This is a genomic window from Bizionia argentinensis JUB59 (assembly GCF_000224335.1).
GTDB lineage: Bacteria > Bacteroidota > Bacteroidia > Flavobacteriales > Flavobacteriaceae > Algorimicrobium > Algorimicrobium argentinense.
The window spans coordinates 1-51,434 of the sequence record NZ_AFXZ01000022.1; the positions used below are offsets into that span (position 1 = coordinate 1).

The 51,434-nt window shown below is 33.6% G+C and carries 50 protein-coding genes and 1 tRNA gene; 31 read left to right on the plus strand and 20 right to left on the minus strand.

Going from position 1 to position 51,434, the window contains the following annotated elements; all coding sequences use genetic code 11:
• The first annotated feature begins 691 nt into the window (after positions 1 to 691).
• The 5 genes from gyrB to secDF all read left to right on the plus strand — a co-directional run bounded on the left by gyrB (position 692) and on the right by secDF (position 8,622).
• Positions 692 to 2,641 carry a DNA topoisomerase (ATP-hydrolyzing) subunit B gene (gene gyrB / locus BZARG_RS07205; RefSeq protein ID WP_008636874.1) on the plus strand — a complete coding sequence of 650 codons (1,950 nt, stop codon included), beginning with the start codon at positions 692 to 694 and terminating at the stop codon, positions 2,639 to 2,641.
• A gap of 93 nt (positions 2,642 to 2,734) precedes the next feature.
• A complete protein-coding gene (locus BZARG_RS07210) occupies positions 2,735 to 3,745 on the plus strand; it encodes a DUF6588 family protein (protein ID WP_008636930.1) in 1,011 nt (336 codons plus the stop codon).
• Between the two features lie 83 nt (positions 3,746 to 3,828).
• On the plus strand, positions 3,829 to 4,755 hold the full coding sequence (gene mdh / locus BZARG_RS07215) for a malate dehydrogenase (RefSeq protein WP_008636928.1): 927 nt from the start codon (positions 3,829 to 3,831) through the stop codon (positions 4,753 to 4,755).
• A gap of 78 nt (positions 4,756 to 4,833) precedes the next feature.
• A complete protein-coding gene (locus tag BZARG_RS07220; protein WP_008636910.1) occupies positions 4,834 to 5,487 on the plus strand; it encodes a hypothetical protein in 654 nt (217 codons plus the stop codon).
• Positions 5,488 to 5,646: 159 nt separating this feature from the next.
• On the plus strand, positions 5,647 to 8,622 hold the full coding sequence (secDF, locus tag BZARG_RS07225; RefSeq protein WP_008636891.1) for a protein translocase subunit SecDF: 2,976 nt from the start codon (positions 5,647 to 5,649) through the stop codon (positions 8,620 to 8,622).
• A gap of 536 nt (positions 8,623 to 9,158) precedes the next feature.
• Here the strand turns inward: secDF and BZARG_RS07230 are convergent.
• The 9 genes from BZARG_RS07230 to BZARG_RS07270 all read right to left on the minus strand — a co-directional run bounded on the left by BZARG_RS07230 (position 9,159) and on the right by BZARG_RS07270 (position 16,417).
• On the minus strand, positions 9,159 to 9,656 hold the full coding sequence (locus BZARG_RS07230) for a DUF192 domain-containing protein (protein WP_008636925.1): 498 nt from the start codon (positions 9,654 to 9,656) through the stop codon (positions 9,159 to 9,161).
• A 1-nt stretch (position 9,657) separates the two neighbouring features.
• Entirely contained in the window at positions 9,658 to 10,587 is a 930-nt protein-coding gene (gene lgt / locus BZARG_RS07235; protein WP_008636923.1) for a prolipoprotein diacylglyceryl transferase, read from the minus strand.
• 172 nt (positions 10,588 to 10,759) lie between these two features.
• The gene (gene yidD, locus BZARG_RS07240; protein WP_040288145.1) at positions 10,760 to 10,996 is read right to left on the minus strand and encodes a membrane protein insertion efficiency factor YidD; all 237 of its coding nucleotides are present in this window, start codon (positions 10,994 to 10,996) and stop codon (positions 10,760 to 10,762) included.
• Positions 10,997 to 11,044: 48 nt separating this feature from the next.
• On the minus strand, positions 11,045 to 12,523 hold the full coding sequence (cysS, locus tag BZARG_RS07245) for a cysteine--tRNA ligase (RefSeq protein ID WP_008636867.1): 1,479 nt from the start codon (positions 12,521 to 12,523) through the stop codon (positions 11,045 to 11,047).
• 151 nt (positions 12,524 to 12,674) lie between these two features.
• Positions 12,675 to 13,352, minus strand: coding sequence for a GTP cyclohydrolase I FolE (gene folE, locus BZARG_RS07250; protein ID WP_008636881.1), 678 nt, complete (start codon positions 13,350 to 13,352; stop codon positions 12,675 to 12,677).
• A gap of 465 nt (positions 13,353 to 13,817) precedes the next feature.
• Complete coding sequence (locus BZARG_RS07255; protein WP_008636945.1) at positions 13,818 to 15,341, minus strand: OmpP1/FadL family transporter; 1,524 nt, start codon at positions 15,339 to 15,341, stop codon at positions 13,818 to 13,820.
• 29 nt (positions 15,342 to 15,370) lie between these two features.
• Positions 15,371 to 15,838, minus strand: coding sequence for a hypothetical protein (locus tag BZARG_RS07260; RefSeq protein ID WP_008636912.1), 468 nt, complete (start codon positions 15,836 to 15,838; stop codon positions 15,371 to 15,373).
• A complete protein-coding gene (locus BZARG_RS07265) occupies positions 15,835 to 16,077 on the minus strand; it encodes a hypothetical protein (RefSeq protein ID WP_123766891.1) in 243 nt (80 codons plus the stop codon). Before BZARG_RS07265 ends, BZARG_RS07260 begins: the two co-directional genes overlap by 4 nt.
• A gap of 43 nt (positions 16,078 to 16,120) precedes the next feature.
• Positions 16,121 to 16,417 (minus strand): hypothetical protein, encoded by a 297-nt coding sequence (locus BZARG_RS07270; RefSeq protein WP_008636939.1) that lies wholly within the window; start codon positions 16,415 to 16,417, stop codon positions 16,121 to 16,123.
• Between the two features lie 99 nt (positions 16,418 to 16,516).
• Here BZARG_RS07270 and proS point away from each other — a divergent pair, with 99 nt between their 5' ends.
• From proS to rpsT, 3 genes are all read left to right on the plus strand, one after another.
• Positions 16,517 to 17,995 (plus strand): proline--tRNA ligase, encoded by a 1,479-nt coding sequence (proS, locus tag BZARG_RS07275; RefSeq protein ID WP_008636883.1) that lies wholly within the window; start codon positions 16,517 to 16,519, stop codon positions 17,993 to 17,995.
• A 157-nt stretch (positions 17,996 to 18,152) separates the two neighbouring features.
• Positions 18,153 to 18,224, plus strand: a tRNA-Glu gene (locus BZARG_RS07280).
• Between the two features lie 29 nt (positions 18,225 to 18,253).
• Positions 18,254 to 18,508, plus strand: coding sequence for a 30S ribosomal protein S20 (gene rpsT / locus BZARG_RS07285; RefSeq protein WP_040288151.1), 255 nt, complete (start codon positions 18,254 to 18,256; stop codon positions 18,506 to 18,508).
• 160 nt (positions 18,509 to 18,668) lie between these two features.
• Here rpsT and rho read toward each other — a convergent pair whose 3' ends face one another.
• The gene (gene rho, locus BZARG_RS07290) at positions 18,669 to 20,357 is read right to left on the minus strand and encodes a transcription termination factor Rho (RefSeq protein WP_008636916.1); all 1,689 of its coding nucleotides are present in this window, start codon (positions 20,355 to 20,357) and stop codon (positions 18,669 to 18,671) included.
• 205 nt (positions 20,358 to 20,562) lie between these two features.
• Between rho and BZARG_RS07295 the strand changes: the two genes are divergently transcribed.
• A complete protein-coding gene (locus BZARG_RS07295; protein ID WP_008636879.1) occupies positions 20,563 to 20,973 on the plus strand; it encodes a DUF4293 domain-containing protein in 411 nt (136 codons plus the stop codon).
• Positions 20,974 to 21,143: 170 nt separating this feature from the next.
• On the opposite strand, the gene BZARG_RS07300 is transcribed toward BZARG_RS07295, so the two are convergent.
• A complete protein-coding gene (locus BZARG_RS07300; RefSeq protein ID WP_008636933.1) occupies positions 21,144 to 21,635 on the minus strand; it encodes a metallophosphoesterase family protein in 492 nt (163 codons plus the stop codon).
• A 120-nt stretch (positions 21,636 to 21,755) separates the two neighbouring features.
• Here BZARG_RS07300 and truA point away from each other — a divergent pair, with 120 nt between their 5' ends.
• Together truA and BZARG_RS07310 are read left to right on the plus strand one after the other, a co-directional pair.
• Complete coding sequence (truA, locus tag BZARG_RS07305; RefSeq protein ID WP_008636944.1) at positions 21,756 to 22,505, plus strand: tRNA pseudouridine(38-40) synthase TruA; 750 nt, start codon at positions 21,756 to 21,758, stop codon at positions 22,503 to 22,505.
• Entirely contained in the window at positions 22,495 to 24,264 is a 1,770-nt protein-coding gene (locus BZARG_RS07310) for an ABC transporter ATP-binding protein (protein WP_008636932.1), read from the plus strand. Before truA ends, BZARG_RS07310 begins: the two co-directional genes overlap by 11 nt.
• A gap of 6 nt (positions 24,265 to 24,270) precedes the next feature.
• Here the strand turns inward: BZARG_RS07310 and BZARG_RS07315 are convergent, their stop codons facing one another.
• From BZARG_RS07315 to folP, 3 genes are read right to left on the minus strand one after another with little or no spacing between them, the layout of a single operon-like run.
• The gene (locus BZARG_RS07315; RefSeq protein WP_008636935.1) at positions 24,271 to 25,056 is read right to left on the minus strand and encodes a diadenylate cyclase; all 786 of its coding nucleotides are present in this window, start codon (positions 25,054 to 25,056) and stop codon (positions 24,271 to 24,273) included.
• Positions 25,057 to 25,092: 36 nt separating this feature from the next.
• Positions 25,093 to 25,758 (minus strand): hypothetical protein, encoded by a 666-nt coding sequence (locus BZARG_RS15225; RefSeq protein ID WP_008636887.1) that lies wholly within the window; start codon positions 25,756 to 25,758, stop codon positions 25,093 to 25,095.
• Between the two features lie 6 nt (positions 25,759 to 25,764).
• Entirely contained in the window at positions 25,765 to 26,586 is an 822-nt protein-coding gene (folP, locus tag BZARG_RS07325) for a dihydropteroate synthase (RefSeq protein WP_008636880.1), read from the minus strand.
• 142 nt (positions 26,587 to 26,728) lie between these two features.
• Here folP and BZARG_RS07330 point away from each other — a divergent pair, with 142 nt between their 5' ends.
• The 9 genes from BZARG_RS07330 (at position 26,729) to BZARG_RS07360 (ending at position 32,554) form a co-directional block, all read left to right on the plus strand.
• The gene (locus tag BZARG_RS07330) at positions 26,729 to 27,274 is read left to right on the plus strand and encodes a DUF1599 domain-containing protein (protein ID WP_008636942.1); all 546 of its coding nucleotides are present in this window, start codon (positions 26,729 to 26,731) and stop codon (positions 27,272 to 27,274) included.
• A gap of 25 nt (positions 27,275 to 27,299) precedes the next feature.
• Positions 27,300 to 27,473 carry a hypothetical protein gene (locus BZARG_RS15925; RefSeq protein WP_008636872.1) on the plus strand — a complete coding sequence of 58 codons (174 nt, stop codon included), beginning with the start codon at positions 27,300 to 27,302 and terminating at the stop codon, positions 27,471 to 27,473.
• A gap of 29 nt (positions 27,474 to 27,502) precedes the next feature.
• Positions 27,503 to 27,652: a four helix bundle protein gene (locus BZARG_RS16190; protein ID WP_394330513.1), complete on the plus strand. Its 150-nt coding sequence runs from the start codon at positions 27,503 to 27,505 to the stop codon at positions 27,650 to 27,652.
• Between the two features lie 83 nt (positions 27,653 to 27,735).
• On the plus strand, positions 27,736 to 28,830 hold the full coding sequence (locus BZARG_RS07335; RefSeq protein ID WP_008636892.1) for a BT_3928 family protein: 1,095 nt from the start codon (positions 27,736 to 27,738) through the stop codon (positions 28,828 to 28,830).
• 34 nt (positions 28,831 to 28,864) lie between these two features.
• Entirely contained in the window at positions 28,865 to 29,941 is a 1,077-nt protein-coding gene (locus BZARG_RS07340; protein WP_040288153.1) for an ABC transporter permease, read from the plus strand.
• Positions 29,942 to 30,062: 121 nt separating this feature from the next.
• Positions 30,063 to 30,812, plus strand: a complete 750-nt coding sequence (gene tpiA / locus BZARG_RS07345; RefSeq protein WP_008636929.1) for a triose-phosphate isomerase — start codon at positions 30,063 to 30,065, stop codon at positions 30,810 to 30,812.
• 12 nt (positions 30,813 to 30,824) lie between these two features.
• A complete protein-coding gene (gene prmA / locus BZARG_RS07350) occupies positions 30,825 to 31,664 on the plus strand; it encodes a 50S ribosomal protein L11 methyltransferase (protein ID WP_008636915.1) in 840 nt (279 codons plus the stop codon).
• Between the two features lie 40 nt (positions 31,665 to 31,704).
• Positions 31,705 to 31,980: an ATP-dependent Clp protease adaptor ClpS gene (locus tag BZARG_RS07355; RefSeq protein WP_040288162.1), complete on the plus strand. Its 276-nt coding sequence runs from the start codon at positions 31,705 to 31,707 to the stop codon at positions 31,978 to 31,980.
• A gap of 145 nt (positions 31,981 to 32,125) precedes the next feature.
• Positions 32,126 to 32,554, plus strand: coding sequence for an organic hydroperoxide resistance protein (locus BZARG_RS07360; RefSeq protein ID WP_008636889.1), 429 nt, complete (start codon positions 32,126 to 32,128; stop codon positions 32,552 to 32,554).
• Positions 32,555 to 32,704: 150 nt separating this feature from the next.
• On the opposite strand, the gene BZARG_RS07365 is transcribed toward BZARG_RS07360, so the two are convergent.
• The 5 genes from BZARG_RS07365 to BZARG_RS15605 form a co-directional block, all read right to left on the minus strand.
• Positions 32,705 to 34,867: a TlpA family protein disulfide reductase gene (locus BZARG_RS07365; RefSeq protein ID WP_008636943.1), complete on the minus strand. Its 2,163-nt coding sequence runs from the start codon at positions 34,865 to 34,867 to the stop codon at positions 32,705 to 32,707.
• Positions 34,868 to 35,664: 797 nt separating this feature from the next.
• The gene (locus tag BZARG_RS07370; RefSeq protein WP_008636908.1) at positions 35,665 to 36,615 is read right to left on the minus strand and encodes a HipA domain-containing protein; all 951 of its coding nucleotides are present in this window, start codon (positions 36,613 to 36,615) and stop codon (positions 35,665 to 35,667) included.
• Positions 36,612 to 36,926 carry a HipA N-terminal domain-containing protein gene (locus BZARG_RS07375; RefSeq protein WP_008636918.1) on the minus strand — a complete coding sequence of 105 codons (315 nt, stop codon included), beginning with the start codon at positions 36,924 to 36,926 and terminating at the stop codon, positions 36,612 to 36,614. The genes BZARG_RS07370 and BZARG_RS07375 overlap by 4 nt, the downstream gene beginning before the upstream one ends.
• The gene (locus tag BZARG_RS07380; protein ID WP_008636886.1) at positions 36,898 to 37,140 is read right to left on the minus strand and encodes a helix-turn-helix domain-containing protein; all 243 of its coding nucleotides are present in this window, start codon (positions 37,138 to 37,140) and stop codon (positions 36,898 to 36,900) included. Before BZARG_RS07380 ends, BZARG_RS07375 begins: the two co-directional genes overlap by 29 nt.
• A 110-nt stretch (positions 37,141 to 37,250) precedes the next feature.
• A complete protein-coding gene (locus tag BZARG_RS15605; RefSeq protein ID WP_040288154.1) occupies positions 37,251 to 37,448 on the minus strand; it encodes a hypothetical protein in 198 nt (65 codons plus the stop codon).
• Positions 37,449 to 37,599: 151 nt separating this feature from the next.
• Here BZARG_RS15605 and BZARG_RS07390 point away from each other — a divergent pair, with 151 nt between their 5' ends.
• The 4 genes from BZARG_RS07390 to BZARG_RS07405 all read left to right on the plus strand — a co-directional run bounded on the left by BZARG_RS07390 (position 37,600) and on the right by BZARG_RS07405 (position 39,221).
• Positions 37,600 to 38,355 (plus strand): hypothetical protein, encoded by a 756-nt coding sequence (locus BZARG_RS07390; RefSeq protein WP_008636898.1) that lies wholly within the window; start codon positions 37,600 to 37,602, stop codon positions 38,353 to 38,355.
• 1 nt (position 38,356) lies between these two features.
• Positions 38,357 to 38,752 (plus strand): DUF5675 family protein, encoded by a 396-nt coding sequence (locus tag BZARG_RS07395; RefSeq protein WP_040288155.1) that lies wholly within the window; start codon positions 38,357 to 38,359, stop codon positions 38,750 to 38,752.
• A gap of 66 nt (positions 38,753 to 38,818) precedes the next feature.
• Positions 38,819 to 39,040, plus strand: coding sequence for a hypothetical protein (locus BZARG_RS07400; protein ID WP_008636900.1), 222 nt, complete (start codon positions 38,819 to 38,821; stop codon positions 39,038 to 39,040).
• A 1-nt stretch (position 39,041) separates the two neighbouring features.
• Complete coding sequence (locus BZARG_RS07405; protein WP_008636893.1) at positions 39,042 to 39,221, plus strand: hypothetical protein; 180 nt, start codon at positions 39,042 to 39,044, stop codon at positions 39,219 to 39,221.
• A gap of 1,382 nt (positions 39,222 to 40,603) precedes the next feature.
• Here the strand turns inward: BZARG_RS07405 and BZARG_RS07410 are convergent.
• The gene (locus BZARG_RS07410) at positions 40,604 to 41,593 is read right to left on the minus strand and encodes a hypothetical protein (RefSeq protein ID WP_008636919.1); all 990 of its coding nucleotides are present in this window, start codon (positions 41,591 to 41,593) and stop codon (positions 40,604 to 40,606) included.
• Positions 41,594 to 41,883: 290 nt separating this feature from the next.
• Between BZARG_RS07410 and BZARG_RS07415 the strand changes: the two genes are divergently transcribed.
• From BZARG_RS07415 to BZARG_RS07445, 7 genes are all read left to right on the plus strand, one after another.
• Entirely contained in the window at positions 41,884 to 43,158 is a 1,275-nt protein-coding gene (locus BZARG_RS07415) for a hypothetical protein (protein WP_008636882.1), read from the plus strand.
• 29 nt (positions 43,159 to 43,187) lie between these two features.
• Positions 43,188 to 44,048 (plus strand): hypothetical protein, encoded by an 861-nt coding sequence (locus tag BZARG_RS07420; RefSeq protein ID WP_008636927.1) that lies wholly within the window; start codon positions 43,188 to 43,190, stop codon positions 44,046 to 44,048.
• Between the two features lie 323 nt (positions 44,049 to 44,371).
• The gene (locus tag BZARG_RS07425; RefSeq protein ID WP_008636868.1) at positions 44,372 to 45,286 is read left to right on the plus strand and encodes a hypothetical protein; all 915 of its coding nucleotides are present in this window, start codon (positions 44,372 to 44,374) and stop codon (positions 45,284 to 45,286) included.
• A gap of 135 nt (positions 45,287 to 45,421) precedes the next feature.
• On the plus strand, positions 45,422 to 46,033 hold the full coding sequence (locus BZARG_RS07430; RefSeq protein WP_008636941.1) for a sigma-70 family RNA polymerase sigma factor: 612 nt from the start codon (positions 45,422 to 45,424) through the stop codon (positions 46,031 to 46,033).
• Position 46,034: 1 nt separating this feature from the next.
• The gene (locus BZARG_RS07435; RefSeq protein WP_008636869.1) at positions 46,035 to 47,195 is read left to right on the plus strand and encodes a hypothetical protein; all 1,161 of its coding nucleotides are present in this window, start codon (positions 46,035 to 46,037) and stop codon (positions 47,193 to 47,195) included.
• Positions 47,188 to 48,330 carry a M48 family metalloprotease gene (locus BZARG_RS07440; RefSeq protein WP_040288157.1) on the plus strand — a complete coding sequence of 381 codons (1,143 nt, stop codon included), beginning with the start codon at positions 47,188 to 47,190 and terminating at the stop codon, positions 48,328 to 48,330. Before BZARG_RS07435 ends, BZARG_RS07440 begins: the two co-directional genes overlap by 8 nt.
• Positions 48,327 to 51,434 (plus strand): tetratricopeptide repeat protein (locus BZARG_RS07445; protein ID WP_040288159.1); only part of this gene is annotated, 3,108 nt, incomplete at its 3' end. The genes BZARG_RS07440 and BZARG_RS07445, both read left to right, overlap by 4 nt.

Here is a 51,434-nt window from a genome sequence, read left to right on the forward strand (position 1 = left end):
GTCCTTAACGGGACAAATAGAAGCAGCTTTTAAAAATCGAAAATAATTTTGTCGCACATTGGCATCCCTTTAGGGATGATACTGGTAGCAGAAAATATATAATCCTTAATCAATGTGCCGCTAGGTACGTAATATAATAGAGGAGCGCCAAATGACAGAGAGCAATGGCAAACAGAAATACAATTCTATGTACAAAAAATCTAAAAATATTAAATAATGGAAGTTTGAATGGTTTTGTGTTTTCAATTAGAAATTTTAAAAAGATAAGATATAAATTTGAGCAAAATTTAGAATGAACAGGTAGACCGGAAAACGCCTTTAATATGATGCAATCCTTCAATTGAGAAAACTTTTTCCAGTTCAAATAAAGCGCCTATTTTGACTTTATGGTTTTTGCTCTTTGCGCAAAAGTTGTAAAACCGTAAAATCAATTTTAAGGTGCTTTTTAGAAGGTTTAAGGCTGCTTCTGGCAATTGATAAATATTGATAATTTTTAATTTAACCCGCTTAAATGCTTTTTAAAAGAGCTATTATTCCTTATCTTTGTTTGTATTCAAATGGATGCTTAAGGGCATTTTTTTACGTTTATGAAGGTCTGAAGATTTATTAACAAATTTTTCAGATATTTAGTAAGCTGAAATAATTCCGTTCTAATGCGGCTAAAATAAATTATTAATAAACAAACTTTTATATGAGCGATAAAAAAGAAGAATTTAATAAGGATAACTATTCCGCAGATAGTATTCAAGCCTTAGAAGGCATGGAGCATGTGCGCATGCGTCCATCCATGTATATTGGGGATACAGGCACACGAGGTCTTCATCATTTGGTTTATGAGGTGGTAGACAACTCTATTGATGAAGCAATGGCTGGGCACTGTGACAATATTACGGTTACAATTAATGAGGATAATTCGATTACAACGGAAGATGATGGTCGTGGTATCCCTATTGATATGCACAAAAAAGAAGGCGTTTCTGCGTTAGAGGTTGTTATGACCAAAATTGGTGCCGGTGGAAAATTTGATAAAGATTCGTATAAAGTTTCTGGAGGATTGCATGGTGTTGGTGTAAGTTGTGTGAACGCTTTATCCGAACACTTGACGGCTACAGTTTACAGGTTAGGTGAAATTTGGGAGCAGGAATACGAAAAGGGAAAACCTATGTATCCTGTCAAAAAGGTTGGTGAAACTGATAAAAGAGGAACGGTTATTACATTTAAGCCAGATCCAACAATTTTCACTCATGTCTTAGAATATAGCTACGATACTTTAGCGAGCAGAATGCGTGAGTTAGCTTATCTAAACAAAGGGATTACGGTTCATTTAGTTGATAAGCGTCATAAAAAGGAGGACGGTACTTTTGAAGGTGAAACATTTCATTCAAAAGAAGGTCTTAAAGAGTTTATCAAGTTTTTAGATGGAAACCGTGAGCCATTAACAAAAGAGGTAATTGCTTTTGAAGGAGAAAAAAACGGTGTGCCTGTGGAGGTTGCTATGATTTATAATACATCATACGCTGAAAACTTGCATTCATACGTAAACAATATCAATACGCACGAAGGTGGTACACATTTATCTGGTTTCCGTCGTGGATTAACACATACACTTAAAAAGTATGCCGACGAATCTGGTATGCTTGATAAATTGAAATTTGATATTGCTGGTGATGATTTCCGTGAAGGTTTGACAGCTATTATTTCTGTTAAAGTTCAGGAGCCGCAATTTGAAGGACAAACAAAAACGAAATTAGGTAACCGTGAAGTTTCAGCTTCTGTAAGTCAGGCGGTTTCAGAAATGTTAACTGATTATTTAGAAGAGAATCCCGAGGATGCTAAAATCATTGTTCAAAAAGTAATTTTAGCAGCGCAAGCACGGCATGCAGCTCAAAAAGCGCGTGAAATGGTTCAGCGTAAAACGGTAATGAGTATTGGTGGTTTACCTGGGAAACTAAGTGACTGTTCTGAGCAAGATCCAGCAAAATGTGAAGTATTCCTTGTTGAGGGTGATTCGGCGGGTGGAACGGCTAAACAAGGTCGTGACCGTGCATTCCAAGCTATTCTACCATTACGTGGTAAAATTCTAAATGTTGAGAAAGCCATGACACACAGGGTTTTTGAAAACGAAGAGATTAAAAATATTTATACGGCCTTGGGTGTTACTATTGGTACAGAAGAAGATAGTAAAGCACTTAATTTATCAAAATTACGCTACCATAAAGTAGTGATAATGTGTGATGCCGATATAGATGGTAGTCATATTGAAACCTTAATTCTGACATTCTTTTTTAGATATATGAAAGAGCTGATTGAAAACGGACATATTTATATTGCAACGCCACCTTTATATTTAGTTAAAAAAGGAGCTAGAAAAAAGTATGCTTGGAGTGATCAGGAGCGATCTGAAATTATGGCAGAATATGGAGATGGAAGTAAAATTCAGCGCTATAAGGGTCTTGGAGAGATGAATGCGGAGCAACTTTGGGATACGACTATGAATCCTGAATTTAGAACCTTGCGTCAAGTTCAAATTGATAATGGTGCTGAAGCCGATCGTATTTTTTCCATGCTAATGGGAGATGAAGTTCCGCCACGTAGAGAATTTATTGAAAAGAATGCCATTTATGCTAATATTGACGCATAAATAAAATTATAATTATTAGGGAAAACGCGTTTATAATTTATAAACGCGTTTTTTTGTTTATCTTGTAATTAATATTTTAAAATAGTTTTTAGTATGAAAAAAGTATTTGCTATCACTTTGTTAATCCTGTCGTCAGGGATTTACGCGCAACAAAACATAGACGATTTGTTAGCCGCAGGTGTTGAAGACGCTGAACGCTTTAGCACAGATTATTTGACTCCAGCTACGGAAAGTGTAATTTATGGCATAAATAATGGTTGGTTTAGCCATGGTAAAGGTCAGAAACAATTTGGTTTCGAAATTGGTTTAGTGGCCAATACTACTTTTATAAAATCGAGTAAAAAATCGTTTGAAATGAATGTTAGTGATTATCGTAATATTCGGTTTTCAGATAATAGTTCATCTAAAACCGTGGCCACGGCTTTGGGAAATAATAATCCTGATATTTCGGTAATGCTAACCTATGACGATCCTATTTTTGGAAATCAAGAAGTAGAGGTGACGTTGCCAACAGGCATAGGTTCCGCTGATGTTAATATGATTCCAACTGCTTTTTTACAAGTCGGATTTTCACCGTTTAAAGGAACACAGTTAAAAGCACGATATTTTCCTAAAATAGCTGTAGACGATGTTGAAACAGGGCTTTATGGATTTGGTTTGCAACAAGAGTTTACAGCTTGGCTACCACAAGAGAAATTGTTCCCGGTTGCTGTTTCTGGATTAATAGCTTATACACATTTAGATGGTAGTTATGATTTTACTGATGAAGGTATTGTAGAAGGAGAAAATCAACAAATTAAAACAAATATAAATACGGTGCTATTAGAGCTTATTGCATCAACAAAATTTAAAATGTTTAATGTTTATGGTGGTTTAGGGTATTTAAGTGGGAAATCAGAAACTGATTTAGTTGGAAGTTTTAATGTTTCAGATGGGGTTCTGTTTTCACAAACAATAACAAACCCTATTTCAATTGAAGACAAAGTTACTGGTATGCGTACTACCTTGGGCGCCAATTTAAAGCTAGGTCTATTCTCTATAAATGCGGATTATACTATAGCGGAATTCGATTCAGCATCTTTAGGGTTACAGGTTTCGTTTTAGATTTCATAAATTCTATAAACGTATGTAACTTAAAAATATTAAATTTGTAAAAATTAATGTTTCACAAATAAAATTATATAAACATGAAAGTAACAGTAGTTGGTGCTGGAGCCGTAGGAGCCAGTTGTGCAGAATATATAGCGATTAAAAATTTCGCATCAGAAGTTGTTCTATTAGATATTAAAGAAGGTTTTGCAGAAGGTAAAGCTATGGATTTAATGCAAACGGCATCTTTAAACGGATTTGATACAAAAATAACAGGTATCACTAATGATTATTCGGCAACTGCCAATAGTGATATTTGTGTAATTACATCTGGAATTCCTAGAAAACCGGGTATGACGCGTGAGGAGTTAATCGGTATCAATGCTGGTATTGTAAAAGCAGTTTCATCTAGTTTAATTGAGCACTCGCCAAACACGATTATTATTGTGGTTAGTAATCCTATGGATACGATGGCATATTTAGTTCATAAAACAACAAATTTACCAAAAAGCCGTATTATAGGAATGGGTGGAGCTTTAGATTCTGCACGTTTTAAATACCGTTTAGCTGAAGCTTTAGAAGCGCCTATTAGTGATGTAGACGGAATGGTGATTGGTGGGCACAGCGACACTGGAATGGTGCCATTAACACGTTTAGCAACACGTAACAGTGTGTTGGTTACCGAGTTTTTATCGGAAGAGCGTTTAAATCAAGTTAAAGAAGATACTAAAGTGGGTGGAGCTACACTTACTAAATTGTTAGGAACGTCTGCTTGGTATGCACCAGGAGCTGCAGTAAGTGGATTAGTTCAAGCTATTGCTTGCGATCAGAAAAAAATGTTTCCATGTTCTGTTTTATTAGAAGGTGAATATGGTTTAAATGATATTTGTATTGGAGCGCCTGTAATTTTAGGTCGTAATGGTATTGAGAAAATTGTTGAAATCAAATTAACGGATGCTGAAAAAACGCATATGCAAGAAAGTGCAGAAGGTGTAAGAAAAACAAATGGCCTTTTGGCATTATAATTTTATAAGCTGGCTGCGAGCTATTTTAGGATCCTAAAACAGTAATCTACAAACAATCTAAATAAATAAAATAAACAGATGAAAAATTTATTATTTGCTCTAGTGTTAACCTTTACTCTTTCTGGTTTTGCACAAGAGGCTATGCAGGAAGGAGTTATAACATCTAAACAGAGCATGTCTAGTGATAGCGAGCAAATGCAAGCGCAATTAGCTATGATAGGTGATATGAAAACAACTACGTACTTTAAGGGTGACAAAACACGTTCGGAAACTTCTAATGTAATGTCTGGAAACACAACTACCATTTTAAATGGTGAAACGAAAGAAATGTTGATGTTTTTGGAAAACCAAAAACTGTATGCTTCTGCTAGTATTGAAGCAGATGCAGAAACCATGAAAAACTTTCAGATTACAAAAGGCGATGAAACTAAAACAGTTTTAGGTTATGAATGCCAAGAGTATAATGTAAGTGTAGAAAAAGATGGCGCAACGGTTGTTATGGATATTTATGTAACCGATAAAATTGCAGCCATGAATCAGCAAGTAGCGCAAATGGGCTCTGCAATTAAAGGGTTTCCATTATATATGAAAATAGATGTAAATCAAAGTGGTATGAATATGACTATTACTAATGAAGTTACAGAAATTAAAAAAGAAACGGTTTCAGAGGATAAGTTCAATATGACACCACCTGAAGGATACAAAAAAACAGATAATTTAACTGGAATGTAAGTTTCATTAAAATTACTATTTGAAAAAAACAGCTTTTAAAGCTGTTTTTTTTGTTTATTGACATTCAGAAACTATGCAAACCTTTTGTTAAATCATTATAGAAGATATATATTTGCTCGTTTTTAAAAATATCAACAACCAATAATAATTTAACACATAATGCAAAATAAAGGATTAGTAAAACTGTTTGCAATTTTGTTTGGACTGGTAAGTATTTACCAGTTGTCTTTCACATTTAAGGCAAATAGTATTGACGAAAGTGCTGCAGTTTATGCAAATGGCGATGAAGTAAAGGAACGAAAGTATCTGGATTCTCTTGCAAACATGGATGTTTACAATTTAGGTATTGCTAAATATACCTATTCTGAAGTAAAGGAAAATTCCATGAACCTTGGTTTGGACTTAAAAGGTGGGGTAAGTGTTATTCTTCAAGTATCTGTAAAAGATATCTTAAAAGGATTAGCTAACTACAGTAAAAATCCAGAATTCAATCAAGCATTGGACAATGCGTCTGAAATGCAAAAAACAAGTCAAAACGATTTCGTTGCTGATTTCTTTATCGCATTCGATGAAATTAAAGGCGATACTAGATTAGCTTCACCTGAAATTTTCTACACCCGTTCATTAGACGGCGAGATAGATGGCAGCATGACTGATACTGAAGTGAAGTCAATTATCGAAAGAAAAATTGACGAATCTATTGTTTCTGCTTTCGAAGTATTACGTAAACGTATTGACGAATTTGGTGTAACATCACCAACTATTCAACGTTTGGGTAGTTCTGGTCGTATTTTAGTAGAACTTCCAGGTGTTAAAGACAAAGAGCGTGCTCTTAAATTATTACAAAGTACAGCGCAATTAGAATTTTGGGATGTTTACAAACGTGATATGTTTGGTCAATTTTTATTTGATGCTAATACTCTTTTAAAAGAGTCTGAAGCACCAAAAGAAGAAGAGCTTGCTGAACAAGCAGAACCTCAAGATTCTGATGATTCAGAAGATTCTGCTATTGAAGATTTATTAGGAGCAGATCCAGACTCAACTAAAACAGAAGTAAATCCATTACGTGATTTGTTGTTCCAGTCGCAAAACACCGCAGCTATAGCTATGGTTAACATTAACGACAAGGATAAAGTTTTGGAGTATTTAAGTATGCCTCAAGTGCGTTCATTATTGCCAAGCGACCTGCGTTTTGTTAAATTCGCATTTGGCAAGCCTGCAAAGGATAGTGAAATCGTAGAATTATACGCATTAGATGGTAACAGAGATAACGTACCGCAATTAAGTGGCGCTGTTGTAACAGACGCACGCCAAGAATATGACCCAATGGGTAAACCAACGGTATCTATGGTTATGAACTCTAAAGGCGCCAAAATCTGGGAAGAAATGACCGGAAATGCTTTCTCTCAAGGTTCTCATATTGCTATCGTTTTAGATAACGTTGTATATTCTGCACCTACTGTATCTACAGGTCCAATTTCAGGAGGTAACTCTTCTATCTCTGGACAATTTACTTTAAATGAAGCAACGGATTTAGCAAACGTATTACGTGCTGGTAAACTACCAGCTTCAGCGGATATTGTACAAGGTGAAGTTGTTGGACCATCATTAGGTCAAGAAGCAATTGAAAGTGGAAAAATGTCATTCCTAATCGCATTGGCGGTCGTTTTAATCTGGATGTTCTTATACTATGGTAAAGCAGGATTGTTTGCTGATATTGCCATGTTATTTAACTTGCTTTTAATCTTCGGTGTTTTATCTGGATTAGGAGCGGTATTAACATTGCCTGGTATTGCCGGTATTGTATTAACCATTGGTATGTCCGTGGATGCTAACGTACTTATCTTTGAGCGTATTCGAGAGGAAATTGCAAAAGGTAAAGATCTTAAGGCCTCTATTAATGACGGTTTCAGTAATGCCTTATCTTCTATTTTAGATGCTAACATTACAACAGGTTTAACGGCATTAATTTTATTTATATTTGGAACAGGTCCAATTAAAGGATTTGCTACAACCTTAATTATTGGTATTGCTACATCTTTATTTACAGCTATCTTTATTACAAGGTTATTTGTTGATTGGTATGCAAACAAAAATGGGAATTTAGATTTCTCAACTGCCATTACAAAAAACTTATTCAGAAATATCAATATTAATTTCTTAAAGAAACGTAAAATTGCTTATATCGTTTCTACAGTAGCTATCCTAATCAGTTTAGGTTCGTTATTCACAAATGGATTAGATCAAGGTGTCGATTTTGTTGGAGGTAGAACCTACCAAGTGCGATTTGCAAATGATGTAAGTGCTAATGAAATATCAGAAAAATTATCTGAAGCCTTTGGAAGTGCCGAAGCTAAAACCTTTGGGGATGCAAATCAATTAAAAATCACCACTAAATACAAGGTCAACGAAACTGATAATGCAGTTGATGAAGAAATTAGAAGCACATTATTTGAAGAACTACAACCGTTTTTAGGAAGTCTAACTTATGATGAGTTTATAAGTGATGACCAAAACAAAACAATTGGTTTGATGAAGTACTACAAAGTAAGTCCAACTATTGCTGATGATATTAAAACATCGTCTATATGGGCAATTCTAGGATCGTTAATCGTTGTGTTCTTATATATATTAGTGCGTTTTAAAAGATGGCAATTCTCATTGGGTGCAGTTGCGGCAGTATTCCATGATGTGTTAATCTTGTTGGGTATTTTCTCATTAACACATAAATACATGCCATTTAGTATGGAAATAGACCAAGCATTTATTGCGGCTATTTTAACAGTAATTGGTTATTCCTTAAATGATACCGTGGTAGTCTTTGATAGAATTCGTGAATTTTTCAACGAGCATTCAGCATGGCCATTTAACAAAGTAATTAACGTGTCTTTAAGCAGTACTTTAAGTAGAACTTTAAATACCTCTTTAACAACATTAGTAGTTTTATTATCGATATTTGTTTTCGGTGGAGATTCTATTAGAGGATTTATGTTCGCATTAATAGTTGGTGTAGTTGTAGGTACATACTCATCATTATTTATTGCAACACCGTTAATGTATGATGCGGTTAAAAAAGGAGATGCTGCAAATTCTTTGAAAGAAAAAGAAAAAGTAGAAGAAGCGGAAGTAGTGTAAGCTAGCGACGTTTTATTACATATGTAAAAAAGCCTTTCTGATTGTTTCAGAAAGGCTTTTTTGTTTTGCTTAAGTTTCATTTAAAGCAAGTTATATACGGCTAAATCCTAATCATAATTTCTATGAAGCTATTGGTTTTCTTTTAATATGGATATGCCAAACTATTTATTGCTTATGTTAAATTACTAGTTAGTATGCATTGGATTAAGAGGGTAATTAGGATAAGGTGAAGGGTTCTCGTTTTAATTAAGATCTGTTATATTCAAAAGAGAGACGGCCGTTAGATATCTAGAAATTAATATGAATCTTAATCCATTGTTAGAAACCGTCAAGACATTACTTGTTCACGACCGTGAAGTATTCAGCCAACGCCCCATTATCTTGAAGTGTCGAAATTTATAGAAGTATTATTTTAATATGCCACAAACCTTTAGAGTAGCACTATTTAAATTGATTTTAAAGCGAAGAATTTCAGCCTAATTAAAACCAATGTACATAATTAAGGTATTAAAGGGAAATAACTTGTAGTATAAAACTTAATCAGTTGTTTTAAACGTCATCGCATCGCCGACTTCCAATTGCCAAGTGTTTACCAAGCCTGCATTTACCTCTAGCACGTATTTTGCTGCACCTTCAGATGGCAATGACCCTTCATTAAAAGGCTGGGCATTTTCCTGAAAGCTAACCACTGTTTTGTTAGCATCCAGATAAATAATATCTAAAGCAATACGTGTATTCTTCATAAAAAACGAGCGAGGTTGCTCGTTAGGAAAAATAAATAACATTCCACGATTAATTTTCATAGACTCCCGATACATCAACCCTGTTTGCGTTTCAGATTCATTATCGGCAATTTCAATATCAAGATTGACCAAAACAGAATCATTTACCTTTTTGAGCAGCTGTAATTCACCTTCTTTCTTAAAGGCGACTTCAGCCTGCTTGGTTTTCTTTGGTTCTTCTTTACAAGATGTTGCTGTTAGAGCTATAAGTGCAGCTGATAAACAGATAATTTTAAAATAACGACGGATCATACTATTTTTTACTTGCTTTCGGTTTGTATATAAACATAAAATACAGACCAATTAATATAAATGGAATACTCAACATCTGACCAGTATTCAGGCCAAACATTTTAATATACTCATCACCTTGTGGCTCTTTTACAAATTCCACAAATAAACGAACTGTCCATAATAAGACTAAAAATAAGCCGAATAAAAAGCCACTCTGATGTCCTTTATTTGTTTTCTGGTAAATAAACCATAGAATAAGAAATACGAATATATAACAAAACGATTCGTACAATTGCGCCGGATGACGAACAGGAACCGCATCCAATAAATATTGAAACTGTGGATTATTGGTTACAGCCGCATAAGCTTCTTTATAATTTTCAATACCAGTTTCACCAACAATCTGTCGCTTGCTATAATAATCTTGAACAAAACGCACACCTAATGGAGAATCCGTTACTTTTCCAATAATTTCCGAATTAATAAAGTTACCTATTCGAATAAAAATAGCTCCCGAAGCTACAGCAATAACCACACGATCCAAAATCCAGAGCAACGATTTATAGTTGTATTTTTTACGATACAAATACATACCTATAATAATACCAATAGCGGCACCATGACTGGCTAAACCTTGAAAACCTGTAAATTCAAACCCGCCTTTAAATTTGAAAGGTAGAAAGATACTGAAGAAATCTTCTGAAATTAATTCGGACTGATAAAAGAAGACATGTCCTAAACGAGCACCAAGCATAGTAGCTAATACTGTATATAAGAAAAGTGGATCTAAATATTCCAAATTGATCTTCTCTTTTACAAAGATATACTTCATGATTTGCCAACCTAAAAGGAAAGCAACAATCCACATAACACTATAAAAGTGTAATTCAAAAAATCCGAAAAGATCTAACCCTGTAGTAGGGTTCCAATTAAATTGTAATGCTAACATGCGTTATTTTTTATTAGGGTAAATATATGCAATTGGAAATGGATACGAAAGTCATCAAGTTATAATGAAACATTATTTTTTTGAAGTCTGTGCTTTTGAAAATGTAATGGGTAGGAGGAGTTAAGTATACTTTTAATATATGATTAAGTCAACTTCGATTTCGAATTCAATTTCACTCATCATCCTTTGCCGGAACTGGATCATAGCCGCTTCGTCCCCATGGATGACAACTAAAAATTCGAATAATCGCCAATTTTCCACCCTTAAAAAAACCATGTTTTTCCAAGGCCTCTTTCGCATAATGCGAACAGGTAGGTTGAAAACGACACGATGGCGGCGTTAACGGTGAAATAAAGGTTTGATAAATCTTTATAATTAGTAGAAATGGATATGTGAGTATTTTTTTCATGTAGCATCTAATAGTCTTCTCGTTTGGAGAGGATCTAGGAGAGGTTTCTTAAAACGTAAAACTCGTCCCTTCCTGACTATCGTTTAACTGAATTCCTAATTCCGTTAACTCATTACGAATTTGATCGGATAAAGCAAAATTCTTATTCGCACGTGCTTCTTGGCGTAGCTTAATTAGTAACTCCACAGCTCCAGATAGTTTAGTCGAAGAATTATCTTCTTTAGCTACATTTTCAAGACCTAAAACATCAAAAACAAAGGTGTTTATAGTGTTTTTAAGTAGTTCCAAATCGGTAGCCGTAATAGTGGCTGAACCATCATGGATTTGATTGATATACTTTACCGCTTCAAATAAATTGGCAATAAGAATTGGTGTATTAAAATCATCATTCATTGCCTTATAACACGATTGTTTCCAATTGGAAATAGCATGCGTAGATGTGTTTGCTGGCTCTAGGTTATTCAATAAATTAACAGCATCCATTAATCTGTTAAAACCTTTTTCACTGGCCTGGAGTCCTGCATCCGTTAAATCCAAGACACTTCTATAAGACGCCTGCATCATAAAGAACCTTACGACACTTGGTTTGTAAGCTTTAGACATGATATCATTATTCCCAGAAAGCAATTCAGCAGGATTGATATAGTTGCCTGTAGATTTACTCATTCTGGTGCCATTTAACTCCAGCATATTAGCGTGCATCCAATATTTTACGGGTGTTTGTTTTTTGGCAGCTTGATTTTGTGCAATTTCACATTCATGATGCGGAAACTTTAGGTCCATACCACCACCATGAATATCAAAATAATCACCGAGATATTTAGTACTCATAGCAGTACATTCTAAATGCCAACCTGGAAAACCGTCACTCCAAGGGGAAGGCCAGCGCATAATATGGGTTGGTTCTGCTTTTTTCCAAAGTGCAAAATCCTGTGGATTCTTCTTGTCACTTTGGCCATCAAGTGCACGCGTGTTGTGTATTAAATCTTCTAACTTACGTTTGCTTAAAATACCGTATTCATTAGATTCATTGTATTTATGGACATCAAAATATACGGAGCCGTTTACGATATAAGCAAATCCGTTATCTATAATAGTCTGTATTAATTCTATTTGCTCAATAATATGACCCGTTGCGGTTGGCTCAATACTTGGTGGTAAAAAATTGAAAGTATGGAGTACATTATGAAAATCTACGGTGTAACGCTGTACAATTTCCATAGGTTCAATAGCTTCTAAACGCGCTTTTTTTGTAATTTTATCCTCGCCAACATCAGCATCATTTTCTAAATGACCAGCATCTGTAATATTACGAACATAACGTACTTTGTAACCTAAATGCTTCAGGTATCTAAAAATAACATCAAAAGACATAAAGGTTCGCACATTTCCTAAATGCACATTACTATAAACCGTTGGACCACAAACGTACATGCCAACATAACCATCTGTTATAGTTTTAAAGGCTTCTTTTTCACCACTTAAAGTGTTGTAAATCTGAATGTTTTGTTGGTTGTATAACTGCATATTGAAAATGTTTAGTTGCCTACCTGCCTGTAGCAAGGTTTGTTGGTTTTTGTTGAGTTAGTTTGTTGTTTACGTGCAGAATAAATTGCTTATTTATTACGAAATAAGCAATTTAACGATTCTATATTTTAACAAGTTTTACCGACTAATCCTAAAATTTCGTATCTAATTTAATATAATCTAAAAACTCTCTACGTGTTTCTATGTCTTTAAATTTACCACCGAATTCTGCTGTTATCGTGCTACTTTCCGTATCGCGAATTCCTCTAGAGTTCACGCATAAGTGTTTAGCATCTACCACACAGGCAACATCTTCAGTGTTTAAAACCCTCTGAAGTTCTTTAACTACTTGAATAGTTAATCGTTCTTGAACTTGTGGACGCTTTGCGAAATAATCCACAATACGATTCATTTTAGATAAACCAACAACTGTTCCGTTAGAAATATAAGCTACATGAGCTTTCCCAACTATAGGAAGTAAATGGTGTTCGCAGGTAGAATAAACTGTAATGTTTTTTTCAACGAGCATTTCGCCATACTTATATTTATTATCAAAAGTGGATGCGCTTGGTTTTATAGCAGGATTCAAACCGCTAAATATTTCATTAACAAACATTTTAGCAACTCGGTTAGGAGTGCCTTTTAAACTGTCATCGGTTAAATCAAGACCCAATGTTTCCATAATATGGCGTACATCGTTTTTAATAATTTCAATTTTTTCTTCTGAATTTAAAACAAAAGCGTCACTGCGCAATGGTGTGTCAGCTGAAGTGCCTACATGATCATCGCCAAGGGCATCAAAATCAGCTGTATTATCATTAATTTTCATTATTTCGAAATAAAAAGGTTTTTAATCTGCAAAGGTAATGAATTCCCTTTTTTTGATTACTGAATTAACAAACTATTAATTACCATAAGTATTCTAAAAAAAAATACTGAGCTAAAACTCAAACTGAAAGTGTGAAAAATAATAAATGCAATCAGTAGCGTTCTAAAGCCAGACAAGAATAAAGTATGGGTACTTATTGCGAGTCTTCTTTATAGGTTAACAAAGCTCAAAGCTGTTGCTGTTTTTTTAAATAGTGGAGGCTTAAAATAAAAAGAATAATGAATCGCCTAAAAATAACTTTTGAATACAAATATTTCTGTTGAATCATAAAATCTCGCGGATGGTTTAAAAGTATTGTGATATATCAGCTAAAATTAATTTTATAAAAGAAGCCCTAAACAAATATGTTTTAGGGCTTTTTAGAGTTATCGGTAGTTTTTTATAAAATGCGTCGTTATAGATTACTTATAAGTTGAAACTTAAAGTAAGTGTTACATTGGAGTTTCGACTTTCAATATTTGCTCTATCAGTTAGACCTGTATTATATAGTCCAGTTTCGTTAGTTTGCTGAGCCTGATCGTATGTTAAATCAATTCTCGTCATGTTTCCGAAGTTATAACCCAGACCAAAAGAATAACCTGATATATCACCAATAGCAGAGTCATCCTTATAAGGACTCTCTTCATATCGGTAACCAGCTCGCACGCTTAAACTGTTCAGTTTAACCTCACCACCCAATCTATATGTCGATGCCGCTGTTAAGGCGTTTTCCATTCTGTTGTTTTCAGAATTAAAATACGCGTCAGAGGTCGGTTTAAATTTGGTGTTACTATAATCTTTTAAAGAGTAGTCAAAACTAATTAAGCCATGCGTACCAAAGATATAAGCTAAACTACCCGTGAATTTACCCGGGCTTTGTAATTTGTAACTTGGGTAAATATTAGTAATGTATGGGTTTATAGTTTGTGTTACGTTCGTACCACCGTCGTCTCTTACAGTTGATAGATATTGTGATGTTTCTTCATTAATAGTAAGCCATGTTGGCGATTTATAACTTAAACCAGCTCGCAAACCTTCGGTAACCTTATAAATGGTTCCAATTTGAAATGAAAATCCAGAACCTGTTGTATATATATCATTTTCAAAACGCACATTGCTTACCGTCGATCCTGTGTTTGTATTGCTTTCATATAAGGACGTAAATTCCTCATAGTTTATAAAATGCGAATTTAGGTTAATACCTAAATGCAACTTTTCACCAATTTGCGTGGCAGCATTAAAAGTGAATTTACCGTTATAACCTCTTGATACCATGTTGTATTCTTGGTAGTAATTACCAGGCGCAATATTTGAGGTGTATACCGTGTTCTCATCGTCATTTGTAAGCGGCTGTAATATATAGGACTCATACCCTAAAAATGCTTGTTGATTTGTAAATCCATAATAACTACCAATATCACGATATGCTTGCGAATAGGATTCGCCCGGTAAAGCAGAAATTTCGTCTAACCTTAAACCATTGGAATTTTGCATGAAATAATCGCCTATGGAGTTATTAGAATTGGTTCCAGAGGCAAACCATTTATCGTTATAATCACTTATTTTATCATAAGACGCACCGATTGTAAATTTTTTCCAAATTGAATTCGGGTTTTTGTTATAGAAAACAAAAGCCGCACCTGTTTGGTTAACATCGAAATTAGATTCAGATGATTCCGAATACCCATTATAAAAAGCCGTTTTATTTTTGGTGTACATATTGGCTAATGATAAAGAGATATGACCGGAATTAAAAATTGCCGAACCTGCCGGGTTGATACTTACCGCACTCATATCGCCTCCCAATGCTCCAAAAGCACCGCTTAAAGCTCTATATCTCGCTGTTCCTTGAATGTTGTCTTCCGAGTAGCGGAGCGCATCAGACATATCTTGCGCGTAAATTTGTGACATTGTCAATATAGCCGTTGACATTAGAATTAATTTCTTCATAATACTTTTTTCTTTTTCTTAATTATCTGTTAGCGTCCGCCTCCACGTCTACCTCCAGAACCTCCTCTTGTGCTACCTGAAGAACTACGACCACCACTAGAACCACTAGCGTTTGAAGAAGAACTTCTTCTTGATGTGTTGTAGTTGTTATTACTATTATTGTTACTCCTTCTTGGTTGTGTTGTTGTATTTGTACGCTTGGTGTTTGTATTAACACGTGGCGATGTAGTGTTGTTACTTCTTCTCGTTGTGTTTGTGTTTACACGAGGTGTATTTGAATTATTTCTTCTAGTAGTATTTATATCACTATTAGATCGTGTACTACCTCTTCTTGGCGTAGAGAAAGATGTTTGCGTTCTACTACTTCTTGTTACTGTATTATTTGTTGAGCCTCGTCGTGCATTACTGTCCTTGTAAATTCGCTCTGTATTATAATATCTAGATGTTGCGTTGCGTCCTGTTTGACTATTATAAACACTACCGCGTCTACTATTCATATAGGCAACATTATTCCTGTTATAATTTCCGCCATAATAACTACCGTAGTAGCCACCATAACCATACCATTGATTGTAATAACCACCATATCCATACCCTCCATAATAAGGTGAGTGGTAACCATAACCATATCCATATCTTGGATAGTATCCAGAATAATATGGCGAATATCCATAATAGAATGGTGAGTAAAAGGAATTGTAAAAACCAGCGTTAGCATAAACGTTAATGGATACATTAGCACTTTCTTGACCCCAACCAGCGTAAGATTCAGGTGCTACTTATGTACCGTCGTCCTCTACATAATCACCTTCATAGTCATCTACATCTGTAAAAATTTCGTTTTCTTCTGCATATAAATCTAGTTCAGACGATTTTTCGGTGAAGTAATTTTTATAATAAGAACTAGCTTCAGCGTTATTAGCTTCTACATAGGATTCTTGTTCTATTGGCGTTGTTGAAGAGCCATAAATACCATCGTTACTTTGTTGGTAAGTACCACAAGCTGTCATTAAAAGCAAACTGCTTAAAATCGCTATCGTGGGTATTTTTTCTGTAAAGTAGTTTTTATAGGACATATCTCTTAATTTTATTGTTGAACATAACAAAAATAGTTAGTTTTGTGAAACTATTTCTATATTTAACATAGTCGCAATTTTTGTGCCAAAAACCTGAATATGAGCAAAAAACTTACAAGTAGAGCAGAAGACTACTCTAAATGGTATAATGAATTGGTTGTCAAGGCAGACCTTGCCGAAAATTCAGCAGTACGTGGCTGCATGGTCATTAAACCTTATGGCTTTGCTATTTGGGAAAAAATTCAAGCGGAATTAGATCGCATGTTTAAAGAAACAGGTCACCAAAATGCCTACTTCCCTTTATTTATTCCTAAAAGTTTATTTGAAGCTGAAGAAAAAAATGCCGAAGGTTTTGCTAAAGAGTGTGCTATTGTAACACATTATAGATTACAAAACGATCCAGATAATCCAGGGAAGCTGCGTGTAGATCCAGAAGCCAAACTAGAGGAGGAGCTAATAGTAAGACCTACCAGTGAAGCAATTATATGGAATACATATAAAGGATGGATTCAATCGTACAGAGATTTACCTATTTTAATAAACCAATGGGCCAATGTTGTGCGTTGGGAAATGCGTACACGATTATTTTTAAGAACAGCCGAATTTTTATGGCAAGAAGGTCATACAGCTCATGCTACCGAAGCGGAAGCTATTAAGGAAGCGGAATTAATGAATAATGTTTATGCAACATTTGTCGAAAATTTCATGGCTATACCTGTTGTTAAAGGTATAAAAACAGACAGTGAACGTTTTGCTGGCGCTGTAGAAACCTATTGTATTGAAGCATTAATGCAAGATGGAAAAGCTTTACAAGCAGGAACTTCACACTTTTTGGGTCAAAACTTTGCCAAAGCATTCGATGTCAAATTTGCAACAAAAGAAGGTAAGCAAGAATATGTATGGGCAACATCATGGGGTGTTTCCACACGTTTAATGGGTGCGCTAATAATGACGCATAGTGACGACCATGGTTTGGTATTACCACCCAATTTGGCACCAAACCAAGTAGTGATTGTGCCAATTTATAAAACCGAAGAGCAGTTAGAGCAAATAACAACGCTTGTAAATGTTATTATGGGTGAGCTACGATCCAAAGGTGTTACCGTTAAGTTTGATGATAGAGATACATTTAGACCAGGAGCTAAATTTGCACAGCACGAGTTGCAAGGCGTTCCTTTACGTATAGCTATAGGGCCAAAAGACCTAGAAAATGGAACAGTAGAGCTTGCTAGACGTGACACATTAACTAAAGAAGTGATTTCAATTGATAATTTAACAGACACTGTTGAAAGATTAATGACGGAGATTCAAACTAGTTTGTATGAAAAAGCACTTAATTATAGAGATTCGCATACCACAGAAGTTGATAATTTCGATGATTTTAAAACTATTTTAGAAGATAAAGGTGGTTTTATTTCAGCGCATTGGGACGGAACCGAAGAAACTGAAACAAAAATCAAAGAATTAACAAAAGCGACAATTCGTTGTATTCCTATGGATGGAGACACGCAAAGTGGTGATTGTGTGTATTCTGGGAAGCCTTCTAGTAGGCGTGTGCTTTTTGCAAAAGCATACTAAATGAAAGTTTTTTTAAAATATTTCAAATAGTAGTTGCAACACTTAAAAATATTTGTATTTTTGCATCCGCAATGGGAACATTGTGAGTTATTTTGACAAAAATAAAATTTGCAGGTTTAAATTTAATTATATATATTTGCAAACTGAAAAACAAAATGGCCCGTTCGTCTATCGGCTAGGACGCATGGTTTTCATCCATGTAAGAGGGGTTCGATTCCCCTACGGGCTACAATTTTTATTTAATAAGAAAAGATACAAATGGCAAATCATAAGTCAGCGTTAAAAAGAATTAGAAGTAACGAATCTAAACGTTTAAGAAATAAATTTAAGCACAAGACAACTCGTAATGCAATCAGAAAATTGCGTGATACGAGTGATCAAAGACAAGCACAAGAATTGTTTGTTGATGTTACTGCTATGATTGATAAATTAGCGAAGAAAAATATTATACATAATAATAAGGCTGCCAACTTGAAGTCTGGTTTAGCTAAGCATATAGCTTCTTTAGCATAAAGAAGAAAAGTTTATAATTAAAAAAGCTTCTCTTATCGAGAGGCTTTTTTTATGTGAAAATTTCAAATTTATAGAAAGTTTAAATCCAGTTTTGTTTATAATTAAAAATGCCTTGAGAAATTCTCAAGGCATTTTTTAGTTTTATATATTTGATTCGCTTTTAACCATTCATGGAAATTAAAAACTCTTCATTGTTTTTAGTTTGTTTAAAACGTTCGTTTATAAATTCCATAGCTTCTACAGGATTCATATCTGCTAGGTACTTACGCATTACCCACATACGTTTAATAGTCGTTTCATCTAATAGAATGTCATCACGACGCGTACTTGATGAGGTTAAATCGATAGCAGGGAAAATACGACGGTTAGATATTTTTCTATCTAATTGTAGTTCCATATTACCGGTTCCTTTGAATTCTTCAAAGATAACTTCATCCATTTTAGATCCTGTGTCTGTTAATGCTGTTGCAATAATAGTTAACGATCCGCCATTTTCAATATTACGAGCAGCACCAAAGAAACGTTTTGGTTTGTGCAATGCATTGGCATCAACACCACCACTTAATATTTTTCCTGAAGCTGGTTGTACAGAGTTATAGGCTCTTGCTAAACGTGTAATAGAATCTAATAAAATAACTACATCATGACCACATTCTACCAAGCGCTTGGCTTTCTCTAAAACAATATTGGCAATTTTTACGTGCTCGTGTGCTTCTTTATCAAAGGTTGAAGCAATTACTTCGCCACGTACATTACGTTGCATGTCGGTAACTTCTTCAGGACGTTCATCAATTAATAAAATCATTTGATATACTTCCGGGTGGTTTGCTGCAATAGCATTCGCCACATCCTTTAATAGCATCGTTTTTCCTGTTTTAGGCTGCGATACTATCATACCACGTTGTCCTTTTCCAATAGGAGAAAACAAATCCATGATTCGCGTAGAAATTGTACTTTGCTTTCCGGCAAGATTAAATTTTTCTTGAGGAAAAAGTGGTGTTAAATGCTCGAAAGAAACTCTGTCTCTTACTACATCTGGACTTTGACCATTAATTTTACTAACACGAATTAAAGGAAAGTATTTTTCGCCTTCTTTTGGAGGTCTAACATTTCCTAATACAGTATCTCCAACTTTTAAACCGAATAAACGAATTTGCGATTGTGATACGTATATATCATCTGGAGACGATAAATAGTTGTAGTCAGACGAACGTAAAAAACCGTAACCATCTTGCATAACATCCAAAACCCCTTCACTCTCTATAATAGCATCAAACTCAAAGTCTGGCTCTCTATAGCGATTTCTGGTGTCTTTATTACCGTTATTTTTCTTGTCGTGTTTTGTTGGACGGTTGTCCTTTTGCTTATCCTCCTGTGTGTTGCCGTTTTTGTCCTCACGTTTGTTTGGTTTATTTGGCTTAGGTCTTGGATTTGGCTTGTTTTGTTTGGGAGGCGTTGTGGTAGTTTCCTTTTCTGTTTCAGCATCTGGCGTTTTCGCTTTATTAGCGACTACTTCAATACTGTCTTTAGGTTTATCCTCCGATTTAGTTTCAATTGGACTTTCCGTTTTCGGCTTAATGGCTCTCGGAACTTTTTGAACACGCTTTCTTGGTGTTTTTTCTTCTGTCTTTTCGGCCGGTTTTACTGCAGGTTTCTCCACAGGTTTCTCGGGCTTTGTTTCCGTAGCAACAACTTCCTTAATTTCTTTAGGGTTGGCTGCTTGGTAATCTAGAATTTGATAAACTAAATCTAATTTTTTTAAGGAACGATATTTTGAAACGTTCAGTTTTTGAGCTATTTCCTGTAATTCAGGAAGCTTCATTGCTTTTAATTGAGATATTTCAAACATTGATATTGATGTTGAATTGAATGTTTTATTTTAATATTGTTAAGGTGAATAATTCCGAAGAAAAATTGATCTTATTTTAGAAGAATAATGTGTTACAAATCTGATAGTTGCAAAACATTACTGCAATTATACAACTTTATTTTCTTTTTTTTAGCTTAATTTTAAAAGAAACTGCTATTTTTGCAGTTGATAAATTAGAATATTAATGCTTCAACGAATTCAAACTATATTTTTATTATTAGCTGCTATAGTATCTGGTGGCTTAATTTTTGTGTTTGAATTATGGTCCACTCCTGAAGATGTAAAAGTGTTTGCATTGGATATTAATTACATATTTGCTATGTTTATAGTATCCGCAGTATTATCTATTTTATCCATAGCCAAGTATAAAAAAAGGATGTCGCAATTTATGTTGGGGCGCCTAAACATCATATTAAACTTTTTTTTACTAGGATTATTTGTGTATCAATCTCTAAATTTATCTGGAGAAACTGTTGTTTCAGAGAAAGGTATTGGGATTTTTCTTCCTATTGTTTCTATCGTTTTCTTGGCATTAGCCAATAAAGCCATCAAAAAGGATGAGGATCTTGTGAAATCTGTAGATCGATTACGATAAACCTATCATCTTAGTAGTATTAGTGCGTGAGCCCAAGGTGAAGATCTTGGGCTTTTTTATTTTCTCTCTTAATCCCTCTGATGTAAGTTGAGATCTTGAGGGTTTAGCATATTCCATTTAAATGAATTAAACTTTTGTAATCTTGTGTAGTCTTTCCTTCTAAAAATGATTTAGGATGGGAATTCAATCACTTCTAAATTATCAATTTTCTTACCGTCAATAGTAAAACGCAGCATCGTCCGCACATTATGAAAGCCTTGCTTCCCAACAGCACCGGGATTCATATGTATTAAATTGAGTTTTTTATCCGGCATGACTTTTAAAATATGTGAATGTCCTGAAATAAAAATTCGGGGTGGATTCTCTTTAATCATTTCTCTAATGCGGACATTATATTTATTTGGATAACCGCCAATATGCGTAATCCAAACATCAACACCTTCACACATAAATCGGTTGTCTAAAGGGAACTCCAATCGGGCTTTTTCGTCGTCAATATTGCCATAAACACCACGTAAAGGTTTTAAAGCTTTAATAGCGTCGGTAACTTTCAAATTACCAATATCGCCAGCATGCCATACTTCATCTGCTTGTTTTACGTATTTTAAAACAGCGTCGTCTATATAACTATGGGTATCGGAAAGTAGGAGTATTTTTTTCATAAATATTTTACGAATCCCGATAGCTTTCGGGAGGAATCTTTTTATTTATTTAACTTTCATTTGAAATTTCAAGAAAGATTAAAATTCTATCTTTGCTTTTTACAAAAATAGCATTTACCATTGAGATATTTTATAGAACTTTCATATAATGGACAGGCATATCACGGCTGGCAAAATCAGCCTAACGCTATTTCTGTGCAAGAAGTTATAGAAAAAGCGTTGTCCACTATTTTAGGACAAAAAACGGCTGTTGTTGGGGCAGGAAGAACGGATGCTGGCGTACATGCTAAGCAAATGTTTGCGCATTTTGAAACCGATGCTGATTTTAGTATTGAAAAACTGTCTTATAAATTGAATGCTTTTCTTCCAGAAGATATAGCGGTTCATAATGTATTTTCGGTAACACCAGAAGCACACGCGCGTTTTCATGCTACAAGCCGAACTTATTTGTATAGAATAGCTTTAGATAAAAGTGCGTTTAACTATCAATCAGCGTATTTTGTAAAGAAAAAATTAGAAATTAATAAGATGCAGGCAGCAGCAAACAGCTTATTAAACTATAAAGATTTTCAATGCTTTTCCAAATCAAAAACAGATGTAAATACGTATAATTGTAATATTATGCAGGTGCATTTTGAACAGGTGGATGGCGAATTGCACTTTACAATTCAAGCCGATCGTTTTTTGCGCAATATGGTTCGGGCTATTGTAGGCACATTAATAAATATTGGGTTAGGAAAAATTAATTTATCCGACTTACACAACATTATAGAATCTAAAAACAGACAAGAAGCAGGCTATTCCGTTCCTGCTCATGGTTTATATTTAATACATATTTCGTATCCAGAGACGATAATAAATGGCAACTAAAACAGATAATAAAATACTAGACACCAACTTGCTTAAAAAGCTTGTTAAATACATGAAACCATATAACACCGTTTTTATTGGTGTATTATTCGTGGTGATTTTGTTGGCGCTTTTAGGAGCAGCCAGGCCTTATATTTTACAACAAGCTATTGACAAAAATATAGCTACTAAAACTTTAGAAGGCTTTGTTCCTTATATTCTATTAATGGCCGGTTTACTATTTTTTGAGGTGGTTAGTCAGTTGTTATTTATTTTCTATGCCAGCTGGTTAGGACAAACAGTTGTTAAAGATATTCGGGTTGTATTATTTAACCATATGCTTCGTTTTAAAATGAAGTATTATGATAATTCGTCGGTCGGTGTTCTCATTACACGTGCCATTACAGATATGGAGCGTATTGCCGCTATTTTTGGCGAAGGTTTATTTATGATTTTTCGAGATTTATTAACCATGCTTGTCGTTTCAGGCGTTATGGTTTATATGAACTGGCAATTAAGTCTGATTGTTTTTTTAATGTTACCATTGGTTTTATATGCAACGCGAATTTTTCAGAAGTATATGAAAAAGGCTTTTGAAGAAGTTCGTACGGAAGTTTCAAACTTAAACTCCTTTGTTCAAGAGCGGGTAACGGGCATGAAAATTCTACAGCTGTTTACACGGGAAGATACCGAGTTTAAAAACTTTGTAAAAATTAATGAGCGCCATAAAAAAGGTTGGTTAAAAACGGTTTGGTATAACTCCATATTTTTCCCAATTGCCGAGCTGTCATCATCTATAACCATTGGATTAATTGCGTGGTATGGCGGATTAAATGCCGTTGTAGACGACACGGCAACTTTAGGTGATTTAACGGCGTTTATTATGATGATTCCTATGTTATTTAGACCTCTACGTCAAATAGCAGATAAGTTTAATACTTTGCAAATGGGTATGGTGGCTGCAAACCGCGTATTTAAAGTGCTGGAAACTACCTCGCAAATTGATGATACAGGAACACAGGAGGCGGCTAATTTTAAAGGGGATATCCAATTTGAAAATGTACGTTTTAGTTATGTGGAAGAAGAGGAAGTATTAAAAGGTATTTCATTAAATGTAACTGCTGGGGATACTATTGCTATTGTTGGTGCAACAGGTGCAGGGAAGTCTACGATTATTAATTTATTAAATCGCTTTTATGAAATTAATGAAGGTGTAATTAAAATTGATGGTACAGATATTACAGCCTTCACTTTAGCGTCTTTACGTCAGCAAATCGCTGTAGTTTTGCAAGATGTATTTTTATTTGCCGATACTATTTTAAATAATATAACCTTAAACAATCCTCATATTACCGAATCGGATGTTGTGGAAGCGGCAAAAGCTATTGGAATTCACGATTTTATAATGACTTTGCCTGGGGGTTATCACTATAACGTTAAAGAACGTGGCGCTATGCTGTCTTCTGGTCAACGCCAATTAATTTCATTTTTGCGTGCTTATGTCACCAATCCGAGTATTCTAGTATTGGATGAAGCCACATCCTCTGTCGATTCGTATTCGGAACAACTGATACAAAATGCGACGGATAAAATAACGAAAAACCGAACCTCTATTGTCATAGCACACCGATTAGCAACAATTAAAAAAGCGGATCAGATTATTGTTATGGATGCTGGAGAAATTGTGGAGCAAGGAACACATTCCGAACTTCTTAAAAAGGAAAATGGTTATTATAGAAATTTATACGAAGTACAGTTTATGAAAGAGGAACTGGCTTAAAAGCGTTTAATTTAAATCTTTTCTTATCATTTCGGCAAGCTCATTGGTATCGTGAAACATAACAAAATCACCATCTTTAAAATAAGATATCTGACCGGTTTCTTCACTAACGGCAAGTGCTAAAGCATCTGTTCTTTCGGTAATTCCAACAGCTGCTCGGTGACGTAAGCCAAAGCGGCTAGGTAAAGTCTTGTCATTATTAACAGGTAATATAACTCGTGTTGCTTTTACAATATTATTTGCAATAATTATTGCGCCATCGTGCAGCGGACTATTTTTAAAGAAAATACTTTCAATAATGGGCTGTGTTACTTTAATATTCATTTCGTCTCCTGTGGTTGTAAGGAAATCTAAATTATTATTGTGTTCTAAAACAATTAAAGCGCCAGTTTTAGACGCGCTCATTTTATTACAAGCCGAAAGAATGATATCCACATCCGTTTCATTTGCTGTTTCGGTTTGTAAAAACTTAAACTGCCTAAAAAACTTGCCGCGTTTGCTAATATTGGTAGAGCCTACCATTAATAAAAACTTTCTAATTTCCTGTTGGAAAACTACGATTAACGCAATAATTCCAACACTCATAAAACCACCCAGAATCCTACTTAACATTTTCATTTGCAAGGTTTCGGTGACTAAATAAATAAGGTAAACGATAACAATACCTATAAAAATATTGATGGCAACTGTGCCTTTTACTAATTTGTACACATAATAGAGTAGGGCTGCCACAAGAACAACATCCACAATATCTATTACGGTGAACTTTAATAGGTCGTCAAAAATATTCAAAAGCGCGTGTTTTTTTGTAAATGTAACAATTTACGATTAATAAATAAATTCGTTCGTATCTAGAATTAACTTTTCAGAAACGACTGATAATAAAGCCGATTTTAGACTAATATATTCCTGAAATGTCAGCGATTCTGACATATTTAAAACCATATAAGTTGTTTCAGAAATTGAACTGTTTTTTAAATCTGAAACGAGCTGCTGAAGGTTTATAGTGTTTTCTCCATCAGGAAGACCTATGCTTTTTAATGATTCTACTTGAAGTTTTAAGCTGTTTTCCTCCAGGCTATTCCATGCTTTCTTGGAACTTACCACAGAATCCTTTGTGTGATAATATACATCCGTAAATTCGACGAATCCTAAATTTTTAATACTCGTATCATTACAAGAATAATAGTTTTTGGCATCTTCATTTTTATGTAATTCCGAACTACGTTTTTTATTCTGAAGAAATTGTATTTTAGGAATTAACTGTTTTAAAGTAAGACGTTTGTCTACATTTACTAACCAGTTTGTGGTAATAATTAAGTTCTTCCTGTTTAATTCAATATTATTAACGGCAGTCGAATCGTAAAATAAATAAGCTGGAGATACATCCAAAACCTCGTGAATGTTTGATTGTTCAACTTCAGGAAGCAAAATAACCTTTTCATTATTGCAGGCTATAAAAAGTAACGGGATTAAAAATTTGAAATATTTCATAATGAATTAATTGAGTTCGTTAGTAAGTTTAATACATTCCATGGCTTCCTTAACATCATGAACCCTAAGAATGCTCGCGCCTTTCTGTAAGGCAATTGTGTTTAATACGCTTGTACCATTTAAGGCTTCTCTTGCTGTGCTTTTTAGTGTTTTATAAATCATCGATTTTCTTGAAACCCCAATGAGAAGTGACCTTTCTAATAATTGAAAATGTTTTAGATGTTTCAATAATTCAAAATTCTGTTCACGAGTTTTGGCAAAACCAAAACCAGGATCGATAATAATATCTTTAATATGGTGTGTTTTGGCTTCTGCAATACGTTCTGAAAAATAAAACAGAATATCTTTTATAAGCGAATGATATTCAGTTAAATCCTGCATGGTTTGTGGCGTGCCACGCATATGCATCATTATATATGGAACGTGTAAGCTTCCAACAACTTTAAGCATGTTTGCGTCTAATTTTCCAGCAGAAATGTCATTAACCAAAGCAGCACCAGCTAAAATACTTTCTTTGGCAACCTGACTTCTAAAGGTGTCAACTGAAAGGAGAACATCGGGAAATTCAGTAATAATAGATTGAATAATAGGAAGTATGCGACTTAACTCTTCGGTTTCTGAAACAAAATCAGCATTTGGCTTGGAGCTGTAGGCGCCAACATCAATAAAAGTAGCACCTTGCTCGAGCATCTCGTTAACTTGAGAAAGTACAGCATTCGTGTCTTTGTATTTACCGCCATCATAAAAGGAGTCTGGCGTAAGATTTAAAATACCCATCACTTTTGGTGCCGATATATCAATCAAGTTTCCTTTACAATTAATGGTCATAATATTAAAGTCTATTTTGATAACAAAATTAGCATATTCAGACTAAAGCAGGCGCGTATTTATGGCAAAATAAAAACATTCATCATCTAACTTTGAACTTTAAACTATTTAAGCGAAATTTACGCAAAATTCAATGTCACACATGGCAGATACATCACAACAATATGATGCTGTAATTTCAATTTGCAGAAACCTTTTCGAAAAAAAAATGTCTGATTATGGCAGTGCATGGCGTATTTTACGTTTACCATCACTTACCGATCAAATTTTTATAAAAGCACAACGTATTCGCGGCTTGCAGCAAAACGGCGTGCAAAAAGTTGAAGAAGGCGAGGTAAGTGAATTCATCGGAATAATCAATTACTGTGTCATGGCGCTTATACAAATAGATAAAGGCGTTGTAGAGCAACCCGATTTGTTAACAGAAGAAGCTGTTAGATTATACGCAGAAAAAGTGGCGTTAACCAAAGAACTCATGATGAATAAGAATCATGATTATGGGGAAGCTTGGCGTGATATGCGTGTGAGTAGTTTAACGGATTTAATCCTTCAGAAATTATTACGCGTGAAACAAATTGAAAATAATCAGGGCAAAACCTTGGTTAGTGAAGGTATTGATGCCAATTATCAGGATATTATAAATTATGCTGTTTTTGCAATTATCCATTTAGAAGGGATGGATAGCTAACAAATACCAAAAACTAAATTCCAAAATGAGCGATACTAAAACATTTAATCTGGAATTACGAACTTTTGAGTTTGCTCGAGATTGTTGGTTTTTAGTTCAAGATTTAAATTGGTCGATTTCAAATCAAGATGATGCGAAACAATTAGTAAGATCATATGGTTCAGTTGGGCAAATTATATTGAAGGAAATGAAAAGTTAGGCGAAAAGGATTTATTATTTCGTTTAAAAATATCAAGAAAAGAAGCAAAGAAAAGTGAGTACTGGCTAAAATTATTAAAAGAATTAAATAAAGCAGAAGCCGACAGAATTCAAAAGTTAATAGCAAAAGCAAGTGAATTAAGAAAAACCCTTTCTGCAATTATAAATAAGTTAAAATAAAAGTCTGTTAATTATATTCTGAAATTTGAGTGCTCCTTACTTTTTGGAATTTGAATTTTTAGATTTTAAAAAAAAATATAGTTATGAAATATATAGTAAGTTTTAGTCGCATATTCGTGGGAGTCCTATTTATCATTTCCGGATTCATTAAACTGAATGACCCACTTGGGTTTTCGTATAAACTACAAGAATATTTTGGCGAAGGCGTATTGAACTTACCGTTTTTAGTACCTTATGCGTTAATAATTTCCATATTAGTGGTTATTTTTGAAGTTGTATTAGGCGTTTTTCTTTTAGTAGGATACAAACCTAAATTTACGGTCTATAGCTTATTGGCCATGATTGTATTCTTTACATTCCTAACATTCTATTCGGCTTATTTTGATAAAGTAAAAGATTGTGGATGCTTTGGTGATGCTTTAAAATTAACGCCATGGGAAAGCTTTACTAAAGATATTATACTATTATTTTTTATTGTAATTCTGGTTGTTGGTGTAAAACACATTAAGCCATTATTTGGTAGTTTGGTCGTTACTGTTATCGCTCTATTAAGTTTTCTAGCATCTTTATCATTCGCTTATTACGTGTTAATGCATTTGCCAGCAATCGATTTCAGAGCCTATAAAGTTGGGGCTAATATTCAAGAAGGTATGACGATTCCGGATAATGCGCCAAAACCAATTCAGGAATTTATATGGACTTTTAAAGTAAATGGTGAAGATCAACAATTTAAAACCGATGGGAGTTATCCTTCAGTGGATGGCGAATATGTAGACGTAGAATCTAAAGTTATTGACCCAGGTTATGAACCGTCAGTAGTTGATTTTTCTATAGAAACAGAAGAGGAGGATTTTACGGAACATTTCTTAAAGGAAGATAAACTAATCATGATTATTATGTATAATTTAGCAACTGCCGAACCTGATGGCGTGGCGAAATTAAAAACTTTTTCTGATAAAGCGTTGATCAAAGGCTATACCGTTATTGGTTTATCCGCTTCGGGAGGTGATGAGAAGGAAGAGTTTAAAGCAAATCATAAATTGAATTTCGATTTCTATTTATGTGATGAAAAGGCCCTTAAAACAGTAGTTAGAGCGAGTCCAGGAATCGTTAAGTTGGAAAAAGGTACGGTTATTCAAAAGGCACATTGGAACGACCTTGAAGGAATGAAACTTTAAGATTATAACAATCATTATAGAAAGCATTTAGCATCTGATCAATTATCTAATACATAAAGTTTTTTACGCATTGCTTACTTTGTTTGGAGTAGTAACGGTGATATTTTTATTATTTAATGTTTTACCGGGTGATCCAGCGCAAATGATGTTGGGACAAAATCAATCCGCTGAACAAGTAGAAGCTGTCCGCCAGAAATACGGCTTCGACAAACCCAAAACAACCCAGTACTTTTATTATATAAACGATTTGTTGCCCGTATCCTTTCACTCTAAAAATGAAAACGATTACACCTTTTTACGAAAAGGGAAATATTCGTCAACGCCTTTGTTTACAATAGGCAACACCACTACGGTTCTAAAATTTCCATTTTTGCGCGAATCTTTTACAAAGCAAGGTAAAAAGGTTTCCGAGGTTATAGGTGAAACCTTGCCAAACACATTTGTTTTAGCTGTTTCAGCCATAGTAATCGCTATGTTTTTGGGACTTATTTTAGGCGTGGTTTCTGCCATCTATAAGGACACTTGGTTGGATAAACTCATTCAAATTGTCAGTACAGTTGGTATGAGTGTGCCATCTTTTTTTAGCGCCATTTTATTCGCCTGGTTCTTTGGATTCGTACTGCATGAGTTTACCGGTCTTAAAATGACGGGAAGTCTTTATGAACTCGATGATTATGGAGAAGCCATGCATATTCAATGGAAAAACTTAATTCTTCCAGCGGTTGTTTTAGGTATTCGTCCGTTGGCCGTAGTTATTCAATTAATGCGGAACTCACTGTTAGAAGTTTATAATCAGGATTTTATTCGAACCGCGCGTGCTAAAGGTTTAAGCGAATATCAAATCATAAAAAATCATGCAATAAAGAACGCTATGAATCCGGTTGTTACCGCCATTTCGGGGTGGTTTGCATCCATGTTAGCAGGTGCCGTTTTTGTAGAGTATATTTTTGGTTGGAATGGATTGGGTAAAGAAATCGTAAACGCCTTAAACACGCTGGATTTACCTGTTATTATGGGATCTGTGCTCATAATTGCGGTTATCTTCATAATAATCAATATTTTTGTAGATATAATTTATACTTGGCTGGATCCTAAAGTATCATTGCAATAATGCCAGCAAAGTGAAGAATGGAATAGCAAATAGAATAGCATTTCAGTCTAAGTATAAATCAAAACAAATAAAATAGTTTTAAAAAACACCCTTCTCTTTTAAGAAGGTTTAGAATAGGATTATGAGAAAACAAATAGTAGCAGGAAACTGGAAAATGAATAACGATTTGGTGGAAACGAAAACGCTTATCACCGAATTGAAAAACGCAAAAAAAACCTCGAATGCTGAAGTGATGATTGCACCATCATTCACCAATTTATGGACTGCTTTCGAATCGCTTAAAGAATATAGTGTAGAAGTGATTGCTCAAAATATGCACTTTGCAGAAAGTGGTGCATATACAGGAGAAATTAGCGCATCTATGTTAAGTAGTATCGGTATAAAAACGGTGATTTTAGGACATAGTGAACGTCGCGCTTATTTTAATGAAACAGATGAATTGTTAGCTAAAAAAGTAGATGCTGCCTTGAAAAATGAGATGCGTACTATTTTTTGTTTTGGTGAAGAATTATCGGATAGAAAATCTGGTAATCACGAAACGATTGTTGAAAATCAAATCAAGAATGCCTTGTTTCATTTGGATGCAACAGCTTTTAAACATATCGTTTTAGCTTACGAACCAGTTTGGGCTATTGGAACTGGCGAAACAGCCAGTCCGGAACAAGCTCAAGAAATGCATGCTTTTATTAGAAAAACCTTGGCAGACACATATGGTCAGGAACTGGCAGATTCTGTTTCTATATTATATGGTGGAAGCGTCAAGGCTAGCAATGCACAAGAAATTTTTTCAAAACCCGATGTGGATGGCGGATTAATTGGTGGTGCTGCACTAAAGGCAGACGATTTTATGGCTATTGTTAATGCATTTTAATAAGAAGAGACTATGTCAAATTTAATATATATAGGTTACGATTTTAAAGTCGCGCCTTTACAACCAGGAGTCGAAATTTTAATTGCCGAACTCGGTTATGGTGGTTTTGAAAGTTTTGTAGAAACAGAAACAGGTGTTACTGCATATATTCAGAAAGATGAATGGAATGCTGATATTTTAAAAGATATTCAGATTTTAGATTCTGATGAATTTGAAATTACATTTGAATATAACGAAATCGAGCAAGTAAATTGGAATGCGGAATGGGAACGAAATTTCAATCCAATTGTCGTGGACGATATTTGTGCTGTTCGTGCGCCGTTTCATGATAAATTTGATAAGGAATACGATATTATTATCGAACCTAAAATGAGTTTTGGTACCGGACATCATGAAACAACACATATGATGCTTCAGCATATTCTAAAAAACGATTTCAAAGATAAATCTGTTTTAGATATGGGCTGTGGAACTGGTGTTTTAGCAATTTTGGCTGAAATGAAGGGTGCCAAACCATTAGATGCAATAGATATTGATAATTGGTGCTATTTAAATAGTTTGGAGAATGTAGAGCGAAATAAGTGTCATCATATTACTGTTTTAGAAGGTGATGCGAGTTTGTTGAAAGATAAAACTTACGATATTATTATTGCTAATATCAATCGAAATATTCTACTTCAGGATATTCCTGTGTACGCTACTTGTTTAAATGCTAAAGGTTTATTATTTTTAAGTGGATTTTATAAAGAGGATATTCCGGCAATTGAAGAACTTTGTAATAAGGTAGGTTTAAAATGCGTTGATACATTAGAACAAAATAATTGGGTTGCCTTAAAATTTGAAAAAGAATAATTGTTGATTGAATTTTATTCAGAAACAAAATATTAGAATTATGAGTACAAGAGAACAAACATTAGAAGATGTTTTACTACAAGAAGAGGTTTTGGTTGAAAACGAAATCGTTTTGTATAATGATGAAGTTAATACTTTCGATCATGTTATTAATACGTTGATTTACGCTTGCGATCACACAGCTGAACAAGCAGAACAGTGTTCTATTTTAGTACACTATAAAGGACAATGTACCGTTAAAACAGGATCGTATAAAAAGCTAGAACCTATGTGTACTATGCTTTTAGAAGCCGGATTAAGTGCTGAAATTAGTTAAAACAGTATGCAAAATTCATAAAAAAAAGCAAGCTAGGTAAACAAGCTTGCTTTTTTTATACGCATGTTTTAGGAGAATTTTATGGATTTTCATTTTATAAAGTGTCAGAATGGTAGTATATTATGATAAACTAAAAAAGAAAGAAATGAAAACATTATATGAAGCAACCACGCAAGCTATAGGTGGGAGAAAAGGACATGTAAAATCAGAAAACAGTCCTGTCGATTTTAATTTGTCCGTCCCGAAATCTATGGGTGGCGATGGTGGAAATGGCGCCAATCCGGAACAGTTATTTGGAGCCGCTTATGCTGCATGTTTTGGAGGCGCTTTACAGTCTGTTGCTAAAAGTGAAGGAATTGAAATTGATAGCAATGCTTTAAGCATTACCGCTATTATTGGATTTTGTGAAGATGAAGATGGCTTCTTTTTAGAAGCGACTTTGGATTGTTATATTCCGAATGTAGATTTAGAAACTGGAGAAGATTTGGTGGAAAAGGCTCATGAAGTTTGCCCTTTTAGTAAAGCAACACGTGATAATATTACAGTCAATTTAAACTTACTAGTAGATGAGTAATATTTGATGTTGAGAATTATTTATCATAAAAAAAGCAAGCTATATTTATAGCTTGCTTTTTATGTCTCAGAGGTTTAAAAAATCACATTTTTAAGATTTTAATGCGATTTTCAATTACATTAATTTAATTCAGACGCAAGAGTTACCTTTTTAATCTTTAGCTAATTCTTCCTGTAAGATCGCTTTTAACTCTTTAACTGTAGGGTTTCCAATATTATCATTAACAACCTCTCCTTTTTTGTTAACTAACATATAACGGGGAACTCCAGAAAATTGAAACTTTTTTAATAAGTAGTCCCATTCCTCTGTAGAAACTCTATAGTGTTCGCCAGCTATCTCTGTAATTGCTTGTCTCCATTTGTTTTCTGATGATCTTTTATTATCACCAGTTATATATAAAAAGACAACATCTTCATTTTTCATCTCCTCTTTAAGTGGCGCAGCTCTCTTAATAGCAGGTATACATATTCCACACCAAGTTGCCCAAAAATCGACATAAATAACTTTACCTTTAAACTTTTTGATTATGGATTCAAATAATTCTTCGTTCTCTGTTTTTTGTATAGTATTAATGTTGTAAGTAATTTTTGTTTGAGTTGCTTTAGCTTTTTTAGCAGCAACCATTATATAACTTGCTAAAAAAGGATCTTTAATTTCTTGATTTATACTTTTTAAGTCTGAATCTGTAATGGTGTAACCTTCATCAAAAAAACTGCCGTATAATCTTTGAAATCTCAGAAAGTCCAGCATAAAGCCTTCTGATAGTCCAAAATACTTCTTAACGCTATCTTCAATATTGCTACTTGAATTATCTGTATCTTCAAAAGCATTAACACTAGAAGATAGTTTTGCTGTGATAAAACCGTAAAATGGGGATACTAATAAGCCCAAACGATCAGTAGTTAATTCTTCCGGAATAAAATCATAATACGAGGGTTCGATTGTATAGTCTTTAAGGACAAGTTGCGACTCTTCGTCATTGTCTTTATTTGCTTCTTTAACTGCATACATTCTTAATCTTTCATAATTAAAGATATCTAATATATTAAGAGCTTCCATTTTTATTTTTTCAATTTGAAGTGCTTTAGCGCTTAAAAATTGTTTTTTTCGCAGCTCTTGAATAGTATTAATTCTTTTATCTCTAAGGTCCTGACAAGCTTTTTTATAGTCATCAGGAGTTCCTGTGATACTTATATTTTCTAATATCTTCAAGTTTGTTTTATCCTCTAAAGAATTCTTTAAGTCCATTTCCTTCAAACCAGCATTTAACATGGCACAATCCCCCATGAAAAGAGGTGTTTTGTCGTTTATTAAGTGAAATGTTTCCTTACCGGGCTCGACATTAACTTCTTGCATGGAGGCATAGGGTGAATTCACGAGTATGTATTTTGGGTAATTAGCTGAAAATTTTATTGAAAAGCTACCATCCTCGTTAATTTTAACTTTTAAAGGATCTACTCTTAACGTAAAGGCGTCATGTAATAAAATAGATATGGAGACTTTTTCTTTTACGCGCTCTGTATAGCCTTTAATAACCCCCGAATAAGTTGTGGAGTCCATTTTAAATAAAGTAGCAGACTCGTAAGGTAAATCGTTTTCCAATATATAATTCGGGTTGTGCACTTTTTCTAAACTATATGTTTTGAGTTCTTTTGGTTTAGATCCAAAATCGACGCGTCCGTTTTTGTTAAGTTTTGCATAAACCGTTTTTAACTCACCTTTTCGCTCTAAAATAATAGTGTAGTCTTTTCCTTTGTTAGTCAGGGTTTTATAGTTCCAAACTGCTCTATCTATTATAGCTTTATTAGCATGAAAACTATAGTCCCATCGGTTGCTACCATCTGTTCGTAGCCAGTCGCCCCGAATTGCCATTGGTAATATGGATGCTTTTTCTTGATCTATAATAATGTCGTAAACATATTGGTTGTTTTTGTCATTTTCTTCATTGGGAACTGCAACGAAATCTATTATTTCTGTGTTAGCCTCTAATTTTGGGAAGTACAGGCTATAGAAAAGTTCACCTGTTGCAGATGCTTTATTTACTTCGTTTATTTTTATGCCATCTGCTTTAGTTAAAAACAGTTTTTGATCACTACCAACTACCTCTATATAACTTTTTTTAGAAACGAATACTTTCTTATAAGAATAAGACTTAATATGAAAATGTAAAACTGTAGCATTATCTAAAAAATCAATTTTTGTAATGGACCCTGAAACAGTACTTAGCCCATACTCGGGGTTTTCAATGGTTTTTTGAGCAAAGACATTGGCTAATAATAACAATAAAAGTATAGTGATGTAATAGTTTTTCATAAGGTGTTGATTGTTTGAAGCTTAATAATGGCTAATATAAAATAATTATACAAACCTAACACCCAATTAAAATAATTGTAAGAAATAACGATCAAATTAGTTAATAGTGACACTAAAAGTGACATATACTCAAAAATTCAAAAATTAGATAGGAGTGATATGTAAGGAAAACTGAATATTTTGGATTTTTGCGCATCCCAAAAGCTGCAATATGATAAAAAGAATGTAAACTTATAAATTCAACCTGGTGAGTTATTTAGTCATATTTATAAAATAAAACAAAGCTCTATGGGATTGATATGCATCCAAAAAGCTCCGTTTTAAGATTATTACGAACAAAATAAGGCTCAAGTAAACTTGGCGATTTGGCTATAAATGAGGAAGTGGATTCGCTGCGGGCATCCGTAAAGATCCGCTTTGATACTAATTGAAGTAAAAAACCTCAATCTCGCTATGAAGGATTTTTAAGATAAAGCATGTCTTTCGGATTGCTGCGCATCCATAAAGCTCCTCCCGACGCTTCGGGATTGAAAAGAAAAAATCCATACATTAAATCAAGCTCGCTTGAATTTATAAGTATGGATTTTTCATTTATTCGTGACCTCGACTGGATTCAAACCCAATCGGCAAACACTTGATATTGTTGAGGTTTCCAGATTTGCTTTGCAAATGGTAACCGAATAGCAGACACTTTGAATGAACGTGTTTGGTTTTAAATGACTTTCAAACCTTTCTACTAAATTACAAAAAACTAGGATTCAAACCTATATAAATTAGATGAAATACTATTAGCGTTTTTAAAATTTTAGATTAATTTGTTGTGCTCGTTTAGAAATTAGTTCTTTGAATGCTTCTTTTTTTTCAATGCTTAAAAAGCTGTTATTAATTAGTTGCTCCCATTCTGTCATTCCGGTTTCTATACGTTTCCAAGTGTTTTGGATAGCCTTATTAGGAATACCACTTCCTGCTATGGCGCTCTCAAAATCCGTACGTTTTATACGATTCTTTTTGCCATTGATATTGAGTGCTAGCTCTTCTGGATCGTCAACAAGTAGTTGTGCGGAAATCATATCATATACGGGTGTTAAACTATAATTTCCTGGTGCCTCGGCAATCAGAGAGAAGTTTTTTAAATGCATATCATTGTTTCCTATAAGAAACGAAACTATTACCTGTTCATAAAAGCGTATAATATCAATTAAGGGATTATAACCGTAGGTTTTTATACCCTTTGCAATTTGCTCATAAGACCCTCTGTATTTATGTTCTGTCAAGCGTTCTGTAAACTGACAGGCATCTTCCATTGCCAATTTGCTGCCATCTGGTTTGCGGTCTATTCGTCGTGTTAGGTAAGCGAGTTCTCCATCTTTCAGGGGAATTAATAAGAAGGGTACTGTGTCTACACCGCATACTTTGGCAAGATGCATGGATAGAGCTTCTATTTGTGGCATTTCAGGGTGTAGCGCAAATGGTGGCTTTAATATAAATCGTCCATTTAAAGCTCCAACGATGGTTAGGCGCTTATTATTATTAATCTCCTCATTATTATAGCCTAAAGATAGTTTTGGCTGTACACCAGTAACGATTAAACGCTGTGCTACATTCTCTTTGGCCAGCTGGTCTATTTCCGACATGCCGTACTCCAATTGCATTACAGGTTTGTTGTCTTGCCAAAATTCTTTAAGGCAAGCTTCATGATACATATTAGTACCGCTTTCAATGGTTTTATGGCATGCTAAACAAATCATATTTCGCGAATGCTTATGTTGCCGATACAGTCGCGGCAAGTGGTTAATAATAGTCCCATGCGATCTCTAGGATTGAGCTTCCAGTTTTTATGTGCAATTTCGAGTAACCAGCCTTCTGGAATTAATCCATCAAAAAAAGGAAATAGGTATTCCGACTGATACACGTCTTCCTGCAGCGGTAATGATAGCGCTATGGGCATTGGGTTATCGGTATTCAAATATGCAGCATCGTAAGAAAAGAAGTAACCTTCATCGGTTTCTTTCAAAATGCCTGCCTGCTGGTTATTTATCCAGATTGCTCCTTGTCTCATTTTTTATAGGTGTAGGGGTTAATGTATGACCAAAGAATTGTAATAACTGATTTACTTTATCTGTCATAACATTTGGTTTGCCTTGTTCGAGTTCGCGCAGGAAACGCAAGCCAATACCTGTCAAATCTGCTAGTTCTATTTGTGTGTATTTTGCCTCTTTTCGTCTGTAGCGTACGAAAGTCGCTATGGCATTATCGCGGTCCCATGCTTTCATAATTATACCTTTATGGGTGCAATTTACTATTTTTTATTTATATTATACCTTTTAGGGTATAATTAATGTATTTTTGATGTTTGATATACCCGAAAGGGTATATTTAAGAGCTACTCTAGATATTGCATAACTGTCTCCTTTTTAATACCACTGTATTCGGAAAATTCCTCTGCTGTAATAAATTGATAGGACTTTTTACCAAAGTGATCTTTAATGTCGTTTAAGAGCTTACGACCATAGCGTTCACTTCTGCCAGTGATACGCATAATATCTTTTGGGTAAATACATAGTCTTTTGATGTTGCTCATACCTTATCCATGCTTTATCTATACATGATCCTGTTATCATCTATGCGTTTAAATTGGCAAAAAAGACACTTTTCGGCAGGGGCCGGAAGCGCTTTTGGGAATGTTTATTAAATATACGGAGTTTTAGGGAGAAATAAAAAAACTTTGAATTATGGCTAGGCAAACAGGTATTATCAAATTAAAGGGAACTCTGGATGATATTTCCTTTTACAAAACAAGCGACGGGCATTTGGCGCGTACAAAAGGCGGTATTGACGCCAGTCGTATAGCAAATGATCCTGCATTTCAACGAACGCGTGAAAATGGTTCTGAATTCGGGCGTGCTGGCAAAGCCGGCAAGCTAATTCGGAATGCTATTCGGGTGCTGTTGCAAAATGCCAAAGACAAACGTGTGGTTAGCAGATTAACAAAAGATCTGGTAGCTATTGTAAAAACTGATGCTGTCAATTTAAGAGGTGAGCGAACTGTTCAGGATGGAAATTTAGATGCCTTTTTGGGTTTTGAATTTAACCTCAACGGTAAATTGGCTTCCACCTTATTTTCTGCTTACGGTGTGGCATTTGATCGGGTGACGGGAAGCGCTGATTTTACTTTAGCACCTTTTAGTCCGATGGTTAGAATAGCCGCGCCCATAGGAAGTACGCATTTTAGCATTGTTATGGGTGCTGCAGAGTTAGATTTTGTAAACGAAACCTTTGTTTTTGAAACAGATGCTACTGGTATTTTACCGTATACGGCACCAGATACAGCTCCAATTGCTTTGAATGCAACGCTTACCGCTAACTCGGTGCTGCCGGTTATTGAAGTCGTAGGAGTTGCATTTTACCAAGAGGTAAATGGTGATATGTACCCGCTTAAAAACGGTGCTTTTAATGCGCTTTCGGTTGCACTAATTGACACGTTGTAATATGGAATTATTGCTCCAAAGACACTATTTTAAAGAGGGTACGAATAGTGCCCTCTTTGTTAATGGGCACTTTATCTGTTTTATGATTGAACTGCCTTGGTTGGATAATAAGCGTATGGTGTCTTGTATTCCAGAAGGGGTTTATGAATTACAACCTCGAACTTCTAGTCGGTTGGGTAATCATATTCATGTGAAGTCGGTTGCAGATCGACGATTGATTTTAATTCACCAGGCCAATGATGCTACTAAAGAATTGGAAGGTTGCTTGTCTCCAGTGAGTCAGCTAACGGGAATCGGAACAGGATGGTCGTCTAAATTAGCTATGCAAAAGATACTTTCACTTTGTCACCAAGCTTTTGAACGCAAAGAAATTATTTTATTAACTATTAACCATTAAACCTCCTCTCTAACCCTCTCCAAAGGGCCGGGAATGCAGAGCGGATTTTTTTTAAAACTTATAATTATGAATTTAGTTGAACGTTACCAAAAACCAACTCCGAAGTTTTTCAGAATATTGAGAAATATTGGTATAGCACTTGCAGCTGCTGGTGGTGCTATTATTGCCGCACCTATAAGCATTCCAGCGATTGTGATAACTATAGCCACTTATATGACGGTTGTTGGTGCTGTTGCTACGGCTGTGAGTCAGGCTGTAGTTATCGATGACTCTAACAAACAAAAATAGCATGGACTTTTCGGAATTAAATACAAAAGCTGGTTTTTTGGGCGGTACTTTATTTTCGATCGCCTTAAATATTAGTTTGGACGCGATTCTATTCACGGTTGTTATGGCAAGTATTGGCGCTTCTGTTAGTTATTTAGTCGCCAAACTTCTAAATTATATTTTCAGTTTCTTCAAAAAATAGTTTAAGGCTCTTTCTTCAAGGGCCTTTTTTTTATGTTTCTTTTTTTAAAATTCAACTAAACTTATTCATTCAAACAAGATAGACCTATCAATATTAAAATCTTGTTACATCATTTGTTTTGCAAGCTATCTCTTCCCTATAATATTTTTTCGGAAGAACGGAAAAAAAGAAAGCACATCACTTGTAGCCGAGGAAATACTGTCAAGTTTTTTGGATAAAATTTTTTTCTAAATTTTGTTCAAAACCCGTAGGGCTTGAACTTTATAGTATTATAGTAGGGGTGAAGGGAGGCTACTATCTTTGTTGTCTTTTTTATCTTATTCTTCTCGGTTTCTTTTTATGCAATTGAATATTTTTATGCGGCAGGTAATCTTTAAGGCGCGAGCCGACTGCGAGTTTAGCAAGGGTGGTGTGGTAATAGCACGTTGCCTTTTCGGCAAAAGTGCGTACCACAGCAACGGTTTACCGCAAGGGTGGCAGATTTTTTGATTCTATTTTGTAGTCGGATGGAGTTTTTTGGATGTTAAGAGAATGGTCCGGTTTTGCAAGTGCAAGGCTTGAGTTTATATAATGTTATTTTTCTAAAAATATAGGTTGGATGTTGATGAGATTCCTGCCTGCGCAGGAATTTGGGCCTTGCTCTTGGAGTTTTTGCGAAATGGGATAACCCATTAAACGGCTATTGTGTGAAGCAATTTAGAAGCTAAATATATTTTATGAGATCCCCGTGTTTGCGAGGATTGGGTTATCTTATTTGCAAGCTGAATCGGTCAAAAAATGTGACACCCGCAGCCCCACATATTTGAATCGGCAGTAGTAATCAAATTTTGAATCCATTGAATTTAATAGACACTATTGACTATTATTGCTATCATATATGTGGGGTTTGGCCGCAGCGACCCGCAGGCTCGCATCATATGAAGTAGCGGTTTTACCCCAAATACTTTACTTGCGCTCGCGCGCACATCTTTTTGGGGTTTGGGGTAAAAAAGTAGCTACGGGTGAGGAAGGAGTGAATGTGTGAAATAAAACAAATAAATGGAGCCAACGAGGACGTCTCGCCGCAGTGGTTCCAGTTATGGTATATGCAAGCCTTATAAATGCTAGGTTTTATAGGTGCTACGCGCTTCTTTTAAAAACGGTATACCGAACGCATACCGAATTGGCTTGCAGATATGTTTTATGGAACAAAATGGAGCGACTGACGAACACCTTATTACCTGCCTTGTTGAATTATATAGTTTGATGAAATGAACTACAAACTGATTTTTAAAAATGGGTTTTTTATGTAATTTAAAGCATGGGGTTCATCTGTGCTATATGAATCTAAACTGCATAGCCAGTTACATTTGCTTAATAGCTATTGAAATTGGCTGTGTTTTCTATATGTTTTTTTCTTCCGGTAGAATATCTAAATACATACCATGTGCTCGTAGATGGCTTTCTAAACTATATGTGATGCCTTTTTTTGCAATTTTGAAATGTTCCGGGGTAGGCTCGTATTTGTTTATTAAATCTTCCTCATGCTTACCATGATGATAGCTGAATTCCAAAGATTCAGGGTAACTAGAGCAATCAATAATTATTGAAGGTTTATTTTTATAAGTGATTAAATTACTTTCTTTCCAGCCTTCTAATCGGTTAAAACCATACAAACTTAAGTTACTCCATTGGTAGGTTAATAACCAATAAACTAATTCTTTTTCGCTTTCAATTGTTTTAAATTCGGAAATAGCTTGTTTGGCGAACTCGTGCTTTTCTATTAAAGCGAGCACCTGTTTAATATCTGTAGAGAATTCCTGAAATAATTCAAATTGTTTATAATCGTTCATAAAAGGGATGGTACTAAAACTTTCGAGTAGTTCACGATGCTTTGTGCCCCAATATTCTATGTCCTCTATTAAAATGGTTTTATTATTAAACTTTTCAAAGTCACTTAATGCGTATTCTATTTTTTGTTTTTTAATTAGAAACTCTATTGAAGGGGTGAAATTCACTTTTTCATCTTCATAGAATTCAAAATACATTGCGTATCTGGGAGTGATTTTTTCTTCATGTTTTAAATCATTACATAAATATATGTCTGTTACTCGGTCATCATTTTCTTCGAAAAACAGATTTAAAGCACAATTATCATCTGTTATAAAAGTAAGTGCGGCGCATCCTTTATTACAGGTATTGCATATTCCTGGAATTATTTTATCAAAACTAAAAATCTTGTTTTCCTTTTTATGGTCAAATTGTTGTTTTAGGGTTTTTAAGAATAACTGTTTTGTGACATCCATGTATGAGCGATTGTCATCTAAAAGTCGCTCTAACTTTTCGATGTTCATTTCTTTAATGGCGGAGATGATTTGCTGTTTGTTGGTCATTATTTTATCAGTTAAATTATAGGAATATATTAAGTTATTGTTTTGTAATTTGATTGAATAGGTTTGATTTTTTAGATATATAAGTGTTTTGTATTTATTTTATAACACCCTAGTGTTTAGTTTAAATATCATGCTACTATTAATATCACTTTCTAAAAAAGGTAACCTTGATTTTTGTTTTAAAAATACTATACCTTCTATTTATAACCTTCTGTTTTATCCAATTTTAAATATAAAATAAACGAGGGTTACCTTTTAATGTTTCAGGTATTAAGGATAAAATAAACCTTATGAAACTTTTTAAAACACTACAAAATCACATGAAGCCTAAACATCAGAAATCAATCGACTTATTAGAAGACTCATTAAACTCAACTAAAAACTCAACTAACATAACAACTAAAGTAGAGCGCGTAAAAAGTTTTCAAGATTATGCCTTACAAAAAGCTGGTTTAAATAATGGAGACGCCACTTCTTTAAAAACTCATTTACGGTGTATTAAAGATGGCTATGTTGTTGATGAGACCTATAATGAAAACGAGCATCAAATTAGAAGGAAACAAATTGTAGGTAAAATTGAGTTAAAACAGGACGAAAAAGAAAGTATTGAAGGAGCTAAAAGAAATATCGAGTCAGTAGAAATTCCATCGAGAAAAGAAAAGATTAAAGATTTTGATTCTGAAATTCAACAAACCAAACTGGATTTAGAAGCCAATAAAATCAATACTGGATATCAGGCTATAAAGCATTATACCTATATGACGTTAGTTATGTTATTATCGGTTTATCTGATTTTATTTTATGCATCTGCTATATATGCTTCTTTTTTCCGAAATGCTAGTACTTTGATAGAGTTAGCTGGAGATGATATTGCTTTGTATCTTGATTCTATATTTGATATTAAAGGAATTTTTACACCATCATATTCTCTAATTATTGTTTATTTAGGTGCTTTCTTATTCTTTGCTATTGGCATGATTCCTCACACCATGGAGGGTAAATACAAAAAGTTAAAAGCAGGACTGGCCATATTGGGGTCATTAGTAGTTGATGCATTACTTGCCTATAAAATTGACAAAGGAATACATGATTTAAAAGTGATGGCAGGTATCGCAGAGGAAGACTGGAATTTTCTAACGAGCATCAATTTCTACCTCGTATTAGCTTTCGGGTTTTTAGCTTATTTAGTTTGGGGCTATATGTTTGAATTAATGATAAAAGAGAAAGATAAGAAAAACGCACATATTTCAGCTGAACTATTAATAAAAGGTTTAAAGAAGTCTATTAGGGAAGAACGTCAACATATTAATAGTTTAGAGACAAAAGTGATAGAACTTGAGTCACAATTAGCGGTTTTAAAGTCACAAATTGAGCACCTGAAAAAAGACCTAGACCGTGCGATGTTAAATCCTGATTTGCTTTCACAAAGTTTAACCAGCTTTTATATGGGATGGTTGCAATACTTAAACGGCTCCATAGAATTGAATGCCAAGAAGGAAGCCTGCACTAATGCTTATGATGGCTTTATGGAAACACACTTTAAAATAACTCCATCATTTAATTAAAATTCACTTAAATACTACTATTTACTATTATGAAAACTACACTCTCATTTTCCGCGATAACAACAATATTTTTAACAGTTCTTTTTTTTAGTGCTTCAATTGTTTATGCTTTTGAGCCAGGTAAAAAACCACCACTCAACTATAATATAATTCTTGATTTAAGTGATCGCGTATTGCAAGATCATCAAGTACAAAAGGATATGCTCTTAATTGAAGAGATGTTTAAGGTATTTGAAATTCAAGCACGTCGTGGATTGATTTTAACATCAAAAGATCGCTTCTCTGTAAAAATTATACCTCAAAAAGGGAGTCCACTGGATGTGAATTATTATGAAAACAAACTACAACTATATTTGGATGAAGTTGCGGTAAAAGATAAGAATACAACTATTAGCAAATTTTCATCGACTTTACAAAGTACTTTACAGGAGTTGGTAAATGCTTGCAAATATGGTGAAACTAACGGAGCCTATTTTGGTGTTGATATTTGGAGCTATTTGTACAACAATGGTATTAGCTTTGAAAAGTTAGGGTATAATAATGTGGCAGTAATTATAACGGATGGTTATTTTGATTTTGAAAATAGAAGTCATGTTTTAAAGGCTGAAAACAGATTTACTTCAACGCAATTTTTAAAGCAATTAAAAGGGTTTGATTGGATGTCGATTGCACAAGAAAAGGACTATGGACTTATACCAATAGCTTTAAGTCGTCATGTAAACTGGATAGTGTCAGGTATTGAAAGTAAAAATTCACAAGATATTTTACAGACTAAAAAGATCACTTATTTTTGGGAAAAGTGGTTAAAAGAGTCTGGAGCTAAAAACTATCACTTTATACTGAATAGTTCTGGTCGCCAAATGAGCTCTCAACTGTTGGCAATACTTTAAGCCCTATTAGAATTGTTTTAGGACATTCTTACTCATAAAAAGGTTCGTTAAAATGATATCCAAAGTAAATATATAAGCTATTTTACTATTCTCTTTAATTGGTTGTCACTCTGTAATTATTAGGAGTGTTTCAAAATATTAGGACAGAAAAAGTAGTTAATAGTCGATCTATATTATTTAAGGCGATAATACTTACTATATATTTAGATATAGTGAGGTTTGAAAGTTTTTTTAAAACGAATAATAATTATTTATATCAAATGCTTGGGTTACCTTTTTAGGAGTATGCTATTAATAGATAAATAACAATTACACATCTAATTATGGCCTATTTAACAAAACATACCTATAGTAAATTAAGCAGAGAAATTGATTTAAAAACAAAAGTAAGTCAGGAGGTTTTTCAACAGCATATTCTAAAAGATTATAAACTCTATTTAATTTTTAACAGTGTTGAGTTGAAGTATCTTTTTAATTTTAAATTGCTGTTTGAAAATGATAAAGAGCAAATGAAACGCTACTTGAAGTATGTTCCAGCACAAAAAGACACTAAGAAGTACGTGTTTGAAATTAAGGGAAAATTAAAATATCACTTATCCTCAGACTGTTGGCATCTGAATAAAGACTTTTTGAATTATAATATTCCACAGGAGATTAGAGATTTGGGCGATGCAGCTATAGAAGATTATAGACGTTGGTTTAAAGCTGAAGGTTTTGCTGAACAATATTTAAAAGGCGAGCTTGATGTTAGCATCGTTGTTTTCCGATATAATAATATCTTTCCTTTTAGATATGGGGTGGCTAGACTAAATGAAAAATACAAATTGATAGAAGAGCTACCTAATTCATCTATTAAAACGGAAAGTCAACAATTTAATTACGATGCCTTTTTGAGAGATATTGAGGGTTTAAAAAAAGAACATGCTTTTCATTTCCAAAGTAGAGTTACCAGAATATTATCAAAATTCGATTATTTATTATATAGAAGTGATTCTGAAATCGTAGAAAAAATCACAGATTTATTTACGCCTGAATTTATAACCAATTATGGAATGGATCGGGTTAAAGAGCTGTTTACTATTTCCAAGCGGATTAAAAAAGCACTTATGAAAGCACTTATAGATTATTTTAAATGGACTTACAAAAGTACCTTAAACAGTATTGATACTGTTACATTAGAAAATTTCGGTTTGGAATGTTGCCGTTCTTGTAAAGAAAACAAGACTGTAAAACGGTAAAGGGTTAGTAAGCAGCAGTGTAGCTCTTAAAGTGTGACGCTAATTGACAATTTACTATGCTACTTCATGATATTTAGCTATTTTCGGACATGAACTACAAGGAGATAGTTTCCTAAACTAAAGTAAATTAGTAGTATGAACGTTGCAGCATTATCAGATCAAGAGCTCGTTAGGTTAGTAAAACAGGACCAAGATTACCTAGGCCATATTTATAAAAAACATAAAGAATACTGTGTGCTTTTTATGAGGAAGATGACTACGGGTAGTAAAATTAGAGAAATAGATTTAGCAGATGTTTATCAGGACGTGATGTTAATTTTATATGAAAAAATAATAAAAGGTGATTTTGTATTGACATGTGCTTTGCAAACTTACTTGAATTCAGTTTGTCGTTTTCAGATTCTAAACAAATTTAAAGCTGCCGGAAAACAATTAAATTTTGAAGCTTACGAAGGTTTTAATGTGGATTCGATAAACGAACAATATGACGTTCAAATTCAAGATAATTTAGACGATTTAGGAGATCAAGATGAGGAACAGTTTACAGCTCTAGAGAGGGCCTTACAAGTGTTGAAGGATAGCGGAGGCAAATGTTTTGAATTGCTTACGTTATTTTGGTATCATAGAAAATCAATGGTAGAGTTAACGGACCATTTTGGATATACTAATCCTGCTAATACAAAAAACCAAAAGGCAAAATGCCAAAAGCGATTAGAGAAATTAGCTTTTAATGAATTGAACATATAGTATGACATTATTAATACCACATATTAAATTAATATTAGAACCAGTATTAGAGGAACAAGGGCTATCAATTACTGATGTCTCTATACCATGGGAAAACATTTGTGATGGTTTTTTACAGTACGAATTGGATTCGAAACCTTTATATACGGAGTTATACCGCATGGAGTTGAACAACCCAGAGCAAGTTATTAGTCAATTAGATACTTTACATAATGTTTTTATGACTGACCTTGCGGAGGACTTTGTTTTAGGAATAAGAACTGATTACATTAAACCATTATTAACTAAAGAAGCTTCTCTTTTAAATAAAAAAATTACATTTTTAAGCCAGTTAAAAGTAGCAATAACAAAAACGGAACGTCAGCGTATTGTTCAGGATTTGGATGAAATGAGCCAGCGCGCAGCGTTTGTTATTCCAGAAACTACATTAGAAAGTGCTTTAAAAAAAAAGACACGGGCTGACTTAAGGAATCAGTTCAATACCTGGGACAAAGAACTTGAAGAACTTGAAGAGTTTGAAGAGTTTGAAGTGAAGAAGCACATACCTGAATTAGAGTCCAACATATTTAAGAAAAAAAGTGAGAGTAACCCGGAAACATTAGATGCAGACACTAAAGATAATTCAAGTAAATCACGTGTTATTTCTTTATCTTGGGTAAAATACGCTGTTGCTGCTAGCGTATTAATTATGGCCGGTATATTTTATTTCAAATCGTTTCCAACTACTGATAATTCTATTCCTGTTTTCGCTAATGTTGAAACCTCAACACAAACCGTACCTGTTATAGTAAATCAGGGAATGGGCTATGTTTCGAGTGTGACTGATCAACAAATAGAAATTGTTGTAATGGATTACACAAATCGAATTGATTCTATTAATAAAGTATTAATTGATAATGACGATTCAGTTTATAAAAACGAATTAGAACGTTTGCAATTGTTAGAAAATACATATGTTTTTGATGAAAATAAATTAACAGTCCATTTGAAGGATATTAATAAACAATTTAATATTATTTATTTAAACGACGTCGATTTTTACTTGAACATAAGAGATCAGTATTATAGTATTGTTTCATCTGATGCTCCAACTAAATTGGTTGCTGAAAACGATGAGAGAATAATTGAGCAATTAGAGAAAATAATATTTGAAAATGAATAAAGCGTTATTGTATTTTATGGTGTTTTTTCTAATTTATAGTGAGTCGTTTGCCCAAACAAGCCTGACTGAAAAGGAGCAAATAACGACTGTCTTTAATAAACTTGTGGCGGCTTATGGAAATTCGAAAACAGCCCCTAAACTCAAAATCACTTCTTCTAAGCAGCGAAAAACTCCTGCGGTATATTATGTTTCTCCTGTGCCAACGATTAGTGTAGATAAAAACTTGTTATTGATTTGTAATCGTTTTGGAGAAGATAGTGAGAATGCCTTGTCTATAATTATCGCTCATGAATTAGCGCATTATTATAATGATCATACATTTTGTACTGATTTTGCTTTTGCCGTCAGAAAAGAGGAGAGTGTATTTAGTAGTAAATTGAAGGCTCTATCAAAAACAGAAAAACTTGCTTTAGAAACAGAAGCAGATCATAAGGGATTGTTTTATTCATGTATGGCTGGATATAAACCTTTTGATGTATACCCCCAATTGTTAGATGCTATATATCAATTTTATGATTTAGCTGATGCTAACAATGGATACCCAACAAAGAATGAACGTAAGGCTATTAATCTGCAAGCCCAAAAAAAAATTAATGAACTTTATACCGTTTTTTTAGAAGGTGTTAGGGCTAATAAAAAAGAGGATTATGATACAGCCATTACAAGTTTTGAAATTCTAAATAATTATTTTCCGTCCAGAGAAAATTATAACAATTTGGGGGTAATCCGCACATTAAAGGCTTTAAAATACCATCCCTTAAGTAGAGTTGCATTTAAAAATCCAGAGCGTTTTTTATACCCTTTGGGGATTGATACTAATAGTCGTTTACAACAAGCATCACGTGAACGCAGTTTAAATGAGAGTACTTTCCGAGTTATGCAGGATTTATTGAAACGAGCTCAAAAAGATTTTGAAAAAGCCATTAGCCTTGATGATACTTATACTCAAAGTTATATTAATCTTGCTTGTGTCTTTGATCTTTTGGGTAATTCAATGGCTGCAATTGGTAAGATAAATGAACTTCCAAAAGAACAACAAAATAGTAGAGCTGCTCAACGAATTCTGGCGATTGCTTATTATAATTTGGAGATGGAAGATAAGGCTTTGGGAATATGGAAAAATTTAAAGTTATGAAAATAATAGTTTTTATATTTTTTATTACTTCTCCATTATTTGCGCAAAAATTTAATGACAGTATTTTTTATTATCATGATAAAAAAGATTTTAATAGAGCACTACTTTTTGCTGAAAAAGGAATAGAGCACAATAGAAATCTTCAAGACACATTGAATTTAGATTATGCAAACTGCTTATTTTATGTAGGAACATTTAAACAAAATTCTGATTTATCTTCAAGATATTATGACAAGGCTTTAGTTATTTACAAAAATAATTTGGGAGAATATGATACAGAATATGCCACATATCTCAAAATTGTCTCAAATTATTATTTTACAATTAATATTGATTATTTAAAAGCAAAAGAATATTTAATAGAACTTTCGAATAATCTGAAATTTAATTTGGGAGATAGAAACATTGATTATAGTAAAGTCATTTCCATATTGGCTACTTTATATTTTCATATAGAAGATTATGATAATGCACTTTTGGCTTACAAGGAATCATTAGAAATAAAAATAGAATTATTTGAAAAAGAGAATTTAAATGGAATTCGAAATGTTGATTTCGCAATGTCTTTGGGTAATTTGGCGTTTTGTTATCATGTGCAAAGTAAATATTTATTGGCAGAACCATTATATATACAGGCTTTGGAAATAAGGGAGGAGGTGATTGGACTAGAACATCCTGATTATTTATTAAATTTAGATAATTTAGTTACGCTATATATAGATTTAGAGGATTATGAAAATGTAGAAAGATTTGAGATCAAAAGGGCTGAAACTAGAAAAATAATATTTGGATATAACAGTTATGAATACGCAACTTCTTTAAAAAGTTTGGGGATTATTTATCAAAGAAAAGGAAATTATGAAAAAGCTATTGATTTGTACCTTAAATCATTAGAGATTCAAAAAGCTTTGTATAATGAAAACCAAGAAGACTATCTCACATTATTAAATAATTTAGCTAATTGTTATAATTCTTTGGGAAATTATAATAAAGCAGAAATAATATTTATAGAAGCTCTGTCTGTATCCAAACCAAATAATTTAGATTATGCTGCAATTCTGACTAACCTAGGTAAAGCATATAACAACTTGGGAAATTTTAAGTTGTCTGAAAAGCACCATAAGCAATCCATAGAAATATATAAAAATATTCTTGGTGAAAACCATCTTAAATATAGAGTTGCTTCGGGGAATCTTGCAAGTAATTATATTGATCAATATAAATTTTCTGAAGCTGAAATAATTTTCAAAAACAATTTAACTTTTTATGAACTTCACGATGATAAAGAAAACCCAGAATATTTAACTACTTTAAACAATTTGGGTTATTTATATAAGATTACTGGAAAGTATGAATTATCTGAAGTTTATTATTTAAAATCTTATAATATTAGAAAAATAATTCTAGGAGAGAATCATCCAGATTTTATGAATTCGGAGAATAATTTGGCTGAGTTATACCGATTAAAAGGAGATTATAAAAAAGCAGAACGCATATTGCAGGAATTAACTCAAAAAAGGAAAGAATTATTGGGTAAAAACAACATAGATTATTTAATGTCTTTAAATAATTTGGCTGTTTTATATGATGAAATTGGAGAATTTGATAAAGCAGAAGTATTACATCTGGAAGGATTAAATACAAGAAGACAAATATTTGGAGAACAAGATTTACGATATGCAATTTCACTTAATAATGTAGGGCTACATTATAAAGATAGAGGTGATTTTATGAACGCAGAAGAATATTATATTAAGTCATTGAATATTAGAAAAAATATTCTTGGAACCGAAAATCTAGATTATTCGACTTCACTTAATAATTTAGGGGTGTTTTATAAGGAAATAAAAAATTATACAAAAGCACAAGATTATTTAATGCAGTCTCTGACAATTACAATTAAGGTTTTAGGGAATAATCACATAGATAGCGCCCTTGTTTTAAATAATCTCGCTGTTTTATTTTTAAAACAAGGAAAATATATTGAAGCAGAATTTTTTGCAAAAAATAATGTAGATATTATAATTGATAACCTTGGAACAGAAAATTTAAATTATGCTGACGCTATTCATCAACTAGCTTCATGTCTAGAGTTGAAAGGAGACTCTATTAAAGCTGAAGAATTTTATTTATCTTCATTGGAGATTAAAACAAAAGTGCTTAATGAAAATCACCCTGGATTTATCACTACTTATAACAATTTAGCTGTTTTTTATCTAAATATTAACAATTATGATAAATCTAAATTTTATGCTTTAAAAGCATTAAACCTTATTCAAACCTTATATGGAGTTTATAATGATAGGTATTTACACTCCCTTTATAATAGCATTGTTTTATATGACGAAATGAATAATGATGTTATGGTAGAAGAATTAATACTACAAATATCAATTCCTTTAAGACAAAGGTTCTTGCGTTCAATAAATTTTTTATCCGTGAAAGAGCTAACAAATTATTATAAATCTTTTGAGGCTTTTAGATTTTTTCCACTATCATATATTCAAAAAAAAACTAATTTGAGCGGAGGTATTACTACTCATAGTTATGAAATTGAAACTTTAGTAAAAAGCTTATCCTTACGTAATCAGCAACGCATTAAGAATAATATTTTAAAAACAAAAGACACCGTTCTTGTTAATAGCTATTCTCAATTTATTAAACAAAAAAAGCAATTGGCACAATGGAAGAAACTTCCACTTTCTGATAGGTCTCAAGCATATGAACAACTTGATATAGACACTGAAAAGTTAGAAAAATATTTGAGTAGAAACTCTTCTGATTTTGCAACATCAGAAAATGCTCTTTCAATAAACTTTAGTCAGGTACAAGAGAAGCTTAAATCAAATGAAATAATTATAGATATAGTAGCGTATAATTATTATGATAAAAAATGGACTGATAGTATTATGTATAGTGCCTTTATAATAGGAAAAAATTATAAATCACCAAAGTATATTCCTCTTTTTGAGCAACAACAGTTAGATTCACTGATGAATCAAACAGATGCCCATGAAGCTACTATAAACAGGCTATATGCTGGACAAGCTATTAGTGATTTGTTTTTAAAACCATTATTTAAAGAGTTAGAAGGAATTACTACG

Excerpts from the sequence above, each read along its gene's own strand:
- BZARG_RS07425 (WP_008636868.1), top strand. The coding sequence starts at position 44,372 with ATGGCCTATTTAACAAAACATACCTATAGTAAATTAAGCAGAGAAATT.
- prmA (WP_008636915.1), top strand. The coding sequence starts at position 30,825 with ATGTCAAATTTAATATATATAGGTTACGATTTTAAAGTCGCGCCTTTA.
- BZARG_RS07330 (WP_008636942.1), top strand. The coding sequence starts at position 26,729 with ATGGCAGATACATCACAACAATATGATGCTGTAATTTCAATTTGCAGA.
- folE (WP_008636881.1), bottom strand. The coding sequence starts at position 13,352 with ATGAAAATTAATGATAATACAGCTGATTTTGATGCCCTTGGCGATGAT.
- BZARG_RS15225 (WP_008636887.1), bottom strand. The coding sequence starts at position 25,758 with ATGAAATATTTCAAATTTTTAATCCCGTTACTTTTTATAGCCTGCAAT.
- BZARG_RS07395 (WP_040288155.1), top strand. The coding sequence starts at position 38,357 with ATGGAATTATTGCTCCAAAGACACTATTTTAAAGAGGGTACGAATAGT.
- BZARG_RS07300 (WP_008636933.1), bottom strand. The coding sequence starts at position 21,635 with ATGAAAAAAATACTCCTACTTTCCGATACCCATAGTTATATAGACGAC.
- BZARG_RS07230 (WP_008636925.1), bottom strand. The coding sequence starts at position 9,656 with ATGATCCGTCGTTATTTTAAAATTATCTGTTTATCAGCTGCACTTATA.
- BZARG_RS07265 (WP_123766891.1), bottom strand. The coding sequence starts at position 16,077 with ATGTATCCATTAACGTTTATGCTAACGCTGGTTTTTACAATTCCTTTT.
- BZARG_RS07405 (WP_008636893.1), top strand. The coding sequence starts at position 39,042 with ATGGACTTTTCGGAATTAAATACAAAAGCTGGTTTTTTGGGCGGTACT.
- yidD (WP_040288145.1), bottom strand. The coding sequence starts at position 10,996 with ATGAAAAAAATACTCACATATCCATTTCTACTAATTATAAAGATTTAT.
- BZARG_RS07390 (WP_008636898.1), top strand. The coding sequence starts at position 37,600 with ATGGCTAGGCAAACAGGTATTATCAAATTAAAGGGAACTCTGGATGAT.
- secDF (WP_008636891.1), top strand. The coding sequence starts at position 5,647 with ATGCAAAATAAAGGATTAGTAAAACTGTTTGCAATTTTGTTTGGACTG.
- BZARG_RS07255 (WP_008636945.1), bottom strand. The coding sequence starts at position 15,341 with ATGAAGAAATTAATTCTAATGTCAACGGCTATATTGACAATGTCACAA.
- BZARG_RS07440 (WP_040288157.1), top strand. The coding sequence starts at position 47,188 with ATGAATAAAGCGTTATTGTATTTTATGGTGTTTTTTCTAATTTATAGT.
- BZARG_RS07260 (WP_008636912.1), bottom strand. The coding sequence starts at position 15,838 with ATGAATAGTAGACGCGGTAGTGTTTATAATAGTCAAACAGGACGCAAC.
- BZARG_RS07435 (WP_008636869.1), top strand. The coding sequence starts at position 46,035 with ATGACATTATTAATACCACATATTAAATTAATATTAGAACCAGTATTA.
- BZARG_RS07270 (WP_008636939.1), bottom strand. The coding sequence starts at position 16,417 with ATGTCCTATAAAAACTACTTTACAGAAAAAATACCCACGATAGCGATT.
- cysS (WP_008636867.1), bottom strand. The coding sequence starts at position 12,523 with ATGCAGTTATACAACCAACAAAACATTCAGATTTACAACACTTTAAGT.
- BZARG_RS07355 (WP_040288162.1), top strand. The coding sequence starts at position 31,705 with ATGAGTACAAGAGAACAAACATTAGAAGATGTTTTACTACAAGAAGAG.
- BZARG_RS07375 (WP_008636918.1), bottom strand. The coding sequence starts at position 36,926 with ATGAGACAAGGAGCAATCTGGATAAATAACCAGCAGGCAGGCATTTTG.
- BZARG_RS07365 (WP_008636943.1), bottom strand. The coding sequence starts at position 34,867 with ATGAAAAACTATTACATCACTATACTTTTATTGTTATTATTAGCCAAT.
- rpsT (WP_040288151.1), top strand. The coding sequence starts at position 18,254 with ATGGCAAATCATAAGTCAGCGTTAAAAAGAATTAGAAGTAACGAATCT.
- BZARG_RS07335 (WP_008636892.1), top strand. The coding sequence starts at position 27,736 with ATGAAATATATAGTAAGTTTTAGTCGCATATTCGTGGGAGTCCTATTT.
- BZARG_RS07370 (WP_008636908.1), bottom strand. The coding sequence starts at position 36,615 with ATGATTTGTTTAGCATGCCATAAAACCATTGAAAGCGGTACTAATATG.
- BZARG_RS07310 (WP_008636932.1), top strand. The coding sequence starts at position 22,495 with ATGGCAACTAAAACAGATAATAAAATACTAGACACCAACTTGCTTAAA.
- BZARG_RS07420 (WP_008636927.1), top strand. The coding sequence starts at position 43,188 with ATGAAAACTACACTCTCATTTTCCGCGATAACAACAATATTTTTAACA.
- BZARG_RS07360 (WP_008636889.1), top strand. The coding sequence starts at position 32,126 with ATGAAAACATTATATGAAGCAACCACGCAAGCTATAGGTGGGAGAAAA.
- gyrB (WP_008636874.1), top strand. The coding sequence starts at position 692 with ATGAGCGATAAAAAAGAAGAATTTAATAAGGATAACTATTCCGCAGAT.
- folP (WP_008636880.1), bottom strand. The coding sequence starts at position 26,586 with ATGACCATTAATTGTAAAGGAAACTTGATTGATATATCGGCACCAAAA.
- tpiA (WP_008636929.1), top strand. The coding sequence starts at position 30,063 with ATGAGAAAACAAATAGTAGCAGGAAACTGGAAAATGAATAACGATTTG.
- BZARG_RS07380 (WP_008636886.1), bottom strand. The coding sequence starts at position 37,140 with ATGAAAGCATGGGACCGCGATAATGCCATAGCGACTTTCGTACGCTAC.
- BZARG_RS07430 (WP_008636941.1), top strand. The coding sequence starts at position 45,422 with ATGAACGTTGCAGCATTATCAGATCAAGAGCTCGTTAGGTTAGTAAAA.
- mdh (WP_008636928.1), top strand. The coding sequence starts at position 3,829 with ATGAAAGTAACAGTAGTTGGTGCTGGAGCCGTAGGAGCCAGTTGTGCA.
- BZARG_RS07415 (WP_008636882.1), top strand. The coding sequence starts at position 41,884 with ATGAAACTTTTTAAAACACTACAAAATCACATGAAGCCTAAACATCAG.
- BZARG_RS07410 (WP_008636919.1), bottom strand. The coding sequence starts at position 41,593 with ATGACCAACAAACAGCAAATCATCTCCGCCATTAAAGAAATGAACATC.
- lgt (WP_008636923.1), bottom strand. The coding sequence starts at position 10,587 with ATGTTAGCATTACAATTTAATTGGAACCCTACTACAGGGTTAGATCTT.
- proS (WP_008636883.1), top strand. The coding sequence starts at position 16,517 with ATGAGCAAAAAACTTACAAGTAGAGCAGAAGACTACTCTAAATGGTAT.
- BZARG_RS07210 (WP_008636930.1), top strand. The coding sequence starts at position 2,735 with ATGAAAAAAGTATTTGCTATCACTTTGTTAATCCTGTCGTCAGGGATT.
- BZARG_RS07295 (WP_008636879.1), top strand. The coding sequence starts at position 20,563 with ATGCTTCAACGAATTCAAACTATATTTTTATTATTAGCTGCTATAGTA.
- BZARG_RS07220 (WP_008636910.1), top strand. The coding sequence starts at position 4,834 with ATGAAAAATTTATTATTTGCTCTAGTGTTAACCTTTACTCTTTCTGGT.
- BZARG_RS07400 (WP_008636900.1), top strand. The coding sequence starts at position 38,819 with ATGAATTTAGTTGAACGTTACCAAAAACCAACTCCGAAGTTTTTCAGA.
- BZARG_RS15605 (WP_040288154.1), bottom strand. The coding sequence starts at position 37,448 with ATGAGCAACATCAAAAGACTATGTATTTACCCAAAAGATATTATGCGT.
- BZARG_RS15925 (WP_008636872.1), top strand. The coding sequence starts at position 27,300 with ATGAGCGATACTAAAACATTTAATCTGGAATTACGAACTTTTGAGTTT.
- rho (WP_008636916.1), bottom strand. The coding sequence starts at position 20,357 with ATGTTTGAAATATCTCAATTAAAAGCAATGAAGCTTCCTGAATTACAG.